The sequence below is a fragment of the Microbacterium sp. NRRL B-14842 genome (genome assembly GCF_050470785.1).
This window is the reverse complement of the sequence record NZ_JBFLUM010000001.1, coordinates 3213410-3267114: the sequence shown is the minus strand read 5'-3', so window position 1 is coordinate 3267114 and position 53705 is coordinate 3213410. Positions and strand designations below refer to the sequence as shown.

The window sequence follows — 53705 nt, the reverse complement described above, 5'->3', positions numbered from 1 at the left end:
GATCTGGGCCACGCGCGCTTCGATCTGCACCGGGCATTCCGCGATCCGGAACGGGATCACCGCCTCCGAGGGCACAGGGGTGAAGCCCCCGAGACTCCATTTGTCCGGCTCATGCCGGTACGCGGGAACCTTCTCGGCGGGAACCGGCGAGCGACCGGTGGTCGGCGCGATCGCCTCCACGGCGTGCACGAGGTCGGCGGAGGGGAGGTTGATGACGAGGTCCCTGACCCGTCCGATGTTCGCGGCCGCCTGCCCCTCGGCACCGAGCCCGAGCATGTACCGCGTCCCCAGCGCCCATGCGGACGAGATCGGGCTGATGTTCGACGACCCGTCGGCGTTGACCGTGGTGATCAGCGCGACGGGAGTCCCGAAGTACAACACCGGCAGGTCGACGCTCCGCGTGGTTCTCATCCGTCCATTCTCGCCACCCGATCGTTCGGGCCGCGCCGAAGTGTGGACTCCCTCAGTCCACCAGGAGCGCGGGCTCCTCGAGGATGGAGGCGACGTCGGCGATGAAGCGGCTCATGCCGTCGCCGTCGATCACGCGGTGGTCGAACGAGCCGGCGACCGTGGTCACCCAGCGCGGGCGCACCTCGCCGTCGACGACCCAGGGCTTCTGGCTGATCGTGCCCATGGCGACGATGCCGGCCTCGCCCGGGTTGATGATCGGAGTGCCCGCGTCCATCCCGAACACGCCGATGTTCGTGATGGTGATCGTGCCGTTCTGCTGGTCGGCCGGCGGGGTCTTGCCCTCGCGTGCTGTGAGCGTGAGCCGGTTCAGGGCGCGGGCGAGATCCTTCAGGCTGAGGTCCTGCGCGTCCTTGATGTTCGGCACGAGCAGACCGCGGGGCGTGGCGGCGGCGATGCCGAGGTTCACGTAGTGGCGCACGGCGATCTCGGCACCGGCCTCGGTGTCGATCCAGGCCGCGTTGACCATCGGCGTCCGGCGCACCGCCCAGATCACCGCGCGGGCCATGATGAGCAGCGGTGAGACCTTGATGTCGGCGTAGTCCGGCGAGGCCTTGAGGCGCTTGACGAGTTCCATCGTGCGGGTGGCGTCGATCTCCTTCCACACCGTCACGTGCGGGGCGGAGTACGCGCTCTGCACCATCGCCGACGACGTCGCCTTGCGCACGCCCTTCACCGGGATGGACTCGGTGCGGTCGTCGCCGGCCGCCGACGGGCGCACCGGTGCGAGGCCGCGAGCCAGGCCGGACGGCGCCTGCGGGGCCGGGACGGTCTCCTCGCGCACGCTCCCCCACTCCGGGGTCTCGATGTTGCGGAAGACGCTGGCCTGCGAGGCGTGCTTCATGACGTCGTCGCGGGTGACCTCGCCGTCGGCACCCGTGGGCGTCACGCTCGTGAGGTCGACGCCGAGGTCGCGGGCGAGCTTGCGGATCGGCGGCTTCGCGATCACGCCGACCGACGACCGCACGGGGCGCTCGGCCGGGCGCTTGCGCCGCGAGGTCGCGCCGCTTCCGGAGCCGTAGCCGACGAGCACCGACCCGCCGCCCTCCTCGGGCGCGGGCGCCTCCGCCGTCGCGACGGTGCCGGGCGCCACCGAACCGTTTCCCGAGCCCGCCGCAGGGTCGGTCACGAAGGTGATGATCGGGGTGCCGACCTCGACCGTCGCCCCCTCGTCGACGAGCAGCTCGCCGACCACGCCCGCGTGCGGGGAGGGCAGCTCGACCAGGGACTTCGCGGTCTCGATCTCGCAGATGACGTCATTGATGGCGACCCGGTCACCCGGCGCCACCTTCCACGCGACGATTTCGGCCTCGGTCAGCCCTTCGCCGACGTCCGGAAGGGGGAAGTTCTGCGTGCTCATGCGGAGTCCTTTCGTGGGCCGCGTTCATAACTCAGGAGACTCGAACCGGTGCGCGCCCCTGCGCCCGCGCTGGACGGGTGAAGGGGGCGGTTGTCCTGAGTTGTGAACATGGAACGTCGGTGTCAGTAGGCCAGGGAGCGGTCGACGGCTTCGAGGATGCGATCGGCGTCCGGCAGGTACGCGCCCTCGAGCTTCGCGGGCGGGAACGGGGTGTCGTAGCCGGAGACGCGCAGCACCGGAGCCTCGAGGGCGTAGAACGCGCGCTCCATGACGGTCGCGGCGATCTCGCTGCCGAGGCTCGTGAATCCCGGGGCCTCCTGCGCGTAGACCATGCGCCCCGTCTTGCGTACCGACCCGAGGATCGGCTCGTAGTCCACCGGAGACAGCGAGCGCACGTCGACGACCTCGCAGCTCGTGCCCTCGGACTCGGCGAGGGCGGCGGCCTGCAGCAGCGTCGTGACCATGGCGCCGTGTCCGACGAGGGTCACGTCCGTCCCGGTCCGCACCACCCGCGAGGAGTGCAGCGGGACGGCGGGAGCGTCGAGCTCGACCTCGCCCTTCGGCCAGTACCGGCTCTTCGGCTCCAGGAAGATCACCGGGTCGTCCGACGCGATGGCCTCCTGGATCATCCAGTAGGCGTCGTTCGCGGTGGACGGCGACACCACGCGCAGACCGGGGGTGTGCGTGAAGTACGCCTCCGGGCTCTCCTGGTGGTGCTCGACCGCCCCGATGTGCCCGCCGTACGGGATGCGGATCACGACGGGCAGCCGCAGCGACCCCTCGTGCCGGTTGGTGAGCTTGGCGAGCTGGGTGGTGATCTGGTCGAACGCGGGGAAGACGAAGCCGTCGAACTGGATCTCGACGACGGGACGGAACCCGGCCATCGCGAGGCCGATCGCGGTGCCGACCAGGGCCGACTCCGCGAGCGGGGTGTCCAGCACACGCTGCTCCCCGAAGTCGCGCTGCAGGTGCTCGGTGATGCGGAACACGCCGCCGAGCTTGCCGATGTCCTCGCCCATGAGGAGGACCTTCGGGTCGTCCTCCATCGCCTTGCGCATTCCGGCGTTCAGCGCCTTGCCCAGCGGCATGGTCTCCCGGGTCATTGGCCCTCTCCTTCGAACGACGCCTCATAGCGGGCGCGCCAGGCTTTCTGCTCCTCGATCAGCGGATGCGGCTCGCTGTACACGTGGTCGAACATGAGGTCGGCGCGGGGCGGCCCGAGCTGCACGGTGCGGGCGCGGAGGTCTTCCGCGGCGTCGGCGGCCTCGGCGTCGACCTCGGCGAAGAAGCCCTCCTCGGCGCCGCGGTTCTCCAGGAACGCGCGCATCCGGACGATCGGGTCGCGCCCGGCCCACGCGAGCTCCTCGTCGTCGCCGCGGTACTTCGTGGGGTCGTCGCTGGTCGTGTGCGCGCCGAGCCGGTAGGTCACGGCCTCGATGGCGCGAGGGCCGCCGCCGCCGCGCGCCTCGTCGAGGGCCACGCGGGACACCGCGTAGCTGGCGAGGACGTCGTTGCCGTCCACGCGGACGCTGGGGATGCCGTACCCGGCGCTGCGCTGCACGAGCGGCACCCGGGACTGCGTGGTGACGGGGACCGAGATGGCCCAGTGGTTGTTCTGCAGGAAGAACAGCGTCGGGGCCTGGTAGCTGGCCGCGAACACCATCGCCTCATGCACATCGCCCTGACTGGAGGCCCCGTCGCCGTAGTACACGACGACCGCCTCATCGCGCTCGGGGTCGCCGGTGCCGGTGCGCCCGTCGAACGTGAGACCCATGGCATAGCCGGCGGCGTGCAGCACCTGGGAGCCGAGCACGAGCGTGTAGAGGCGGGTGTTGCCGTTCTTCGGATCGGTCGGGTCCCAGCCGCCGTGGGAGACGCCGCGCATGAGCTTGATGATGTCGACCGGGTCCACGCCGCGGATCCGGGTGACGGCGTGCTCGCGGTACGAGGGAAAGATCGTGTCCTGCGCGCGGGCGGCCCGACCGGAGCCGACCTGCGCCGCCTCCTGTCCGCGGCTCGGCGGCCACAGGGCGAGCTGGCCCTGGCGCTGCAGGTTGGTGGCCTGGGTGTCGATCGCGCGGATGCCCACCATGTCGCGGTAGAACTGCGCGAGCTCGTCGTCGGGGATGGCCTCGATGAGCGGCAGGTACTGCTCCGCGGCCGGCGTCGGGGCGACCTTTCCGGTCTCGTCCAGGACGCGCACGAGGGGGGTCTCAGAGGTGCTCACGGCCCCCACGCTACCCGCGTCGGCATGCCGGGTCACGCATACCTAGGACGCCCTCGTATCTCCCCGGAACCCCGAGATTCCGCGGTTCGCCGGGCGGCGTCGCGCTCAGCGGAGGGTTGCGGCGACCTCCAGCACACGGGTGACGGCCGCCTCCTCGCCGACGGAGATCCGGATGCCGTCGCCGGAGAAAGGGCGCACGATCAGGTCGGCGTCGACGAACGCCGCCGCGACCTCGTCCGTGCGCGCGCCGGTCGGCAGCCAGACGAAGTTGCCCTGGGCGTCCGGCACCTCCCAGCCCTGCGCGCGGAGCCCCTCGACGAGACGGGCGCGGCGTTCGACGATCACGGCGACGCGCTCCAGGAGCTCGGCTTCGGCGTCGAGGCTCGCGATGGCGGCGTTCTCGGCCGCGGATGTCACCGACAGCGGGATGCCGGTCGTCCGCGCCGCGTCGAGCACCTTCTCGTGGCCGATCGCATAGCCGACCCGGAGCCCGGCCAGACCGTAGGCCTTGGAGAACGTGCGGAGGACGACCACGTTCGGGTGCGCCTCGAAGACGCGCTCGGCCAGGCCGTCGACGGCGTCGGGCGCGGTGACGAACTCCGCGTAGGCCTCGTCGAGGATGATGAGCACGTCAGAGGGCACGCGGTCCACGAAGGCCGCGAACTCGGCGGAGGTGACGATCGGGCCGGTCGGGTTGTTCGGCGTGCAGACGATGATCGCGCGCGTGCGGTCGGTCACGGCGTCGGCCATCGCGTCGAGGTCGTGGCGGGAGTCGGCGGTCAGCGGCACCTGCACCCCGGTCGCCCCGGCGACGAGCGGCAGGCTCGGGTATGCCTCGAACGACCGCCAGGCGTAGACGACCTCGTCGCCGACGGAGGCCGTGGCGAGCACGAGCTGGTGCAGGATCGCGACGCTGCCGGAGGCGACGTGGACCTGCTCGGGCTCAACGCCGTAGCGGGCTCCGAGCCGCGAACGCAGGCGGCCGGCCGTGGCATCGGGATAGCGGTTGATCGGCGTCGTGTGCTGCAGCGCCTCGACGACCGAGGGGAGCGGATCGAACGGGTTCTCGTTGCTGGAGAGCTTGAAGGCCTCGGGACCGGCCTGCTTGCCCTGGCGGTACGGCGCGAGGGAGGCGATGGCGGGACGGATGCGGGGCAGGGTCGGCTCGGTCACGCGTCGAGTCTAGGACGTGTGTCCCGCCACCCTTTCGAGGCCGAGGGTGCGGTGATACCATTCTGGTATGGCTATGACGGTGCGACTCCCTGCGGAACTCGATGCACGGCTGGGCGAGGTCGCCGCCCAGCGACACACGTCCAAGCATGCGCTGCTCATCGAGGCGGCCGACCGCTTCGTCGCGGACACCCATCGGTCGGCCCTCGTCGACGCCGCCGTCGACTTCGTGTTCGACAACGACAAGGTCCTCCTCGAGCGACTCGAAGACGCGTGACCGAGTATCTGACTCTGGAGGACGGCCTCCGCATCGTCGGCCGCCTGGGGTTCCACGTCCGGGACGCCGGGCTCCTGGCGTCGGCTCTCGCGCGCCCTGCCGCGTCGCTGTTCGGGGAGGACGCCTACGGCACGCTGGACCGGAAGGCGGCCGCACTCCTCGAGTCTCTGGCCCGCAACCATCCCCTGTTCGACGGGAACAAGCGCACGGCGTGGACGAGTTTCGTGGCGTTCCTCTGGATCAACGGATGGAAGCACCGCTTCACGACGGACGATGCCTTCGATCTGGTCATCGGCGTCGCATCAGGCAGCATCGACCTCGACGAGTCGGAGCGGCGCATCCGCGAGAACCGGATCCCGGTGGACGACCGCGGCTGACACCGCGAGCCCCGCGTGGGAGACTGAACACATCATGCGCTTCATCATCCGGGTCGTCGTCAACGCGTTCGCCATCTGGGTCGTCACGCTCATCCCCGTGCTCCAGGTCACGGTGCGCGCCTTCCCGCCGGGCGAGACGCTGCAGCTCGTCCTGACGCTCCTCGCGGTCGGAGCCCTTTTCGCGCTGGTGAACACCATCATCGGCACGGTCGTGAAGATCGTCGCCTTCCCGCTGTACATCATCACGTTCGGCCTCATCGGCTTCCTCATCAACGGCTTCCTGCTCTGGCTGACCGCCTGGATCACCAGCAGCTTCGGATGGGGCCTGACGGTCGAGTCGTTCTGGTGGGGCGTTCTCGCCGCCCTGATCATCTCGATCATCAACGGCATCTTCGGCTTCATCCTGCGCCCGCAGAACAAGCGCTCCCGCCGCGACTGACCCGTCCACCGACGTCTGCCGACGCCGCGTGCGGCTCACGGATCGGGGAGCACACGCTCCGCTCGGTACTCGGTGCGGTCGACGGTGACGGCGCGGTCCAGGTCCGCCCAGTAGGCGTCGAGAGCCTCCGCCCGCGGGTCGGCGGAGGCATCCACCATCGCTGCCGTCTCCATGTAGTTCTCCAGGGAGTGCGTCTCGAGCGCGAGGTCCTGGCGACCGGCGTCGGGGTCGCCCACCCGGCTCGCGGTGAAGCTGTCGGCCGAGCCTGTGCCCTCCCTCGCCCCTCCCGCGGCGAGCGCAGACACCACGTCGTCGGTGTGCCGAAGCTGCACCAGGGTGTGATCGGCGGAGAGCGTCGGCTCCACGGGGCTTCCGGCGGTGATCTGAGTCGTGACCGCGAACGGGCTCTCCATCGCCAGGTGCGCCGCGATCATCCCACCCTGCGATGTGCGCGACCACATCCACCCGATCCCCGGGCCTCGCACCGGCCGCGGCCAGGGCATCGAGGGTCGCCTGATACGACGCGGACCGGCCCCCGGTGTAGAGCTCGATGTTCGACTTCATGTCCCACGGTTCCGTCCCGCCGGCCGTGCGGAGCGACATCGAGCGGCTGCCGGCGAGGTAGGCGACGTATCGCGGCGCCTCACCGGGCATCGTGTACTTCTCGATCGCCACCTGCGCCCCGGAGGCGGAGGGCAGGCGGCGGAGCGCACTCGCCAGTCCGGTCGGCGCGCCGGTCGGCCGCGAGCGGGAGGCCACGGAGACGCGTACCGGATCGGCCGTCGCGCCGAGTGCCATTCCCGGTCGGACGCGCCCGAGTCCCGACGTCACCCCTACGAACGCACCGCCCAGGAAGACCGGTGGGAGCAGACCGGCGGCGTCGTACTGGTCGTCGAGGCCGCGGAACCTCCGGGCATCCGCGGTCCGCTCCAGAGTGTCCGCGAGCGTTCCCACACTCCCGTCCGAGGCGAGGAGCCGCGCCAGGCGCGCCTCCACCGCGGCGGCGGCGGCCGCGTCGGTGTGCGCCAGCGCCTCCGCCTGCGCGCGCAGCTCGACGACCTCGTACGCCTCGGCCATCAGGACGAGGTCGGCGGCCGTCTTCTCGACGCGGGCCGTCAGCCCGTCCAGCGACGTCGCCACGGACCGCAGCGACCAGGCCGCGGGGGCCAGCTCCGTCCACGCCGCCGTGGCGAGCAGCGCCTCCGCGCGCGCCACGGCATCGGCCACCTCCGCCAACACCGGGACGACGCCCCGCACCCGTACCGCGAGGTCGCGAAGCTGCGCGGTGTCCACGGCGATCGCGCCGCCGTGGTCGATGCTGAGCCCGCTCATGCCGCTTCCGCCTCCCTGCGGCACTGCTGCATCATGGCGCGCACCGGCGTCGCGTCCTCGGACAGCCGCCAGAGCGCCGTCCGCAGCGCCTCGACCCCCTCGGATTCCCAGGAGCACGCATCACGCAGGGCCGTCAGCACGGACGCCGCCTCGTCGAGTCGCTCCCCGGCCGCATCCAGCTCGGACAGCACTGCGGCGCGCAGCGCGGGGTCGACACCGGGAGAGAGGGCGGTGAGAGGGGAGGACGACATGGATCCACCCTTTCCCCGCCCTTCGTTCCCCGGCTCCGGATGCGCCTCACACGGGCACGGACCGTGGACAGTCGTCGCCCACACACGACGGTGCAGGAGAGTCGAAGGCGGGTCGCGATCCGGGCGGCGCTGTGCAGGAACCGCATCGACCGGCAGAATGGATCCGTGACAGCCCGAGATCCCTTCCGCGTGATCTTCGTCTGCACCGGCAACATCTGCCGCTCCCCCATGGCGGAGGCCGTGTTCCGCGACCTCGCGGAACGGCAGGGTCTCGGTTCCCGGATCGTCTCCCGCAGCGCGGGCACCGGGGACTGGCATCTCGGGGAGCGCGCCGATCACCGCACCATCGACGCGCTCGCCCGCCGTGGCTACGACGGCTCGCTGCACCGCGCCCGCCAGTTCACCGCCGCGTCCTTCGCCGAGAACGACCTCGTGGTGGCCCTGGACCGCACGCACGAGCGCATCCTCCGCGAATGGGCCAGGGATGAGGACGAGGACGGCAAGGTGACCCTCCTCCTCGCCTTCGATCCCGACGCCTCGACCCACGACGTCCCCGACCCCTACTACGCGGGCCCGGAGATGTTCGATTCGGTGCTCGGTATGATCGAGACGGCGACTCGCGGCTTGTTCCGCCAGCTCGAACCCGCCCTGCGCCTGCCCCGCACGCCCCGAACCTTCGGGGCCTGATCAGGAGGATTCCCCTGACTTTCCAGCCTTCGCTCCCGCCGCAGCCCCTCAGCCCCCTCGACGGCCGCTATCGCGGCGCCGTCACCGGGCTCGCCGACTTCCTCTCCGAGGCCGGACTCAACCGCGCCAGGGTCGAGGTGGAGGTGGAATGGCTGATCGCCCTCACCGACCGCTCGCTGTTCGAGACGAGCCCGCTGTCGGACGACGACAAGGAGCGCCTGCGCGCGCTCTACCGCGACTTCGGGCAGGCCGAGATCGACTGGCTCGCCGAGAAGGAGGCCGTCACGCAGCACGACGTGAAGGCCATCGAGTACCTCGTGCGCGACCGGCTCGCCACGCTCGGCCTCGACCACATCGCCGAGCTGACGCACTTCGCGGCGACGAGCGAGGACATCAACTCCGCGTCCTACGCGCTCACCGTCAAGCGCGCCGTCGAGGAGGTCTGGCTCCCGGCTCTCGACACCGTGATCGCGAAGCTGCGGGAGCTCGCCGTCGAGCACGCCGACGCCGCCATGCTCTCCCGCACGCACGGGCAGCCCGCCACGCCCTCGACCATGGGCAAGGAGCTCGCGGTCTTCGCCTGGCGCCTCGAGCGCGTGCGCAGCCAGATCGCCGGCTCCGAGTACCTCGCGAAGTTCTCCGGAGCGACCGGCACCTGGTCCGCTCACCTCGCGGCCGACCCGGACGCCGACTGGCCGACCATCGCCCGCGAGTACATCGAAGGGCTCGGTCTCGGGTTCAACCCGCTGACGACGCAGATCGAGTCGCACGACTGGCAGGTGGAGCTGTACGACCGCGTGCGTCACGCCGGCGGTATCCTGCACAACCTCGCGACGGACATCTGGACCTACATCTCGCTCGGCTACTTCGCGCAGATCCCGGTCGCCGGGGCCACCGGCTCGTCGACGATGCCGCACAAGATCAACCCGATCCGCTTCGAGAACGCCGAGGCCAACCTGGAGATCTCGGGCGCTCTGCTCGCCTCGCTCGGCCAGACCCTCGTCACGAGCCGCCTGCAGCGCGACCTCACCGACTCCACCACGCAGCGCAACATCGGCGTCGCATTCGGGCACTCGCTGCTCGCGCTCGACAACCTGCGCCGCGGCCTGAACGCGATCTCGCTGTCGCGCGACGTGCTGCTCGCCGACCTCGACGTGAACTGGGAGGTGCTGGCCGAGGCGATCCAGACGGTGATCCGTGCCGAGGTCGTCGCCGGCCGGTCGAACATCCAGGACCCGTATGCGCTCCTCAAGGAGCTCACGCGCGGACACCGGGTGGGCGCCGACGACCTCGCCGAGTTCGTGCAGGGCCTGGAGATCGGCGACGCGGCCAAGCAACGGCTGCTCGCACTGACCCCCGCAACCTACACCGGTATCGCGGAGCGCCTCGCCCGCTGAGCCCGGGGAGCTAGGAGCCGGACTCCCCGGAGTGCTCCTCGACGCTGTCCTTCGGCATGAACGCGGCGGCGATCAGGGTGAGCACAGCGGTCACGGCGACCGCGACGAACACCCACACCGACGCGTGGATGATCGTGTCGGGGTCGTCGGGTCCCGCGCCCTGCGCGATGATGGCGTTGGAGATCGCCCCGAACACCGCCACCCCCACGGCACTTCCCGCGGACCGTGCGAAGGCATTCATCCCGGTCACCGCTCCGCGCTCGCCCCAGCCGACCGAAGCCTGAGCGGCGATGAGGGTCGGCGCGGCACTCCACCCGAGCCCGAAGCCGAGGAGGAACGCGATGCCGGCGACGACGAACGGGTTCGGCCAGGAGGCGACGGCGGCGAGCGCGATGGCGGCGACCGTGGTGATGCTCATGCCGATCAGGGTGGTGCGGCGGAAGCCGATGCGCAGGTACAGCCGCCCGGCGTTCGCGGCGGCGAGCGGCCAGCCGAGGGTCAGAGCAGCCACCGCGAGACCTGACAGCAGCGGAGCGATGCCGATGGACCCCTCGAGGTAGGCGGGGGCGAAGCTCGTCACCCCGAGCATCAACGCCCCGATGCCGAGCGACACGATGGTCGTCGTGAGGATGAGCCGACGTGTGACGAGGCGCAGATCGACGATCGGCTCCGCGACCCGGCGCTCGACGAACCCGAAGGCCACCAGCGCGACCACCCCGATACCGAAGCAGAGGGCGCTCGGCACCGACAGCCAGGCCCACGCGTTCCCACCCTCCAGCATGCCGAGGATGAGCGCGGTCAACCCGATCGTGAGCAGCACCGCTCCGCCGTAGTCGATGCTGTGCTTCTGCGTCTGCTTCTGCTCCCGGTAGGTGCGCAGCAGCATCCACCCGGCGATCAGACACAGCGGGACGTTGATCCAGAAGATCCATCGCCAGGCGTCGAGCTGCGCGAAGATCCCGCCGAGCGCCGGGCCCACGACCGAGGAGATGGCCCAGACGCTCGCGACGTATCCCTGCACCTTGGCGCGTTCGGCGACCGTGTAGATGTCGCCGACGATGGTCATCGACATCGGCGCGACGGCACCGGCGCCGATGCCCTGGATGATGCGGAACACGATCAGCGCCGGCATGCTCCAGGCGAACCCGCAGAGGATCGATCCGAGCAGGAACAGGGCGATGCCGAGCAGGATGATCGGCTTGCGGCCCACCGTGTCCGCGAAGCGGGAGTAGATGGGCACGCTGACGGCCTGCGCCAGGAGGTACACGGAGAACAGCCACGGGAACTGCTGATAGCTGCCGAGGTCGCGCACGATGCTCGGGACAGCGGTCGCGAGGATGGTCGCGTCGATCGCGATGAGGCCGGTGGCGAGCATGAGCGCGCCGAGGATGGGTCCGCGCTCCGACCGGAGTCCGATGGAGGCGCGGTCGACGGAGGCAGTCACTCCAGGGACAAGCGGAAGGACCTCACCGATATTCCGCCCGTATGACGGATCAGGTGGAGGCGGGGCGTCCCGGCTCGTCGGTGGTGCCGTCACCCTTGCCGTCGTCCTCCGCGTCGTAGAGCACGGGACGGTCGATGGTCTTGGTGACGTCGGCGGGGTCGATCGCGAGCATCAGCATCGCGAGGATCAGGAGCGTCGCGATGAAGGCGCCGCCACCCACGACGAGGCTCAACGCCACGGGGGTGAGACCCTCGTAGGTGCCGTTCGCGATGGCCGTGTTCACGCGGAGGGTGAACGCGCCGGTGGAGACGAGAGTGACCACCATGGCGAACACGCCGCAGCCCAGGGCGATGCCGAGCAGGTGGAGGGGACGCAGGATGTCCCGTCGGGTGGGCTTGTCGTCGCTCATCGCTCTCCTCCGTGCTCCACAGGAGCCGCATCGTTCTCGGGGGCGGGAGCGACGTCATCGGCGTCCGCACGCTTCGGGGTGAGGCCGGCGATGCCGAGGAAGACGGCGACGATGGCCGCATACCCTCCGAACATCCCCACGCCGAGGATGATGCCGGACAGCTGGAACGTGCCCGCCTTCTCGATCGTGTACTCCTGGACGAAGCCCGAGGGGATCAGCAGCAGGACGACGGCGAGGAGCAGGCCGAGAGCCCCGACGGTGATCGCGTCGGTGGCGAGCGCTCCCCCGGCGCGGCGGGCCCGGATGCCGGCGAGCAGCTCGAGGCCACCGCTGAGCACACCCCAGGTGATGAGGACGATGAAGAACATGTCGTCCGTGCGCCACGCGGGCACACCGCTCGCCATACCCGCGATGACGCTGACGACCGCGAGGAGGATCGCCGCCCAGCGCGACCCCGTGGGGAGGACGAGCCAGGCCGCGAGGATGTGCACGAGGGCGGTGACCAGCGCGAAGCCGCTGAAGACGGCGAGACCGACCGCGGCGGAGTGATCCGAGGAGAAGGTGATCATCAGGGCGGCGACGGCCGCGAACAACGCGCGCAGCAATTGCACGTGGCGCATGGTGAACGCGCGAGCAGGGGCAGACATAACGGCCAGATCCTCCGGGGTTTCCCCCCAGTCTACGCGGGGCCGCGAGCCGCACGCGCCCGGGGATGCTCGTGAAGCCCGGCGGATCTCCCCAGATCGATTGCCGGGCTTCACGACATACGCAGCAAGGGGGGCATCACTGCGTCGGGCCGCTGTCGCCGGGTCGGGCACCCTCCCCGCGACATCGCAGCCCCGTGACCCACATGCCCACCTGGTCCCCTGAGGTGCGCGCGTGCGGTCTTATGCTCACTGTAGAGGTGTGTTCTTCACATACCGGGCGGGGGCTGTGATGGGTTTTGGGGACGGCGAGAGGAGAGCGGCGACGCCGGACGCGTTCGCCGCGGCACTGCGCGATGCGATCAATGCGAGACCGGTGACGCTGTCGTGGTTGCAGCGGCAGCTCCGCGACCGGGGCAACCGCGTCTCGATGGCCACGCTGAGCTACTGGCGCTCGGGGGCCCGTCGCCCGGAAGGACCGCAGTCCCTCGCCGCCCTCGCCGACATCGAGGACCTGCTGTGCCTCGAATCCGGGGCGTTGAGCCGTCTCCTCCGTCCGCACCGCACAGGACCCCTGGGACCGCAGGGGTTCCCGCTGGAGCAGGTCGACATGGAACGGGCCGTCCGCGAGGTCTACGCCGCCCTCGGCGCCACGTACCCGGACCCGTCGCGGGAGCTCACCGTCCATTCCGTCACGGACGTCGACGCCGACGGCGAGGTGTCCTCCTGCCTCACCCGCAGCATCGTGCAGTCGACGAGCGGCGTGATCACCGCCATCCCCGTCCTCGACCTCACCCCCGGCGTGCCCGGGCCTCCGCCGCGGCTCACGGCCGTGGCCGGCGGACGGGTCACCGCGCGCTACTCCCACCCGAACGGCGAGGCGCACGGTGCGCTGATCGAACTCGACGTCCCGCTCGCAGCCCCGGACACCGCGGTGCTCGAGTGGTCGGTGCAGTACGAGCCGGGCCACCCGTCGGATCGCGAGACCGGACACGCCCTGTCCCGCCAGGCCCGGGAGGTCCTGGTGTGGACGCGCTTCCACCCGGATGCCGTCCCGGACTGGTGCGACGAGCTCGTCGAGACCGCCGGAGGCACCGTCGTCACCGCGCTCCCACGACCTCGGGGCACGTCGGTGCATCAGGTCCGTCGGGCGTTCGGCCCCGGCGCCCTCGGTCTGCGCTGGGGGTACGGTCCTCGCGGAGGCGATCAGCCCGGCTGATCCCCCGTCGCGACCGGCCGCCCCGGGGTGTTCGACCACTGGCTCCAGGAGCCGGGGAAGACCTTCGCCGGGATGCCGACCTCGTGGAGCACCAGAGCCGTGTGCGCCGCCGTGACTCCCGACCCGCAGTAGGCCGCCACCGGCGTCTCCGGGGTGACCCCGACCTCGGCGAGCGTCGCCAGCACCGTGTCACGGTCGCGGATGCGCCCGTTGTCGTCGAGGTGCCGCGTGGTGGGGAGGTTCCGGGCGCCGGGGATGTGCCCGGCGATCGGGTCGAGCGGCTCGGTCTCGCCGCGGTAGCGCTCCGGGGCGCGGACGTCGAGCAGCACCCCGGTCTCCGGGAACGCCTCCGCCTCATCGATCGAGAGGGCGTCCTGGCCCGGATCCGCGAGGACGACATCGCCGGTCTCCGGCACGACGTCGTCGGTCGCCAGGTCGTATCCGGCCGCGGTCCACGCGCGCAGCCCGCCGTCGAGCACCCGGACGTCGACCCCTGCCTGCCGCAGCAGCCACCACGCCCGGGCCGCCGCGAGTCCCTTGGTGTCGTCGTAGGCGACGACCGTGTCTCCCTGCCGCACACCCCATCGCCGGGCCGCCGCCTGCAGGGTCTCCGTCGAGGGGAGCGGATGGCGGCCCTCGGTCGGTGCCCCGGGTGTGGAGAGCTCCTGATCCAACGACGCGAACACCGCGCCGGGGATGTGGCCGGAGCGATAGTCGCCCGGGCCCGCCTCTGGGCGGTCGAGGCGCCAGCGCACGTCGATGACCCGGATCGGGGCGCCGTTCTCGAGGAGGTCGTGGAGCTCGGTCGCGGTGACGAAGTGACTCATGGTGCGAGGCTACCGAGTGCGCGGCGCTCCCCGTCTGCCTCCGTCACGGACGGACACGGTCATCGCCTCCCGACGGTTGCGGGAATAGCCGCGCGTCTCCGGCGTTTCCCCTCACATGATTGAAACTTCAACGGTCGCCGCGGAGCGCACCCGCGTGCGGGTGCCCCTGCGCTTCGCGGACGGCTTCGGCACGACGGCCGACGTCGTGACCTTCGACGGACTCGTGGACGGCCGCGAGCACCTGCTGCTCGGCCTGGGCGACTGGCAGGCCGCCCTCGATCGCGCCGTCGACGGCGGGGTCGCGCCCCTCGTCCGCCCACACAGCGAGTGCCTCACCGGTGACGTGTTCGGCTCGGAGCGCTGCGACTGCGGACCGCAGCTGCGGGAGGCCGTGGAGCGGATCGCCGCGGAGGGCGGCTTCCTCCTCTACCTGCGGCAGGAGGGCCGCGGCATCGGGCTCTACGCCAAGCTCGACGCCTACGCGCTGCAGGACGCCGGGCTCGACACCTACGAGGCGAACGTGGCCCTCGGCCGCGGCGAGGACGAGCGGGACTACACGGTGGCGGCCCAGATGCTGCGAGCGCTGGGCGTGGACCGCATCCGCCTGCTCAGCAACAACCCCGACAAGGCCGCGCAGCTCGACGGGCTCGGAATCCAGGTCACCGAGCGCGTCCGCACCGAGGTGCACCTCTCCGCAGCCAACTCGCGCTACCTCCAGGCGAAGCGCGACCACACGGCCCACACGATCGACCTGACCGCGGCGTGACCTCCGAGGAGCACGACATGAACCAGGCGCGGCACCCGCGGCGGCTCGACGACGACGAGCTCGCGACCTGGCTGCCGATCATCCGGTTCGTCCAGCTGCTGCCGCAGGTCCTCGACCGGGCGCTGAAGGACGAGGTCGGGCTCAACCACGCCCGCTACGCGATCCTCGTCACCCTCGCCGGCCAGGGTGAGGACGCCGTCACCATGACCGAGCTCGCGCGCATCGCCGGACTCAGCCGGTCGCGCCTGAGCCACGCCCTGGACTCGCTGGAGGAGCGCGGGTGGGTGGAACGGACCTCGTGCAGCACGGACAAGCGCACCCTCTCCGCGACGCTGACCCCGGCCGGACGGGACATGCTCCGCGCGGCCGCACCGGTCCACGTGGCCCAGATCCGCGAGCTCATCCTCGACCCGCTGTCCGCGGAGGATCGGCAGCGGCTGCAGGACATCCTGGGGGCGCTGCTGCCGGGCGTCACGGCCGCGCTCTGAGCCGCGTTCTGCTCTGAGCAGAACGTCTCGATCGCCCCGCGGGCGGCGGCTTATCGTGAGGCATGGCCGACATCGTCCCGTTCCCCCGCGCCCCGCATCCCGTCCGTCCGCCGTCCAACGGACCCGAACCGCTGTGGCGCGAGATGCTCGGCGATCAGCTGCGACGGCGACGCCATGACCGCGGGGAGACACTCAGCGAGACCGCGGAGAAGGCCGGCGTCTCGCCGCAGTACCTCTCCGAGGTCGAGCGCGGCCGGAAGGAGCCGTCCAGCGAGATGATCGCCGCGATCGCCGGCGCGCTGGACTCCTCCCTCGTGGAGCTCACGAGCGCGGTCGCCGAGGAGCTTCGTCAGGGCACCCCCGCCGCGGCGGCGGTGTCGACCTCCCGCGGCGCCTTCGCTCTGGCCGCCTGACCCCTTTCACCTGCACGACCCGAGTCCGGGTGCACGACGGATCTCGGGAATCCGTCGTGCACCCGTCACCTCATCGTGCATCCGGATCACGGGGACCGAGCACGGTGTCGATGAGGCCGTACTCGAGAGCCGCGGCGGCGGTGAAGACCCGGTCCCGGTCGGTGTCGACGCGGAGCTCCGCGAGCGCGCGACCGCTGTGCCGGGCCAGGATCGACTCCATGTCGGCCCGCACCCGCACGACCTCGTCGGCCGCGAGGATGAGGTCCGGGATGGCTCCGCGGGACTGCCCGGCCGGCTGATGCAGCACGATGCGCGCGTGGGCGAGGGCCGCTCGCTCCCCCGGCGCCCCCGCCGCGACGAGCAGCGCCGCCGGACCGATGGCCTGCCCGACGCAGGTCGTCGCGATCCGCGGGCGGATGTGCTGCATGGTGTCGTAGATCGCCAGCGCGGCACCGGGATCCCCGCCCTCGCTGTTGATGTAGAACTGGACGCCGGTCTCCGGGCTGTCCGCGTCGAGGTGCAGGAGCTGCGCGATGAGGGCGTTGGCCACCCCCGCGTCGATCCCGGTTCCGAGATAGATGACGCGCTCGGCGAGCAGATGCGAGTAGACGTCCATCACCCGCTCACCCCGCGGGTGCTGCGCGATGACGTGGGGGATCGTGTAGCTGCTCATACGTCCGCTCCCAGTCCGACCCGCGCACGACGGCGGGGCAGGATCTCCGCCGCGGACCGCACGATCTCGTCGATGAACCCGTAGCCCTGCGCCTCGGCCGCGGTGTACCAGCGATCGTGGAGGGAGTCCTCGAAGATCCGCGCGAGGGGCTGACCGGTGTCGTCGGCGATGAGGCCGAGGACGGTGTCACGCATGTGCCGGAGGTCGTCGGCCTGCGCCTCGATCTCCACCGCCGATCCGCCGATCCCCGCCGAGCCCTGGTGCATGAGGATCCGGGCGTGCGGGAGAGCGCGCCGCTTGCCCTTCGTCCCCGCGGAGAGCAGGAACTGTCCCGCGCTGCAGGCGAGGCCGAGGGCGAGGGTGGAAACGTCGTTGGGGATGAGGTGCATGAGGTCGCGGATCGCCAGCATCGACGGCACGGAGCCGCCCGGCGAGTGGATCCAGAGGGCGATGTCGGTCGTCGGGTCCTCCGCGGCGAGGCCGAGGAGCTGGGTCATCAGGAGGGTGCCGTTGTCGTCGTCGAGGGCGCCGTCGAGGACGAGCACCCGTTCGTGGAACAGGGCGCGCCGGGCCTCGGGGCCGAACTGCGGGAGAGGGGTGTCTTCGCTCATGTCCCCAGCATCCGGCTCCGGTCATGACCGCGGGAGCGAATCCGCCCGGAGCAGATCCGCTGTGAGCGGCGGCGCGTGCACCCGTCCGAAAACCCGGCGTAACACCGCCGACGCACGAGCCGCCTAGCCTCGGGGCATGGCGAAACAGAAAGCACCGGCATGGCAGTCCGAGGACGGCCTGAACTTCCGCACCCGCAAGTGGGTGCGCCCGGAAGACCTCAACGCGAACGGCACGCTGTTCGGCGGGAGCCTGCTGAAGTGGATCGACGAGGAGGCGGCGATCTACGCGATCGTGCAGCTCGGCAACTACCGCGTCGTCACCCGGCACATCTCCGCCATCACGTTCGAGGCATCGGCGGTGCAGGGCGACCTCATCGAGATCGGGCTGCAGGCCACGCGCTTCGGTACGACGTCGCTCACGATGCGGGCCGTCGCGCGCAACATGATCACCCGCAAGCGCATCCTCACCATCGACGAGATCGTGTTCGTCAGCATCGGTGAGGACGGCCTGCCGACCCCGCACGGTTACGACGAGATCACCTACGATCGCGACCGCATGCCCACCGAGCGCATCGCCACCGGCACGATCCCCCTCCCGAAGCGCTGACCCGCGCTCGCCGACCCACCCCCTTGCGGTCGACCCACCCCCGAAAGTGCGTCACTTACGGGGGTGGGTCGCGCGGAAGGGGGCGGGTCGACGATCAGCGGTGGGCGACGCGGTGGCCGATCCAGAACCCGATCGCGATCAGGCCGATCAGGCCGATCCCGAGGATCCACGGGAGCAGAGAGGGCGCGGCGCCCGCCGTGGCCGTCGCGAGGGTGCCCGAACCGTCGGCGATACGTCCGTTTCCGGCCGCGAGGTCGGCGGCACCGGCGTCGAGCCTCGCGCCTCCGCTCGCAAGGGCCCCGGAGCCCTCGGCCACCGCGTCGGCGCCGGTGCGGAGTTCGCTCATCCCGGACCGGAGGTCACCGGCACCCGACTGCAGCGCGCCGACGCCCGCGGCCAGAGACCCGGCGCCGTCGTCGAGCCGCGCCGCGCCGGCGCTGAGCTCCGCGGTGCCGGAGTACAGCGACGACGCCCCGGTCGAGAGGGTCTGCAGCCCGGACGAGAGATCCGCCGCACCTGCCGCGAGCCGGGAGGTGCCGTCCTGCAGTGTCTGCGTTCCGGCGACCAGGGCGGGAGCGCCCTTCGGGGAGACCAGCACCACGGTCCCCGGCCACCCCTTCGAGGGGTCGCCGTTGATGAGCGCGCCGACGCCTGCCGTGACGCGAGCGGAGCCGTCGGCGGCGCCGATGAGTCCCTGTGCGAGGCCCGGAGCAGCCGCGGCGGGGGCGGCCAGCGCGCCGACCTGCTTCTCGACACCGGCGGCGAGCGTCGCGAGCTGCTGGAGCTGCACGTCATCAGGGTGTGCGGCGAGGAGACCTTGCAGACCGGCGGCGAGCGTCCGCGCATTGCCGGGAGCGCTCGTGGCGACGCCCGTCAGCAGCGTCTGCGTGTCCGGATGGGCGAGCTTCTGCACGTCGGCGCTCACTCCGGCGCGCAGCGTGGTGCTCAGAGTCGTCGCGCCCTCGAGCACGCCGTTCGCGTACCGGTGCGCGCCGTCGACGCCCGCGGCGAGCGTGGTCGCTCCCGCGACGAGCTCTCGGGCCCCGGCATCCGCCGCCGCCATCTTCGCCGCGAGCTCCTGCGACCCGGCGAGCGCCGTCTGCGCTCCGCCGCTCACTCGTCCTGCACCGTCGAGAGCGGTGGCGGCTCCCGCCGCAAGGGTTCCGGCGCCCTCGGCGAGCGTCGTGGCGCCCGCGGCGGCCGTCGTCGCCCCGTCGCTCAGCTTCTCGGAGCCCTGCTGCGCCGTCGCCGTGCCTGCCGCGAGATCCTGCGTGCCCGCGGCCAGGTCGTCGGCTCCCGCGGCGAGGTCGGAGGCACCGGCGGCGAGGTCCGCGGATCCGCCCCGCGCGGTGGTCGTGCCGTCCGCGAGCTCCGCGGCCCCAGCGGAGACCTTGCTCATCGTGGCGAAGAACAGCAGCACCATCGCCGCCAGCAAAAGACTGAGGACGATCACGGCGATGCGCATGCCGAGGCCGTGCGCGTGGGTCTTTTCACTCGTCATTGAGGACTCCCGAGGTCAGTGGCGTCGTTGCCACCCGCGACTGTAGGCCCGCCCTCTCCGCGACCCCTCGGTTTTGCCGTCAGGTACCAAGTCCCACCTCAGTCGAGACTCAGTTTCTTGTCGTCCTCACACAATCGCCGACCCGGCCCCCTACGTGCGAGCCACCCCCATATGTGACGCACTTTCCGGGGTGGGGGGCACGGAAAGGGGTGGGTCGGCGAGAGTGGCGAAGGCGTTCGCGAGGTCGGCGAGGAGATCGTCGACGTTCTCGAGGCCGATGGACAGGCGAAGGACGTCGGCGGCGGGACGCGCCTCCGCGGGGACCGGGCGGTGCGTGAGCGCGGCGGGATGTTGGATGAGGGAGTCCACGCCGCCCAGTGACACCGCATGCGTGAAGAGGCGGGTCGCCCCGGCCACCGCCGCGGCCGCCGCATAACCGCCTCGGAGCCGCAGGGCGATCATCGCCCCCGGCCCGCGGAGCTGCCGTTCCAGGATGCCCCGCGGATCCCCGTCGAGCCCCGGATAGAAGACCTCGGCGACCTCGGGTCGATCGACCAGCCACTGCACGATGCGACGAGCACTCTCCTGCTGGTGCCGCACGCGGACCGGCAGGGTCGTGAGACCGCGGTGCAGCAGGTACGCGCCGAGCGGGTGCAGGAGCCCCCCGGTCACCGCACGCACGCGACGCAACGCCTCCGCGGTCCTCTCGTCACAGGCGACGACGCCGGCGATGACATCACCGTGGCCGCCGAGGTATTTGGTGGCGCTGTGCAACGACATCGCCGCGCCGTGGTCGATCGGGTTCTGCAGCACGGGGGTCGCGAACGTGTTGTCGACCACCACCGGTACGCTCCCCGCCTGCCGCACGACCTCGGCGATGTCCGCGACATCGAGGGTCGGGTTCGCCGGCGTCTCCACGACGACGAGTCCGGTGTCGGCGCGCAGTGCGGCGGCGACCTCGTCGGGACGGCAGTACGTCGTCTCCACACCGAGCAGACCCGACCCCAGGAGGTGGTCGGTCCCTCCGTAGAGCGGACGCACCGCGACGACGTGCCGCGCCCCCGTGTCACCGGTGTGCGCGAGGATCACGGCGGTCATGGCCGCCATCCCGGAGCCGAAGGCGACGGCGGCTTCAGCGTGCTCCAGCTCGGCGAGGGCGTCCTCGAAGCGCGCGACCGTCGGGTTCCAGAGGCGGGCGTAGACCATGCTGCCGTCCTGCGGCGGACGACCTCCCGTGGCCATCGCCTCGTACGAGTCCCCGCCGCGCTCGACGTCCGGCAGCGGGTTGGTCGTGGAGAGGTCGATCGGCAGGGCGTGGACCCCGAGCGCCTCGAGGTCGGCTCGGCCGCTGTGGACGGCGACGGTGTCGGGATGCAGCGGTGCGGTCATCCCTCCACGGTGACCGAATCACGAGGTTCTCGCTGATCATCGACAGAACAGCTCGCCGAATCCGGGATTCTCGCTATTCTGTGCAACATCCGGTCGTACCGAGGAGGGCACGTTGGCGAAAGCGCAACTCGACGAGATCGACCTGGAGCTGCTCGCGGCCTTGAGCCGCGATGCGGCCGTGACCAACAAGGCGCTGGCCCACCGCCTCGGGCTCGCGGAGTCCACATGCGCACACCGCATCCGCGCGCTCCGAGACCGGGGAGTGATCCGCGATACGCGCGTCCGCCTCGACGGGTCGGCTCTCGGCTACCCGCTGCAGGCGATCATCAAGGTCCGGCTCGCTCACCACACCGGCCCCAAGGTCACGGCACTCTTCGACGCGCTCGTCGCGATCCCCCGGGTGCTCCAGGTGTTCCATGTCGCCGGGGTGGACGACTTCCTGGTGCACGTGGCCGTGCAGGATGCGACCGCCCTGCGCGACATCGTGCTCGAGCACATCACCGTGCACCCCGTCGTCCGCGGCACCGAGACCCAGCTCGTGTTCGAGCTCCGCGACGGCACGGGTTTCCTCCCCCGCTGAACGAAGGGGCAGGATGGAGGGACGCCGTTGCAAAGGAGCACCATGAGCCGTCGTGCCACCCCCGCCACCGAAGCGATCCGCGGGATGAGGGACCTCCTCTTCACGCACGCCACGGACTACGACGCCGCGCGCCGCGAGTTCGCCTGGCCGGACCTGACCACCTTCAACTTCGCGCTCGAGTGGTTCGACGTCGTCGCCGGCGAGAACCCCGATCGTCCGGCCGTGCAGATCGTCGAGGCCGACCTCAGCCTCCGGTCCTGGACGTACGGGGAGCTCTCCGCGCGCTCCGATCAGGTGGCCGCCTGGCTCCGCAGCCTCGGCATCAGCCGGGGCGACCACGTGATCGTCATGCTCAACAACACGATCGAGTTGTGGGAGGTGATGCTCGCGATCACCAAACTGGGCGCGGTGTCGATCCCGACCTCGACCCTGCTGTCGGCCTCCGACCTCGCGTACCGCATCGAGCATGGTCGGGCCGACGCCGTCGTCACGCTCGGCGCCCTCGCCGACCGCCTCGAAGGGATCGACCCCGCGGTCCTGCGCATCGGCGTCGGCGCATCGCTGCCTGCGGACTGGAAGCGGTTCGCGGACGCCGCCGCGACCACGGAGCCCTTCGTCCCGGACGGGCCGACACCCGCCGGTGACACGGCCCTGCTGTACTTCACGTCCGGCACGACGAACCGCCCGAAGCTCGTGCAGCACACCCACGTCTCCTACCCCGTCGGCCACCTCTCCACGATGTGGTGGCTCGGCGTGCGCCCGGACGACGTGCACCTCAACATCTCCTCCCCCGGGTGGGCCAAGCACGCCTGGTCGAGCTTCTACTCGCCGTTCCTGGCCGAGGCGACGGTGTTCGTCTACAACTACGACCGCTTCGACGCGAACACGCTCATGGAGGTCATGGACACCCACCACGTCTCGACGTTCTGCGCCCCGCCCACGGTCTGGCGCATGCTCCTCCAAGCCGACCTCTCGCGGCTCGCGCACCCTCCGCGCGAGCTCGTCGGCGCCGGCGAACCGCTGAACCCCGAGGTCATCGACCGGGTGCGCGAGGCGTGGGGCGGCACCATCCGCGACGGCTTCGGGCAGACCGAGATGACCGCCTGCATCGGCAACTCCCCCGGGCAGACCGTCAAGGTCGGGTCGATGGGCCGTCCGCTGCCCGGCTACCCGGTCGTGCTGCTCGACCCGTCGACGGGCGAGGTCGTGGAGGACGAGGGCGAGATCGCGCTCGACCTCGCGCAGCCGCCGCTCGGCCTCATGGCGGGGTACTACGACGATCCGGAGAAGACCGCGGAGTCGCGGGCCGGGGGCTTCCACCACACCGGTGACATCGCCGTGCGCGACGCCGACGGCTACCTGACCTACATCGGACGCTCCGACGACGTGTTCAAGGCCTCCGACTACAAGATCTCGCCGTTCGAGCTCGAGTCCGTGCTGCTGGAGCACGACCTCGTCGTCGAGGCGGCCGTCATCCCCAGCCCCGACCCCACGCGCCTCGCGGTGCCGAAGGCGTACGTGTGCCTGACGCCGGACGCGGGCGCGGACGAGGCCGCCGCCGCACGCGCCGTGTTCGGCTACGCGCACGAACGGCTCTCCTCGCACCTGTGGGTGCGGATCATCGAGTTCGTGCCCGAGCTGCCGAAGACGATCTCCGGGAAGATCCGCCGCGTCGAGCTGCGGGCACGCGAGAGCGCCCGCGTGGCCGCGGGCGACGAGGCGCGGCAGCACCGCGACCGCGACTACCGCTGAGCGCTAGGAGACGACGACGACCGGCGCCGTGGGCGTCGCGGTCGAGCCGGTCTTGAGCGTGGCCGTCGTCGTGGTCGCCGGCGCCGGCTTCACGCGCGCGGCCCGGCGTCGCGACTCGAACCCGCCGGCCGTGAGCATCGCGCGCACGATCCCGCCGATCACGAGCATGCCCACGAGCGACGCGCCCGCAGCGATCAGCGGCAGCCACTGGTTCGCGAAGCTCGCGGTGAAGCTCATCAGCGCGCACACGATCCACAGTCCGACCGCGCCGCCCGCGAGCCCCCCGGCTCCGCGGATGATCGCGATCGCGGCCACGATCGCGCAGACCGCGGCCAGCGCCGCACCCACGTATCCGATCGGTACCAGAATGGCGGCCAGATCTCTGGCCACTCCCAATGTCGTCATGACGACCCCCCGTCCGGCGGAACCCCTCCGCACCTTCGACATTAGAAGTGTCTCTCCGGAAGGCCATCCGTCTCAAGTCCGATCCGGGTCATCCTTCCGGTGGATATCCGCGGATCAGCGCCGGACCGGCCACCGCAGTCGGCGCGGCCGCACGACGCGGACCGGGCGGGTGACGACCGCGTCGACCACCATCGAGCCGTCGGTGGGGCCGACGATCGCGATCGCGGAGGTCTCGGTGGCCTCGGCCGGGGCCACCGGCTGCCTCGCGAGCGCGCGATGCGCCTTGACGTAGGCCGGCACGAGGAGCACGATCGCGCCCACCCAGGCGAGCGGGTTGCTGAGGGCCACGCCGTCGAACCCGATCATCGCGCCGAGGACCACCGCGGCGACGACGCGCATCACGAGCTCGATCACGCCGGTGACCGTCGGGACCAGCGTGTGACCGAGCCCCTGGAGCGCACCGCGGAGCACGAAGAGCATGCCGAGCGCCCAGTAGCCGCAGCCGTTGATGATGAGCATGCGGTGCGCCATGTCGACGACGTCGTCCGAGCCGTCGCCGACGAACAGCCGGACCATCGGCGCGCCGAACGCGATGAGCAGGCCGCCCAGGACGATCGCCGCGGCGACCGCCATCCAGGTGGCCTCGACCACACCGCGCCGGATGCGGTCGGGGCGGCGACCGCCGTGGTTCTGCGCCGCGTACATCGACACGGCGAGCCCGAGCGAGGAGAGCAGGGCGACCGCCAGGCTGTCGACCCGGGATGCCGTCGTGTAGGCCGCCACCGCGTCCGCGCCGAGCGTGTTGAGGGCGACCTGCACCGTGAGGGTCCCGATCGCGATGATCGAGGCCTGGAAGCCCATGGGGAGGCCGAGGCGCAGGTGGTCGGCGATGTCCGCGCGGGAGATGCGCCAGTCCGAACGACGCAGGTGCAGCATGGGCAGCCGCCGGCGCACGAACTCCAGGCACAGGATCACGGAGACGGCCTGCGCGACCACGGTGGCGAGCGCGGCACCCCCGACGCCCCACTCCAGCGGACCGACCATGAGCACGACGAGCCCGACGTTGAGCGCGCAGGAGACCGTGAGGAACACCAGCGGGGTCTTCGAGTCGCCGATGGCGCGGATGATGGCGGAGAGGTAGTTGAAGAACATCGTCGCGCCCGCGCCGAGGAAGCTGATCTGCGTGAACACCGTCGCCTCGGCCATGAGCTCGGGCGGCGTCTGCAGCAGCGCCAGGATCGGCCCGGCGATGAGCGGGGCGACCACCGTGAGGACCACGCTCGTGATGCCGCTGAGGAGCACCCCCGTCGCGACCGAGCGGCGCACGGCGGCATCGTCGCGCGCACCGAAGGCCTGGGCGATGGGGATGGCGAAGCCGCTCGTCAGACCCCAGGCGAAGCCGAGGAGCAGGAAGAGCAGGCTGCCCGTCGCGCCGACGGCGGCGAGGGACTGGACGCCGAGGTGGCGTCCGACGACGATCGCGTCGGCGAACTGATAGAGCTGCTGCACGACGTTGCCGAGCAGGAGCGGGATCGAGAACGCGAGGATGACGCGCCACGGACGGCCCGTGGTGAGGGTGGTGGCCATGAAGGAAGGGCCTCGCAGGGAAGGAGGGATGGATCGGGGGTGCGCTCAGTTTATCGAATCGTTTCGGGCGAAGGGAACACACGAATGCCGAAATGCCGGTCCACGCCCGTCGATTTCGGCCTGGCACATCCCGGTGGTTACTCTGCATCAGTCGACGACGACCGGAGGAGAAGAGCGTGACGAAGGAAGACACGGGGACCATCCGCCAGGGGCAGACCGGAGCCGGAGGCGAGGAGCACCTGCGGCGCGCGCTCAGCAATCGGCATATCCAGCTGCTCGCGATCGGCGGGGCGATCGGCACGGGCCTGTTCATGGGCAGCGGCAAGACGATCTCGGTCGCCGGCCCCTCCGTGATCTTCGTCTACATGATCATCGGGTTCATGCTGTTCTTCGTCATGCGGGCGATGGGCGAGCTGCTGCTGTCGAACCTCAAGTACAAGTCGTTCAGCGACTTCGCGAGCGACCTCCTCGGCCCCTGGGCGGGCTTCTTCACCGGCTGGACGTACTGGTTCTGCTGGGTGGTCACGGGCGTGGCCGACGTGATCGCGATCGCCGGGTACACCGACGCCCTGATCCCCGGCGTCCCGCTGTGGATCCCGGGTCTTCTCGTGGTCGTGATCCTCCTGGCGCTCAACCTGCCCACCGTCGCCGCCTTCGGCGAGATGGAGTTCTGGTTCGCACTCATCAAGATCGTCGCGATCGTGGCGCTCATCGTCACCGGTCTCGTCATGATCCTCACCGGCTTCTCCCACGACGCCGGCACCGCGAGCTTCTCGAACCTGTGGGAGCACGGCGGCATGTTCCCGCACGGCTTCCTCGGATTCGTCGCCGGCTTCCAGATCGCGGTGTTCGCGTTCGTCGGGATCGAGCTCGTCGGCACCGCCGCCGCGGAGACCAAGGACCCGGAGCGCAACCTCCCGAAGGCCATCAACGCCATCCCGATCCGGGTCCTGCTGTTCTACGTGGGCGCGCTCATCATCCTCATGGCCGTCACGCCGTGGACCGAGTACGTCGCCGGTGAGAGCCCCTTCATCGCGATGTTCGCCCTCGCCGGACTCGGCATCGCCGCCACCGTCGTCAACCTCGTGGTGCTCACCTCGGCGATGTCCAGCGCGAACTCCGGCATCTACTCCACGTCGCGCATGGTGTTCGGCCTGGCGCAGGACGGCGACGCCCCCCGGTTCTTCGGCCGGCTCTCCAAGCGCCGCGTGCCGCAGAACGCGCTGTTCCTGTCCTGCATCCTGCTGCTGTCCGGCGTCGTACTGCTCTACGCGGGCAAGGACATCGGCACGGCGTTCGAGATGGTCACCACCGTGTCGGCCGTGTGCTTCATGTTCGTGTGGACGATCTTCCTCTGCAGCTACCTCGTGTACCGGCGCCGTCGTCCGGAGAAGGCGGCGACCTCGGCGTTCAAGATGCCGGGCGGCGTGTTCATGGTGTTCGTCGTGCTCGCGTTCTTCCTGTTCATCCTCTGGGCGCTGACCACCCAGCCGGACACCCTGATAGCGCTGCTCGTGACGCCGATCTGGTTCGCGATCCTCATCGTGGCGTGGCTGTTCGTCCGGAAGTCGCCGCACCACCTGGAGCGTCACGCCGCGCACATCGCCTACCTGCGCGACGACACGATCCCGGCCGACTGAGGCGTCAGGCCAACGACTCGAGGGTCGCGGGCCCGGGGGCCGCGACCTTCGGCGCGAAGACACGAGGGCGGAGCGCGAGGAACAGCAGCACCATGCCGGCGGCGAGCAGCATGTGCCCGACGCCCGCGATACCGGCGATCATCTTCGTGGAGTCCTGCCCGAGCACCGTGAGGCAACCGTGCCAGACGAGCATCGCGGAGGTCAGCACGAGACCGGCGGTGTAGGTCCAGAAGAACCAGCCGAACAGGCGGCTCTCGGAGAGCGCGAATGCCTTCTCCAAGAGCATCACCACGAGGAAGACGACGAAGCCCAGCACGAGCAGATGCGTGTGCACGAGTCCGAGCTGCGTCGGCGCCCCCTCGGGGAAGCCGTTGATCTTGGTGAACTCGCGGTAGAAGAGTCCGGAGGCGACGCCCACCAGCATGGAGGCGAACGCGGCGGTGAAGAGCCTGCGCATGGGAGTCCTTTCTGTCTGCCTCCAGCCTCGCCGGGGAGCCGTCGCCGCGGATCCATCGAACGGTGGAGACCGCGGGCGTCAGAGCAGACCGGACTCCCTGGCGATCGCGACCGCCTTCGCGCGGCTGTCGGCCCCGAGCTTCTCGAAGACGTGCACGAGGTGGGTCTTCACCGTCGCCTCCGTGACGAACAGCGCCTTCGCGATCTCCCGGTTGGAGGCCCCGGTGTCGAGCAGCCGCAGCACGTCGAGTTCGCGCCCCGTGAGCTGCACCCGCGGGGCGCGGAGGGCGCGGCCGACGCGCGCCGTGAGCTCCGGCGTCAGCGCCTGCCCGCCCGCTGCCGCCTGTCGCACGGCACGGACGATGTCCTCCGGGTCGATGTCCTTGAGCAGATACCCCGCCGCCCCCGCCTCGATCGCGCCGAGGATCTGGGCGTCGCGGTCGAACGTCGTGAGGATGAGCACCGCCGGCGCCGGGTCGAGCGCCCGGAGCGCCGCCGTCGTCTGCACGCCGTCCATCCCCGCCCCCAGACGCAGATCGCAGAGCACGACGTCGGGACGGAGGTGCCGGGCGAGCACGACCGCCTCCTCCCCCGACGCCGCCTCGCCCACGACCTCGGCGTCGTCGCGGCGGTCGAACAGCGAACGCACGCCGGCCCGCACGATCGGGTGATCGTCGACGAGGAGGATGCGCACCGGGGTCACGACCGTCCTCCGAGCGGCAGGTGGGCGGAGAGCGCGGTGCCGTCGCCGGGGGCGCTCTCCACGTCGAGACCGCCGCCGAGCTCGCGCAGTCGGGCGCGCATCGCCCGCAGACCGTAGCCGCCGCCGGGCCCCGCCGACTCCAGCCGGGACGGATCGAAGCCGCGGCCGTCGTCGACCACGTCCAGCCGCACGGCGTCGCCGGCGTCCGCGAGGGTCACCACCACCCGGGTCGCGGCGGCATGGCTGCGCACGTTGGCGAGTGCGGACTGCGCCGTCCGCAGCAGGGCGACCTCCGCGTCCAGGCCGAGTGCTGGCAGGTCCTCGTCGGCATGGAGGGTGGCCGCGATCCCGGTCTCGGCGGTCAGGCGCTCGAGCATCCGGGCGAGGGCGTCGCTCAACGCGGAACCGTCGAGCTCGGCGGGCATGAGGTCGTCCACGATGCGCCGGGCGTCGGCGAGCCCTTCCGCGGCGAGCGCCCCGATCTGTCCGAGCGCCTGCTCCCGGCCGTCCTCGTGCTCGGCCGCCGACCGCGCCAGCAGGACGATGGACGACAGGCTCTGGGCGACCGTGTCGTGGATGTCGCGGGACACCCTGGTGCGCTCGGCGGCTGCGCCGGACTCCCGCTGGGTCCGGGCGAGCTCGTCCTGGAGGGCCGCCATCTCCTGCTGCGTCGCGACGAGGGAGGCGATGAGCCGCCGCCGCTCGCGCCCGTCGCGGACGAGTTCCAGGTAGCCGCGGGAGATCCCGAGGGCGAAGATGCCGCCCACGAGCGGTCCGATGACGTTCGCGTAGGTGGTCGTTCCGGTGTGCAGCAGCGGCGCGACGATCACGACGGCGAGGACGAGGAGGCTCAGCGGTACGGCCCATCGCAGCCGCAACAGGAAGCCGGCGAGCAGCCACAGCGAGAACGCGAGCCAGACGAATTCCGGCGACAGCGCCACCGCCCCCAGCCAGATGGCCGTGAGCCCCAGCAGCCAGCCGGTGGCGAGCGCCCGGTCGTCCGTCCGGGAGGAGAGCAGGAGTCCGCCGCCGTACCAGCCGAGGAAGGCGAGGGCGGTCGCGAGCAGCCACGGCACCGGGACCCCGTCGGCGAGGGAGCGCACGACGCCGACGACGGTGAGCACGACCGTGATGACGGCCTGCCCGATCCGGAGCGACGTGACCAGGCGCCCCCAAGAGCGCGTGCGTGCTCCCGTCCGCCCTCCGGGGAGGTCGGGCTCGGCGGTGTCTCCGGTCGGCATGCTGACATTCTCGTCCGCCGGGCTACAGTCCGCCTCCATCGTTCGGTCGAGCCGGTTCGAATCGCCCGATTGGCGGCATCCGGCCCGGATTTGGGACCAATCAGGCGACTCGAACGGAGGTATCGTGGGGCCGATGTCGACACCGCACCCGTTCCCGGCGACGATCGCGGCGGCCGTCGACCACGAGCTCGTCATCCGTAAGTCGCGCTTCCTCACGCACGTCGCGCCGGTGTCGACGGTGGCCGAAGCCGAAGGCGTCATCGCGACGATCCGGAAGCGCGCCTGGGACGCGAACCACAACTGCACCGCGATGGTGACCGGCCTGCACGGGGATCAGGCGCGGTCCTCGGATGACGGCGAGCCCTCCGGCACGGCCGGCGTCCCGATGCTCGAGGTCCTGCGGCGTCGCGGCCTCACGGACGTCGTGGCGGTGGTGACCCGGTACTTCGGCGGGGTGAAGCTCGGGGCGGGCGGCCTCATCCGCGCCTACTCCACCGCCGTGTCCGAGACGCTCGATCGTGCTTCACTCGTCCGTCGCGAGGCGCTCACCCAGGCGACCGTCGAGGTCCCGCACGCCGACGCCGGCCGCTACGACAACCTGCTCCGCGACTGGGCGGCGTCGCACGGGGCCACGCTCGGCACTCCGACCTACGGGGCCTCCGCGCACCTCGAGCTGTGGGTGCCCGCCGCCGCGCTGCCGCGTCTGACCGCCGACCTCGCCGCCGCGTCCGGGGGCGCCGTCGCCCCGGTGGCCGGGATCGAGCGGATCGTCGACGTCGCGGACTGAGGCTCCCGGCGGCCGCACACCGTCCGCCGGATATCCTGGACGCCGCGGTCGCGGAAGGAGAGCGATGTTCGACAGTCCGCTCTCGGCCTCGCCGTACGAGGTCCTCGGCGTGGATCCGGCCGTCGACGACGCCGAGCTCCGGCGGGCGTATCGGCTGCGGCTGCGGCAGACCCACCCCGACACCGGCGGCGACGCGGCCGTGTTCATCCAGGTCCAGCGCGCCTGGGAGCTCATCGGCACCGCGGAGGACCGTGCCGCGTACGACCGCCGCGCGGGCCTGACCGACGACGGCGGCGAGTGGAGCGGCTGGCGCCCCCAGACCGTGCGCACCGACACCCGGCCGCGCGCCCGCTCCTACGGACACCCCGGCGGCTGGCGGCGAGAGCGCTACCTCTCCCTCATCCGCGAGTGGGCTGGTCACGGGGTCGAGGTCCCCGATCCGTACGCCCCGGCTCTGGTCCGTGCGGCCCCGCGCGAACTCCGGCGGCTGCTCGCCGATGCGCTCGCGGAGGAGGCCACGGCCCGCACGGTCTCCGACCTCGGCATGGGCTTCACGGTCTGGCACGACGTCGCCGCCGGGCAGACCCCGGAGGACAAGCTCGACCACGTCGTGCTCAGTCCCTCCGGCCTCTACGGCATCATGTCCGAGGACTTCGGCGGGGTCGTGGGCTTCCGCCGCGGTGAGATCACCGGTCCGAGCCTCGGCACCCGCGCCCCGGTCACGGCGGCTCTCGCCCGGATGCGCGCGGTGGCGAAGGCCGCGAAGGTGAAGTTCGGCGGCGCGATCGTGGTGCTCCCCGACGACGACCTCGCCCAGGCCGTCACCCCGCTCGGCAGCAGTCGCGGCGTCCCGGTCGTGGTGGTCCGACGCAGCGCGCTGGCGATGGTGCTGCGGCAGGGCGTCCCCGGGGCGCGGGCCATCGGCGGCAACGAGCTGTTCGATGTCCGCACCCGTCTCCAGCAGACGGTCCGCTTCGTCTGAGTCCGCGACGCGCCCGGCATCCCGGCATGCTCTTTTGAATCACTCAAAACACGTGTAGAGTCGGAGGCATGGAGACGGAACTCGACTCGGCGTTGCGCGACGCCGGGCTGCGTGCGACTGCGGGCCGCGTCGCCGTCCTCGAGGCTCTCGGCTCCATGGCCCACACGGATGCGGAGCGGGTCTACCGCGCCGTGTCCGACGTGCTTCCGACCACGTCGATCCAGTCGGTGCACAACATCCTCGCGGACCTGACGACGGCGGGCCTCATCCGCCGGATCGAACCGGCAGGATCCGCGGCGCTGTACGAACGGCGCATCGACGACAACCACCACCACATCGTCTGCACCTCCTGCGGTGCAGTCGGCGATGTGGACTGCGTCGTCGGCGAGGCGCCGTGTCTCACCCCGTCCTCGACGGGGGGCTTCACCGTGCAGACAGCTGAAGTCACCTTCTGGGGCCTCTGCCCCAGCTGCCAGAACGCCGCGTAGGCGCATCCACCGATCCCCTCCCCGAGGGTCCGTTCGGCATGTCCGCGCGGAGAAGGAGAAGACCATGACCAACCCCACCGACGCGGGCCGTCCGGCCACGACGACGCAGGCCGGAGCGCCGATCGCGAGCGACACCCATTCGCTGACCGTGGGCCCCGACGGCCCCACCGCGCTGCACGACCACTACCTGGTCGAGAAGCTCGCCTCCTTCAACCGCGAGCGCGTGCCGGAGCGCAACCCGCACGCCAAGGGCGGCGGCGCGTTCGGCGAGTTCGTCGTCACCGAGGACGTCTCGAAGTACACCCGTGCGGCCGTGTTCCAGCCGGGCGCCACCTCGGAGACCCTCCTCCGCTTCTCCTCCGTCGCCGGTGAGCAGGGCTCGCCCGACACCTGGCGCGACGTGCGCGGGTTCTCGCTGCGCTTCTACACGACCGAGGGCAACCTCGACATCGTCGGCAACAACACCCCGACGTTCTTCCTCCGCGACGCCATCAAGTTCCCGGACTTCATCCACTCGCAGAAGCGCCTCGGCGACTCCGGTCTGCGCGACGCGGACATGCAGTGGGACTTCTGGACCCTCTCGCCCGAGAGCGCGCACCAGGTCACCTACCTCATGGGCGAGCGCGGACTCCCCCGCAGCTGGCGTCACATGAACGGCTACGGCTCGCACACCTACTCCTGGATCAACGCCGAGGGTGAGGTGTTCTGGGTCAAGTACCACTTCATCTCCCACCAGGGCGTCGAGGCGATGAGCCCGGAGGAGGCCGAGCAGCTGGCCGGTTCCGACGCGGACCACTACCGTCGCGACCTGTTCCAGTCGATCGACGGCGGCGACTTCCCGAAGTGGGACCTGTACGTGCAGATCATGCCGTACGACGAGGCGAAGGACTACCGCTTCAACCCGTTCGACCTCACCAAGACGATCTCGAAGAAGGACTACCCGCGCATCAAGGTCGGCACGCTGACCCTGAACCGCAACCCGGAGAACTTCTTCGCGCAGATCGAGCAGGCCGGCTTCGCGCCCGGGAACCAGGTGCCCGGTACCGGCATCTCCCCCGACAAGATGCTGATGGGCCGGATGTTCGCCTACCCGGACGCCCAGCGTCACCGCATCGGCGCGAACTACAACCAGCTGCCGGTGAACCAGCCGCACGCCGCCGAGACCCGCAACTACCAGCACGAGGGCTCGATGCGGTACCAGTACAACGACGCCGCGCACCGCACCTACCAGCCGAACTCCTTCGGGACCCCCGGTGGCCCCGAGGCCGACCCGGCCAAGGGCATCGAGGTGAACTGGTCGGCGGACGGCGAGCTCACCCGCTCCGCCGCGACGCTGCACGCCGAGGACGACGACTTCGGTCAGGCCGGCACGCTGTACCGCGAGGTCTTCGACGGCCCGCAGCGCGCCCGCTTCCTGGAGGTGCTGACCGGTCAGGGCCGTTCGATCACGGTCGACGCCATCCGCGAGCGCTTCTTCCAGTACTGGACGAACGTCGACGCCGAGCTCGGCGCCGCTCTCCGCGACCGCGTCTGACCCGAGACCCCGGGTTCTCCTCGAAACCCCCTCCCCGCGACACTGCGGGGAGGGGGTTTCGGCGTGTAACCGGGGTCTCGGCGTCGACGTCAGGGCCAAGATGGAGGGGTGGCTGTTTCCCTCTCCGACCTCACCGAGATGCCCGCCCCGCAGCACGTCTACGCGGCAGACGGCACACGACTGGCGACGTACACGTGGGGGGAGCTCGACGCCCCGGTCGTGGTGACCGTGCACGGCTTCGCCTCCGGCGCCCGCGACAACTGGGTGCTGACGGGCTGGGTGCGCGAGCTGACCAGGGCCGGGTACCGCGTGCTCGCGCTCGACCAGCGCGGCCACGGGCAGAGCGACAAGCCGCATGAGTCCGACGCCTACGCGATCCGGAACCTCGTGACCGACGTCGAGACCGTCATGGACACGTACCTCGTCGACGACGCGTTCTACCTCGGCTACTCCCTCGGCGCCCGGGTGGGGTGGGAAGTGGCCCGTGAGCTCCCGCATCGGATCGGCCGGGCGGTCCTGGGCGGTGTTCCCGACGGCATCCCCCTCGCGCGTCTCGACCTCGACCAGGTGCGCGCGTACATCGCGGACGGCACCTCGGTGGAGGACCGCACGACGCAGAACTACATCGCGCTGACCGAGCGGGTGCCCGGGAACGATCTGCGTGCGCTCGTCGCGCTGGCCGAGGGGCTGCGGGGCTCCGGCACGATCGACCCCGATCCCGCGGACGCCCCGGTCGTGCCGCTGCTGTTCGCGACGGGGTCCAAGGACGCGATCATCGAGGGCTCCCGGGCACTGGCCGCGGCGGCTCCCGATGCCCGCTTCGTCGAGCTCCCGAACCGCCACCACTTCAACGCCCCCGGCTCCCGCGACTTCAAGGAGGCCGCGCTCGCGTTCTTCGCCGAGTCCTGAGCCCGCCGAGACCCCGTCTTCGCGCCGAAACCCCCTCCCGCACGCGTGCGCAGGAGGGGGTTTCGGCGCGAGAGCGGGGTCTCGGGATCAGGCGGTGGCGTCCTCGCGCTTCGGGAGGACCCAGCCGGCGCGGGGGAAGTGACACGTGTAGCCGTTCGGGTACTTGATCAGGTAGTCCTGGTGCTCGGGCTCGGCCTCCCAGAACGGACCGGCGGGCTCGATCGTCGTGACGGCCTTCGCCGGCCACAGGCCGGAGGCGTCGACATCGGCGATCGTGTCCCGGGCGACCTGCTCCTGCTCGGGGGTGAGCGGGAAGATCGCCGACCGGTAGCTCGACCCGATGTCGTTGCCCTGCCGGTTCAACGTCGACGGGTCGTGGATCTGGAAGAAGAACGCCAGGATGTCGCGATAGGTCGTCGCACTCGGGTCGAACACGATCTCCACGGCCTCCGCGTGACCGGGGTGGTTGCGGTAGGTCGCGTGGTCGTTCTCGCCGCCGGTGTAGCCCACGCGGGTGTCGATGACGCCGGGCTGGCGGCGGATGAGGTCTTCCATGCCCCAGAAGCAGCCGCCCGCGAGGACGGCCGTCTCGGTCCCGGGGGTGCGGGTGATGGTTCCGGTGTCGGTCATGACTGCTCCTCAGAGGTGTGGGTGGTGAAGAGGGGGCTGTAGCGACCGTACCCCTCCTTCTCGAGATCCTCCGCCGGGATGAAGCGGAGGGCCGCCGAGTTCATGCAGTAGCGGAGGCCGCCCTCGGCGCGGGGTCCGTCGTCGAAGACGTGTCCCAGGTGGCTGTCGGCTCCGGAGGACCGCGCCTCGGTGCGGGTCATCCACAGCGTGCGGTCGGTCTTCGTGGTCACGGCGTCGGCGTCGATCGGGCGCGTGAAGCTCGGCCAGCCGGTGCCGCTGTCGTACTTGTCCCGCGAGGAGAACAGCGGCTGGCCGGAGACGACGTCGACGTAGATGCCGTCGTCGTGGGTGTTCCAGTAGGCGTTGCGGAAGGGCGGCTCGGTGGCGTCCTGCTGCGTGACCTCGTACTGCAGGTTCGTGAGACCGCTGACGGCCTCGGGGGTCCTGCCGTAGTCGTTCGACATGAGTGGCTCCTTGTCCGACGCCGCTGGCTGCGGCGTCATAGAGGAGAACCACGCGGGCGCGGCTTTTGGTCCCGCGGGGCTGGGAGCGGGCTGGGAGTTTTCCCACTCGATAGAGTTGCCTCCGCACCACACACCACCCGAGGGGAACTGCCATGTCCGTTGGACTGCTCGCCGTCGTCGACGACATCCTGAGCGCCGCGATGAAGGCGTCGGCGAAGGCTGCGGGAGTCGTCATCGACGACGCCGCCGTGACGCCGCAGTACGTGCAGGGCATCACGCCGGCCCGCGAACTCCCCGTGGTCGGCAAGATCGCCCTCGGGTCGCTGGTGAACAAGTTCGTCATCATCATCCCCATCGCGCTGCTGCTCACCGCCTTCGCGCCATGGGTACTGCCCTATCTGCTGATCCTCGGCGGCTCGTACCTGTGCTTCGAGGGGGCGGAGAAGGTGCTCGAGTGGTTCGGGGTGCAGCACGGTCACGCGGACGAGGGCGCCCGCGACGAGAGGAAGCTCGTGCTCGGCGCCGTCCGCACCGACCTCATCCTCTCGACCGAGATCATGCTCATCTCCCTCGCCAGCCTCGACAAGGGACTCGGCATCTGGTCCACCCTGGCGATCCTCGCGGTGATCGCGCTGGTCATGACCGTCGCAGTGTACGGTGCCGTGGCGCTCCTGGTGAAGATCGACGACATCGGCCTGAAGATGGCGAAGAACCCCGTGCAGCGCGTGCGGCACACCGGCACGCGTATCGTCCGGTCGATGCCCGCGGTCTTCCGCTTCATCAGCGTGCTCGGCACCGTCGCGATGCTCTGGGTCGGCGGGCACCTCGTCCTCATCAACCTCGGCGAGGTCGGGCTGCACGCGCCGGCCGACGTGCTCCATGCGGTCGAGCACGCGCTGGAGCCCCTCGGCGGCTTCGTGGTCTGGGTGGTCGACACCATCATCTCCGCCATCGCCGGTCTCATCTGGGGTCTCGTGATCGTCGGCGCCGTCCTCGGCATCGCGAAGGTCTTCGGCAAGAAGCCGAGCTTCCACGAGGGCGAGGCCTCCCCCGCCGACATCCACGTCTGACGATGACCGCCGTGCACCTCAGGGCCGCCGAGAGCGACGACCTCGACACGATCACCGAGATCCACAACCACGCCGTCGTGCACACGACCGCGATCTGGAACGAGGTGGCGGTGGATCGCGCCGACCGGGAAGCCTGGCTCGCCGACCGGACCGCGCGCGGCTACCCCGTGATCGTCGCCGCCGACGACAGCGGGGTCGTGGGCTATGCGTCCTACGCCCAGTGGCGCCCGCACAGCGGCTACCGCCTGACCGTCGAGCACTCCGTCTACGTGCGCGGCGATCAGCGCGGGCGCGGCATCGGCACGCTCCTCATGACTGAGCTCATCGCCCGGGCTCGGGCAGCCGGGATGCACGTGATGATCGGCGGGGTGGAGAGCGGCAACACCGCCTCCATCGCCCTGCACGAGCGCCTCGGGTTCCGGGAGGTGGGCCGCATGCCGCAGGTCGGTGCGAAGTTCGGCCGCTGGCTCGACCTCAGCATGCTGCAGCTCGTGCTCGACGACCGCCCCACCCCCGACGCGGCGCTCTAGCGATGGGCTTCCTGCAGTGGCTCGTCGACGCCTTCTCCTCGTCCTGGGTGCTGCCGGGAGGCCAGACCCTCCTGGTGCGTGAGGTCGTCGGGAACGCGTTCGGACTCGCGAGCGCCCTCGGGGGCATGCGGCGCAAGGTCTGGGCGTGGCCGGTCGGCATCGTCGGCAACGTCCTGCTGCTGACGGTGTTCCTCGGTTCCGCGCTGAGCCCCGACCCGTCGCTTCCGCATCTCCTCGGTCAGGCCGGGCGGCAGATCATGTTCATCGCCGTCGCGATCTACGGCTGGATCCGCTGGCGGAATGCCGACGGCGGTCGCATCGTGCCGCGGTGGGCGTCGACCGGTGCCCGCGTCGGTCTGGTCGTGGTCCTCGTCGTCGGAACCGTGGCGCTCACCCCCCTGTTCCGCGCCCTCGGTTCATGGGAACCGGTCTGGGCCGACGCCTGGACCTTCGTCGGGTCACTGCTCGCGACGTACGGCATGGCGAAGGGCTGGACCGAGTTCTGGCTCATCTGGATCGCCGTGGACGTGGTGGGGGTGCCGCTGCTGTTCAGCTCCGGCTACTACGCGACCGGCCTCATGTACGTGTTCTACGGCGTCTTCACCGCGATCGGGTTCGTGATCTGGTGGCGGGCGCAACGGCAGGCTGCCCGTCCGATCGAGATCCTCCCGCCCGACCCGAGCCCCCGCCGTCCGGACGACGAGGCCTGACCGGCGTCGCGATTGTTTCGGTGCGTGTCGCCGTCGCTCGCCCCGATGCCGCCCGGTCCCGTTTCATGGGGGCATGACCCGGCAGATCCGTTTCAACGCCTTCGACATGAACTGCGTCGCCCATCAGTCGTCCGGCCTGTGGCGGCATCCCGACGACCGGTCGCGCCAGTACAACACGATCTCGTACTGGACCGACCTGGCGAAGCTGCTGGAAAGCGCGACCTTCGACGGCATCTTCATCGCCGACGTCCTGGGCACCTACGACGTCTACGGCGGCACGAACGAGGCCGCCATCCGCAACGGCGCCCAGGTGCCGGTGAACGACCCGATCCTCCTGGTCAGCGCGATGGCCGCGGTGACCGAGCATCTGGGATTCGGCGTCACCGCCGGCACGGCCTTCGAGCACCCCTACCCGTTCGCGCGGCGTCTGAGCACTCTGGACCACCTCACCCAGGGCCGCGTCGGCTGGAACGTCGTGACCGGCTATCTGCCCAGCGCCGCCCGGAACATGGGGCAGGAGGACCAGCTCGCGCATGACGACCGCTACGACCACGCGGACGAGTACGTCGAGGTGCTCTACAAGCTCTGGGAGGGGTCGTGGGAGGACGACGCGGTGGTGGAGGACCGCGAGCGCGGCATCTTCACAGACCCGTCGAAGGTGCACCCGATCCGGCACGAGGGGAAGCACTTCTCCGTGCCCGGCATCCACATCTCGGAGCCGTCGCCCCAGCGCACTCCGGTGATCTACCAGGCCGGCGCCAGCCCGCGCGGAGTGCGGTTCGCGGCGGAGAACGCCGAGGCCATCTTCGTCGCGGCGCCGTCGAAGGAGGTGCTCGCCGGCACCGTGAAGCGTATCCGCGACGCTCTCGAGGCGGCGGGGCGCGACCGGTACGACGCCCGGATCTACACCCTGCTCACTGTCATCACCGCCGCGACGAGCGAGGAGGCGGCCGCGAAGCACGCCGAGTACCTCTCCTACGCGAGCCCGGAGGGGGCGCTCACCTTCATGTCGGGGTGGATGGGCGTCGACCTGTCGCAGTACGCCGAGGACGAGCCGGTGGGGAACGTCGAGTCGAACGCGATCCAGTCCGTGCTGCAGCACCTCAAGGAGGAGGCCGACCTCGGGCGCGAGTGGACGGTGGGCGACTTCGGCCGCCACAACGCGATCGGCGGACTCGGCCCGACGATCGTGGGCTCCGGGGTCGAGATCGCCGACGAGCTGCAGTCGTGGGTCGAGGAGACCGACATCGACGGCTTCAACCTCGCGTACGCGGTCACTCCCGGCACCTGGCAGGACGTCATCGAGCACGTCATCCCGGTGCTGCGCGAGCGCGGCGCCTACCCCGAGGAGTACGTGCCCGGCACGCTCCGCCACAAGCTGCACGGCCGCGGCGACCGGGTCCAGCCCACGCACCGCGCCGCCCAGTACCGCCTCTGACCCCGTTCGAATCGCCCGCTGTGCTGCGAATCCGGTCGTTTGGCGCAAAGTGGGCGATTCGAAGGCCGATCAGTCGGCGTCGCGGGTGAAGAGGCTCCGCAGCACGAGGAAGACCACCACGGCGACGACCGCGACGATGGCGAGCTTCGCGATGAACCAGAGCACCGAGAACAGCGCGCTGACGATCCACCACGCGATCACGACGGCGAGGATGACGCCGAGGACGGTCCAGATGTTCTTGGTCATGCCTCCAGCCTACGGAGTCGCGGCGGCCGGGATCTCCTCCAGCGACCGGTAGACGGGCAGTCCGCGCTCGTGCGCGATGGCGACATCCTGGTCCGCGCCCGTCGAAGCCCCCGGAAGGCGCAGCACCGCATCGCAGTGCTGGAGGAGGCGGTGCGCGGTCTCGTACATCACGTCGCCGGTCTCCACTTCGGCCGCGTCGAGGGTGCGGAGGATGGGCAGAGCGGCCCATTCCCCGATCATCGGCACGTGGCCGAGGCGGAAGATCGGACCGGACGCCTCCTCCAGACGCGCGAGATTGCGGGCGATCAGGGTGGGGTCGCCGTTGGTGCCGGAACGGTAGGGGCCGGCGATCAGGATCAGGAGTGGCTTCATCATGGAGATGACTGTAGTCTGAATCATGCATAAACGTGCAACTTCGTGAGGAAACGTATGCTCGCTGCTCAGCGCAAAGACCACCTGCTCGCCGTGCTCGCCCGCGAGGGACGGGTCGTGGCGAAGGCTGCGGCCGATGACCTCGGAGTATCGGAAGACGCCATCCGCCGCGACCTCCGCGAGCTCGCCGAGGAGGGCAGGCTCCAGCGCGTGTACGGCGGCGCGCTGCCCATCGCCGCGGCCGATCGCCCGGTGCGCGAGCGCCACGACCTGGCGACCGAGAGCAAGGAGCGGGTCGCCCGCCAGGCCGTCACGACCATCCGCCCCGGATCGACGATCGTGCTGGATGCCGGAACCACCACGCTCGCGATGGCACGACTGCTGCCCTCCGGCACCGGCGTCACGGTCATCACCCCGAGTCCCGCCATCGCCCTGGCCGTCGCCGAGCACTCGGATGCGCGCGTGATCATGATCGGCGGCGAGCTCGCCCGGCACTCTCTCGTCGCCGGAGGAGGACTCGCGATGGAGGCGATCCAGCACCTCGCTGCCGACGTGTTCTTCGTCGGGGTCACGGGTGTCGACCCGCGTCACGGCCTCACGACGGGCGAGCTCGACGATGCCGTCACCAAGCGGGCGATCGCCTCCCGATGTGCCGCGACGATCGTGCTCGCGAGCGACGAGAAGATCGGCGCCGCCTCGCGCTACCCGGTGCTGCCGTTCGAGGCGGTCGCCGCGGTCATCACCGACCCTCTCGACGAGAATCCGCTGATCCCCGAGGTCCTGGCGCAGATCCCGGCGGGGGCGTGAGCGAGGATCCCTCCTCCGCGAGGCGTTCCGCGAGCAGGGCGTGCAGGTGACCTGCCGCCGCGAGGAGCGCCACGCTACGGCGCGTGAGGTCAGCCAGCCGCTCCGCGAGGATGCGCTGCACGTCTTCGGTGTCACCATGCGCGCGCACCTCGTCGATGATCCGGGAGACCGCGGGGATGCCGTAGCCGCCCGAGCGCAGGGCGGCGGCAATCCGCGCCTCGGTGATCGCGAGGGAGTCGTAGGAGCGGACCGATCCCGCACGACGAAGGGGGCGCACGAGCCCTTCTCGCTCCCAGTGCCGAAGTGCGGAGGAACGGACGCCGAGCGCCTGGGCGAGTTCGCCGATGGCCATCGCATCGTCCTCGACGAACGGATCGTCGGCCTCCGCCACCGCGTCCTCGAGTCCGCGCAGGGCCGCGCGCACCCGTGAGCGTTCGAGGGCGAGATCCGCGTGCAGGTCGTCGATCCGCTCCCCCGCGTGCTCGACCGAGCCGCCGATGAGAGCGGGCATCAGTCGACGCGCGGGCACCGGACCGAGCGCCGCCGCCAACGCGCGATAGGCACGCAGCGCCAGGGCATGCGGCGTCCGATACCGCCGGTACCCGTTCGCGCCGCGCTCCGCGGCGGGGAGGACGCCGAGGCGCTCGAGGTCGCGCACCTGCTGCGTCGAGTAGTCGACCAGCCGGCCGAGCGCCGCCGTCGTCATCACCTGCTCTTGAGGGTTCTGCACACTCCTCCTCGTCTTTCCGGTCCTTGAGTCCACATAAGCACGTCAGCCTCAGCATTGAAGGATGGAAATGCAGGAGATCATCGCAGAGGTCCGTTCGTTCGACGGCGTGCTCGTCATCGCCCCGGAGGCGGGCAGCGACTTCCCCGAACTGTCATGGGGAGACGCGTACTTCTACCACGCGCCCGACGGCCGGATGCCGGAGCGCACTCAGCCGTACGGGACGATCATCACGAAGGACTATCCCGACGACACGTCCTCCGCGCTGGACGCTCCAGGGCGCTTCCGGGTGAACATCCACGTCGGACGCGAGCGCGCGGAGTCGATCATCGCGGCGGCGTCTCTCACAGGCGACGACACCGACCCGACGGCGGTCGACGTCTTCCGCCCTCACCCCCTGTACGGCCACGCCGGCTGGGTGTGCGTGATCGACCCCGCAGAGGCGACGGAGGGTGCCGTGCTCGCCCTTCTCCGCGAGGCGCACGAGGCGGCACGTGCGCGCACCGGACGGCGGGCGAGATGAGTCCCGTGTCGACTCCTCAGGGCATGACCGAGTCCGACCGTCGGATCGTCGCGGTGTGGGCGGCCGACTGCGCCGACCGCGTGCTGCCGCTGTTCGAGAGGGAGGCCCCGGACGACGTCCGTGCGCGTGATGCCATCGCCAGGACGCGCGCCTTCGCCCGGGGCGAGCTCGCGGCTGCGGGCGAGATCCGTCGTCGCTTCGTCGCGGGCAGGGCTGCCCGCAGCGCCGTGACACCTGCCGGCACCGCGGCCGCTCGCTCCGCGGCACAGGCCGCCGGGGTCGCGCACATGGGTGCGCATGCTCTCGGGGCAGCCGCCTACGCCGCGCGAGCTGTCGAGCTGGCACACCCGGACGCCCCCGACGTCCGCGTCGCAGAGGTGCGCTGGCAACTCGCGCACCTCTCCCCCGAGGCCGCTGCGGCCCTGCGCACCCTCCCGCCCCTGGGCACCGACCCCGCCGGCCCGCTCGGCCCCGGGCTCCTCTCCTCCGGCCCCCTCGGCGAGGTGATCCGCGACCTGCAGGCACACCTCTCGTCCGCCGTCGATTGAGTCCCTCTTCGAATCGCGCAACTGGCTGTATCTGAGCCGCAGATGGAACCAGTTGCGCGATTCGAAAGCGGCCCGACGGCTTCAGCCCCGATTCAGCGTCGACCCGCCACACTGGGGGGATGCGGATCCTGGTGGTGGACGACGAGGTGCGTCTGGCCGAAGGCGTGCGCCGCGGACTCGAGGCGGAGGGCTTCGCGGTCGACGTCGCCCACAACGGCGTCGACGGCCTGTGGCGGGCCCGCGAGACCCGGTACGACGCCATCGTGCTCGACCTGATGATGCCCGGCATGAGCGGGTGGAAGGTCTGCGAGGCCCTGCGCGCCGAGGAGAACTGGACCCCCGTGCTGATGCTCACCGCCAAGGACGGCGAGTGGGATCAGGTGGAGGCGCTGGAGAGCGGCGCCGACGACTACGTCACCAAGCCCTTCTCGTTCGCGATCCTCGTGGCCCGACTCCGGGCACTCGTGCGGCGCGGCGCCGTGGCGCGACCGACGATCCTCGAGGCCGGCGACCTGCGACTGGATCCCGCGGGACACCACGTCTGGCGCGGCGAGGCCCCGATCACCCTGACGGCGCGCGAGTTCGCTGTGCTCGAGCACCTGATGCGGCACCGGGGGCAGGTGCTGTCGAAGCGCGACCTGCTGGCCGGCGTCTGGGACGACGACTTCGACGGCGACCCGAACATCGTCGAGGTCTACGTCGGCCACCTCCGCCGCAAGGTCGACAAGCCGTTCGGGCGCGAGGCGATCGAGACCATCCGCGGTGCGGGCTACCGGCTGGCGGCGAACGGTGGCTAGGCGGCTCTGGCGGTCGGTCCGCGGCCGGACGACCCTGGGTGCCACCCTGGTCGTCGCGGTCGCGCTGCTCCTCGGTGCCTTCTCCTTCTACGGGGTGCTGAGCGCGAGCATCCACGGCAGCACCGAACGCGCGGCGGAGCAGCGGCTGGAGGAGCTCGTCAGCCGGTTCGACGGTCCGGGCCGGCGTGGCCCCGACCAGCTCGACGACGACCTCGTGCAGCTGCTCGGACGAGACGGATCGGTGCGGGCGTCCAGCGAGGAGGCTGCCGATGCGCTCGGCGCCACCCCGCTGCCCGTGGACGACGATCCGCAGGTGGTCCGCATCGACGGGGAACCCATGGTCGTGGTGTCCGACGACGTCGAGGGCGACCAGACCCTCGTCCTCGCGGTGCCGATGGACGAGGACGCGGAGACCCTGGCCACCGTGGCGACGCTGCTCGTGATCGCCGTCCCCGCGCTGCTGCTGCTCGTGGCCGTCACCACCTGGCTCGTCACGGGGCGTGCGCTGCGGCCGGTCACACGCATCCGCCAGGAGGTCGAGGGCATCACCGCCGAGCGCCTCGATCACCGGGTGCCGGTTCCCGACACGGCGGATGAGATCCACTCCCTCGCCGTGACGATGAACGGGATGCTCGACCGGCTCGACGCGGCGGCGACCGCGCAGCGCCGCTTCGTCTCCGACGCCTCGCACGAACTGCGGTCTCCCCTGGCGACGATCCGTCAGCACGCGGAGCTCGCCCAGGCGCACCCGGAGGTGACGAGCATCGACGAGCTCGCCGAGGTGGTGGCCGAGGAGGGGCTGCGGCTGCAGGGCATCGTGGAGTCGCTGCTGCTCCTCGCCCGCCTCGACGAGGGTGTCACCGGGAGCACCGAACCGGTCGACCTGGACGACCTGGCCCTCGCGGAGGTGCGTCGGCTGCGGGCTGCCGGGCTCGACGTCGACGGGTCCGGCATCCGCGCGGCCCGCACTGCCGGCGATCCCCGCCTGCTGGGCCAGCTGCTGCGGAACCTCGCGGACAACGCCGCCCGGCACAGCAACGGCCGCGTGGCGATCGGGGTGGAGTCACGGCCGCCGCACGTCGTCCTCACGGTCGAAGATGACGGCGCCGGCATCCCGCCGGAGGAGCGGGACCGCATCTTCGAGCGCTTCGTCCGGCTCGACGAGGCCCGCAGCCGCGACGCGGGAGGCAGCGGGCTCGGTCTCGCGATCGCCCAGGGTATCGCCACCGCCGCCCACGGCGCGATCGCGGTGGACGCCTCCCGGTGGGGCGGCGCCCGCTTCACCGTCACCCTCCCCTCGGCCGGCCCTCTCTCCTGACCCCGCCCCCGGGCACAGCTTCGGAGATCGCCCACGACACCCCGGCCATGACCTCCTCCCGAGCGGCGTGTCGTCACCGAGCTCCGAAGTCGTGCCCGGAATATCGGTTCCTGAACGGGGCTTCAGGAGGCTTCAGGGTGGCTTCAGCGGCGTCGGGAGACCATCGAGACATGAACGACAAGACTCCTGCTTCCGACCAGAACCCCACGCCGGACGAGAACCACGCCTCCGGACCGGACTCGGCATCCGCCGCCCCGCACGCGGGCCAGGACCACACCGCCGGACAGGGCTCCCCCGCCCGCCCCGGCACGAACGCCGACGACCCGACGGTGCCGGTCGCGCCGACCACCGATCCTGCCGCGACCCCGAACGGCGCACCGGAGGCACCGGCCGCCGCAGCGACCCCCACCAAGCCCGGACGCAAGCGCGCGCTCCTCATCGGCGGCGGGATCGCGGCCGCGGTGCTGCTCGCCGGCGGAGGCGTGGCAGTAGGTGCCGCGATCGGCGACGAGTTCGGTGACGACGACGACCGTCCCGCCATGGAGGGCCCCCGACACGAGGGTGACCACGGCCCGCGCGGAGACCACCGCGGCGACGACGACGCGCGCCCGAGCGGACACCGGGGCGACCGCGGTCCGGTGACCGGCATCGGCACCGACGACGTCGACGAGCTCGTCGCGATCGCCGCCGCCGCCCAGGACGCCGCGGAGGGCGAGGTCACCTCGATCGACGCGAAGCGCGACGGGACGTGGGAGGTGCAGCTCACCACGTCCGCTGGGGACGAGACCGAGGTGCGCGTCGACGACGAGCTCGCCGCGACCGTGGTGTCGACAGACGCTGCGGACGGCGACGACCAGGGTCCGACTCTCACGCTCGACGAGGAGACCATCCGCACGCTCGTCGATGCCGCTCTCGCCGAGGCCGAGGGGATGATCACCGACCTCGACGTGGACTCCGACGACGTGAGCCCCTACGACGCCTCCGTCCTGACGACGGACAACCGCTCGATCGACATCTCCTTCGATGCCTCGTTCGCGGTCGTGGGCACCGACATCGACGAGTGACGGTCGGCCCGACGGCTAGCATGCAAGGATGACGAACTCCGATCCGATCGACGAGGTCTCCATCGGCGGCGAGGTCATCCGCCTCGGACAGTTCCTCAAGTTCGCGGGCCTGCTCGATTCGGGCGGCGACGCGAAGGAGGTCATCATCGACGGCTACGTCACCGTGAACGGCGACGTGGACCGGCGCCGCGGGCGTCAGCTCCGCGACGGCGATGTGGTGACCTTCGAGGGCCGGGCGGTGCGCGTCCGGCCCTGACTCGGCACCGCGGAGCCGTCCTCCTCCTGGCCCCGATTCCGCGCCTCGCTCACGAGCACGGCGGTCACCCCGGCCCCGCACAGCGCGAACCCGCCGAGCGTGATCGCGGTGAGGGGCTCGCCGAGCAGCAGCGCCCCGCCGATCGCGGTCGCCGGGGCGACGAGGAAGAGCAGGGCCTGCAGCGCGGTGATGCCGACCCGGCGCAGCAGCCACCAGTACAGTCCGTAGGCGCCGAGCGTAGGGAAGACCGCGGTCAGGACCACGGCGATCCAGAACGACGGTCGAGCCGGCGGCACGAGTGCCCCGGCGAGCGCGCCGATGACGAGGAGCAGCACGGCGGTCACGCTCACGTGGATGGTCAGGGTCAGCAGCACCCCCGTGCGCACGGCCGTCCGCCGCTGCACCAGCGTGCCGATCACGAGGCAGACCATCGCCGTCGCCGGAAGCAGGTAGGCGACGAGCGGCGCGCGGCCGGCGCCGAACTGCGACTGGACGACGAGCAGCACCCCCACCGCCCCGATCACCAGCCCCGCGACCTGAGCGCCGCGTACGCGGAGGCCCAGCACCGGACCGACCAGCACGGCGACGAGCAGCGGCTGGACGGCATCGATCAGCGCGACGGTGCCGGTGGCGATGCCTGCGGCGACGGCGGCGTACACAGCGGCGCAGTATCCGAACTGGGCGAGCGATCCGACGAGCGCCTGGACGCCGAGTTCGCGACCGGTCATCCCCCTCGCCGCACCGGACACCGCGACGAGGACCACGAGCACGACGGCGAGCGGCGTGAACCGCCAGACCAGGAGCGTCAGCGGGTCGACGTCCGTGGTGGCGACCGCGGGGATGAGGAATCCCGAGCTCCACGTGAGGACGAAAGCCACCGCGGCACCGACGGTGAGGAGGCGCCCGAGTATACCGATCTGTTTACTCATCCGCCCACTATACAGGTTGGTATACTCGGCGCATGTCGATCCCCGTCCCGGAACTCCCCCCATTGACCCCGGGAGCACGCCGTGTGCTCGATGCCGCCTCCGACCTCTTCTACGAGCGCGGCATCCACGCCATCGGAGTCGACACCATCGCCGCGGCCGCCGGCGTCACGAAGAAGACGCTGTACGACCGCTTCGGATCGAAGGAAGCGCTCGTCGTGTCGTACCTGCAGCACCGGGACGCCCGCTGGCGCGATCACGTCGCGGCCCACCTCACGCGGGTGCCGGAGCCGGGGCCTGCCCGTGTGCTCGCGATCTTCGACGCAGCCCTAGCCTGGGTGCCGGACAACAGCACCAAGGGATGCAGCGCCATCAACGCGCGTGCCGAGATCGACGGCCCCGGGGATGCCCCGCTGGTGCTCGCCGAGGCCCGCCGCGAGAAGGAGTGGCTGCTCGCGGTCTTCGCAGAGCTCTGCGATGAGGCGGGCTTCCGCGATCCGGAACGTCTCGCGGCGACGCTCATGCTCCTCTATGAAGGGGCCATCGTCACCGTCGGCATGGGGACCTTCGCCGAACCGTTCGTCACCGCTCGCGACAGCGCGCGGCGGATCCTGGAGTCCACACCGTCCGACGCGTCCTAGACGTCGGTCGTCGGCAAGGACGCGCGCGGCGGCAGCACAGCGCGCACCGTGACCACGAGAAGGGCCACGAGCAGCACGACCATCGTCACGTCCGCGACGATGTAGGCGTAGTGCGCGCCGTCGGTTCCCGGAGCCTCCTGCCCTGCGATGACGAGATCGCTGCGCCGATTGAGGATCGGGCGGATGACGATCACCTCGACGAGGAACACCAGCCACAGCCCGCCGAGCAGCAGCGCCGAGGGACGTCCGGCCCTGGCGCGGATGCTGACCGCGGTCAACATGAGGAGCACCGCTCCCGCGAGGACATTGAGGGCGGTGAAGACGAGGCGACCGATGCCGAGCCCCAGCGGGATCGTGATTCCGGGAGCCAGGAACTTCAACGGCGCCTCCAGGAATGAGATCGCGACGATCGCCCCGAGCAGGAATGCGGGCAGGAGCAGGCGCAGCGCAGTCACCGTGCGTCCACCCGTCATGGCCTCAGGGTAACCGCACCGGTCGCCGCCGTCGCCAGGCCTGGCCGTGGAAATCGACCCCTCATCCGGCATTCGGGGGATAATGGGTAACATGCCACGTCCTACCGACGCCTACCGCGGGCTCATGCAGAGCAGTCGGCTGCGGGTTCTCGCCGCTTTGATGGACTCTCCCGGAATCGGGCTCGCCGAGCTCTCCCTCCGGATGGGCCTCCACGTGAACACCCTGCGCGACCACCTTCGCGTGCTCGAAGGCGAGGGCCTCGCCCGGTCCGAGGTGGAGCACACCGGTCGTCGCGGACGGCCGCGGCTGCGCTTCTCCCCCGTGTTGCCGAGCGAGCCGAATGAGATCGAGGAGCGGCGGGTCAAGGAGGCGATCCGTCACGGCGACCTCATGCGCGCGGTGCTCCCGGCGACGCGATCCGGGCTCCCGGAGGCCGCGACACATCAGCTCGATGCGCTGTTCCACCACCTCGACGACGTGGGCCTACAGCCGGACATCGACGAGAAGGCGATGACCGTCGACCTCTCCCCCTGCCGCTTCCACACGCTGCTGACCGATGACCAGACCGTGGTCTGCCGGGTGCACGAGGAACTCATGAAGTCGGTGCTGGCGAGAGCGGGCGGCCCCGTGGAGATCGAACGCGTGATCCCGTTCACCAGTGCGCACTCCTGCCACGTCCGGCTCAGCCTCCGCGAGGAGTCGGCGTCCGACGTGGGACGCTGACGCCGCGGCTCAGTGTAGGGTCTCCTTCCAGTTGGCGCGCTGCGCACCCGTTCCAGAGCAAGTGGCAGTGACTTCTTCGCGAGAAGTCCACAACAGATGGCGAATCCCTGCGCTGCTGCCGCAGGTCCACAGCGCCTGCGATCGAGCGTACGATTCCGGCGCGCAGGTCATCACTGCACGATTGGCAGCGATGGCGACGAGGGTTCGCACCTCATCGCCGGTTACGCCGCCAAGCCCTCCCAGACCTCGCGCGTCTCGGCGACCGTGCAAGATGCGAACGGCGTACCGCTTGGCTGAATCAACTTCCACATCATGAGCTCCGTGAAGGTGCCCTCCGCGCGAGCGTGTTTCAGCTGCTCCAACCGCCCGGCCCGGGCCACCCCCCGCAGCCCTGTTTCGCGCCCTGATCGGGTCCGCGCGGTCTCCCCGCTCTTGACGTCGCGATCTAGGCAGTGACCAACGGCAGGTGGCACTGGTCTGGTTGGTCTCGTGGGACGATGACGGGCATGACTGACCTGAGCCCGGCGGGCTGCAAGCGTTCTCGTGCACCCCGTTGGCGCGCCACGGCGTTGCTATTCCTTCTTACCTCTGTGGTCGCGGGAATTATCTGTGCCGTGATGTGGCTTCCAGCGGTGATCGTCGGTGCGGATCTTCCCTCGACCACAGCAACGGGGGCCACACCGCTACCGGAGGCCGAACGCCTCGCTGCGATCTCCTCCGTACGCCAGCATCTTCTGTGGGCCGCCGGCGGCTTGATCGCGATCGTCACCCTCATCTTTACGTGGCGCCGCGATCGCATCGCCCGGGTCGGAGCCGACCTCGAACGGGATGCGAATTCCACGTCACGCTATACCGAAGCGATCACGCAACTGGGGTCTGTAGAACGGTCGATACGCCTTGGGGGGATCTATGCGCTCGAGCGGATCGCGTTCGACTCGATGCGTGATCATCAGACCATCCTCGACGTTCTCGCTGCTTACATTCGCGGAAACTCTCCGCGGCAAGAAGGCGAGCCCACGCCGCTGTCTGAGGACGTGAACGCTGCGGTCTCGGTGATCGGGAGGCTAACTCGTCTACGGCGTGGTGAGCGTTCGATCGATCTCGCACGAACACAGCTACATGAGACAGACCTGCGGGGAGCGATTCTGGTCGCTGCCGACCTCTCTGGGGCAGATCTCAGGGGAGCGACTCTGGTGGGCGCCAACCTGTACGGAGCGGACCTACAACGTGCGAGCCTTATCAACGCGAACCTCCGCCTGGCGGATCTCTCCGCCTCCAGACTGGAAGGAGCGGATCTGAGCTCCGCAGATCTGTCCAATGCGTCTCTCCGCGGCGCGCGCATGCCGATGGTGGTGGCACGGCAGGTGAGCCTCTCGAACGACGATCTTCGAAAGACTGACCTCTCGCGCTCGAACCTGAAGGGCGCAAACCTGACTGGTGCTGGTCTGAGCGAAACCGACCTGTCGACGTTTGATACATCGGACGTCGACCTGGACGTCGCGAAGTACTGACGCCCGTCACCAGACCGCCCGCCGTCACTGACTCAGCCAGGGCATCTCGTGCTCGCCGTCGCGCTTGAATGCGATGGCACTCCGGAGGACGTTGATGAAGTCGCGGAAGTCGGCGAAGTAGTTCGAGTGTGCGCCCTTGAAACCGTCGACGTCGTCGATTGTGACGAGTTCTTCGGGTACGCATGCGCCCGTCGCCAGGCTCCCGCCACGGCTAGCGAGGCCGTCCCATCGGTCGATCGACGTCGGGATTGCGGAGCACCTTCCCTGCTCGGAGAACTCTCTTCTTCGATCTTTTCGAAGCCCCCGGGTGCGCGAGCTCATCTATGCGCCCGTCCATCCATCTGATAGCACTCAACCGGCCATCCTCGGCTGTAGTTCGACGTCATTCGCGTCCTCTTCGCGAGCAAGTGGGATCAGTCTGATCCCCCGCACGCACGCAGCGCACCGCGACGAGCGCGTGGCGGGGTCGCGCGGGGAACGATGGCGGCGGGGCTTTCGCGGGGAGGCTCGGAAAGTGGCAGAGCCCGACCGGTAGCGAGGGATCAACCCGTTGCCCGAGCGCCACCTCGAGGAACCCAGCTTCGGCGTGCGTTTGTGCGTTGTGCTGAGATACTTACTCCGTGCTCCTAGCTCCTATCGACGAGATCGGCGAGGCTGGCGCGTCAGTCAGTGGGCAGCACCGTTGCTTCATCACAAACCCCACGTCCGGGCATGCGGGATTCATTGTCCCCACCGACAAGGCGCGGTTTCTCGCACAGAAGTTCACTCACATACAGGGCTATCCCTCTGCGAGGGGGCTGGTCGAAGCGGAGCACCCCGCCCGATGGGAACGAACGGGTGCAGAGCTCCTCAGCCCCGTCACGCCCATCAGTCACACGCTCCGGGCGGGGCAACGGGACGGTGATGGGGTTGATCCGTCGGCACGGCAAGGACTGAAGGCCACTGCCGAACGAGCGACACAGATCACAGACACCGCGCGGGTGACGCCCCGTGCGTGACCGGGCGACGCCGAGCGAAGGTCTAGGCGATCGGGAGAAGTACCGTCAACGACGCCGGCGTGGAGCGTCGCCTCGAAGCCGCAACGTCGACGTGTCCGACACGATCAACGACGTGTTCGATCTAGTGCCCGCCATCGGCGACGGCACGCGCTGGTACGACCCCCCGTACCGGCTGCTCATGTGGCTCTCCAGCGGCTGGCGACGCAAAGTGCAGCCTCAGTTCCTGCGTACGCTATTGAACAAGGGTGTGAACTACCTCCTCCCGTTCAACCAACACGATCGCGACTTCGCCTGGCCTCGCGACGATCGTGCGCACGGTATTCAAATCCCACCCAGTGAACATGTGAACGTCGCGGGCCTCTGGCTCGTCGAACTGTTCCCACCGGCTGATCTACCTGCGCTTGAACGGGGCCTGGCACGCAACGGTTGGGACAAGCCGCGACTATTCGCCGCACGGGATAAGGGGAACCGCGAGACGCTCGCGGGCGCCAGGGCAGGCAACGGGAGTACGTGGTGGCATGTGGCATCCCTCATTCGCAAAGGCTCCACATGGTGGGGCCCGGACGCGATCCGCAGCGAGTTACCAGCGTCCTTCGAGACCGTCGAACTCCGAGCAATACAGGTCGGCGATGGCTTGACCGCCCTGGTCTGCGCATTCAACCTCACCGATGCGGCCGCGAAGTCGCTCGACGAGGCCTGGCATACTCCGCATGAGCCGTTCATGCGATACCGCCCAGGCTCGAGACCCAGAAGCTTCGACCGACACTGGGGTACCTTCTGGAAGGTGCAGTCAGTGCGCCGCGCAATTCATGACGAAGCGCGCAGCTGGCTGACCGGACGCCTACCTGGGTTCTTCGGTCGACGCGGAGAGCCACAACCATCCCTGGACATGCTTCTTCTCGACCAGCTGGATCCGACGAGGCCCGAGCCGCACAACATCTCGCGAGAGAAGTCGCTCGCCCGCAGCGACGCCCTCCGCGCCCTCGCCGTCGATTCCCGACCGGTGTACCACCTAACCTCCGACGACATGCCCAAGTTGCTTCTGGATCCGGTGAGCCCGTCAATGCACCAGGCAATGGGCGAGGCCCCGGCGTGGGCGCTCTGGGGCAAGAGAGATGCTGTCGTGGAGGCTCTGGGCGAAGACGAACTGGCTGGGTACTCCGGAGATGTGAACAGAGCGATCGCTCATCGTCTTGGCGAGAACATGTACAACCTGTTCGTGATGATGGGAGTGTCAAGGCTCCTAGCAATTGCCGCTCGGGAGCAGGCCGCCGTTCGCGACAGTGCAGCCAACCTGCACGGGAAGTTCCGCCCCAAGGCTCTCCGCGCGCTGCGACAAAGCTTCCTCACTCTGAGCCTGGACCTGTCGAGTCTGCATCGAGACGTGAAGCGCTTCTGGGAGAGAGACTGGCGGTGGGAAGGAGAGGCGAGGTTCGTGTACACCCTCGCGCCGATGCATAGGCGCGCGGATGCGAAAGCAGGACGCAAGGTCGAGGAACCCATCGACTACAACGAAGCTCTGCAGGACAAGCACGAGTCGACATTCGCGAACCTGATTGAATCAGACCGCGACCTTCGCGAAATTCTCTCCACAGTGGCGTCGCTGGGCGCGTCGGCGGACAGCTTCAAGCTGGGGCGCCTGGCCCTATGGGTGGCGATCGTCTCGCTCGTCATCGCAGTCGGCACCATCCTCGTCACAGAGGTCGGAACCACAAGCATCCTCGGGTGGATACTCGCGATCGTCCAGAACTGGATCAACCCTGGGCCCGCGGCACCGGTGTAGCTGACACGGTCGCCCTGTCTGCTGGGCACTGCAACTCACGGCCGGATCTAGGCCCGACGGCATCGGACGAGACAGCAATAGCGAGCTCCACGCGCGCCGCGCGAGAGAGCGAATGCGCTGCTGGCGCGAGCGGTAAGACGTTCCAGCGTCCCCCGCCCGAGAAGCAGCGCCCATGCAGTGGTTAGAACGAGAAGACCGACCGACCCGATGGCCCATGCCCTGACCGCATTCTCGGTGGCGAGCGTGTCGCCGCGACCTTGACGCTGAGGCCGACGGTTCTATATGTGTGTGGTTCACTAGTGTCATTACGGCGTGATCAAGGGTGACGCGGACTACAGCCGGGGGTATGCGTGAAGATTCTGAAGAGCGTGACGCTCTCACCGGAACAGTTGGAGCTAGTCAAAGAGAAGCCCTCTGGAGTGCTCGTGATTCGGGGGTCGGCGGGCAGTGGAAAGACGACGACTGCATTGATGCGCTTGCGACAACTCTCTCGTAGTCGCCTCGCACGGCGCACTCGATTGGAGCATACTGACCCCGTCCGCGTCCTCGTCCTGACGTATAACAAGACGCTGAAGGGGTACGTAGAGGCGTTGGCGGCCGAGCAGGTCACGACGGACCGAAATCTCACCCTCACGGTCGCGACCTTCGCCAAGTGGGCCAAGACTCTCGTCGGCAGTTCCGTCAACGTCGATGCTGATCACGCGGAGCAGCTGTTGAGAAGGCTTGCGCGCGACTTCTCCGCGAACCCAGATTTCATCTGCGATGAAGTGAAGTATCTTCTGGGCCGATTTGCTCCGGGCGACCTGGAGTCCTACCTCACCACTCGTCGACAAGGCCGAGGAGCGTCTCCACGTATGGAGGAAGCCGCCCGGCGCCGACTGCTCGATGAGGTTGTGTACCCCTACGTGAGGCAGAAGGCAGCCAAAAAGATCGGAGACTGGCGGGACCTGGAGACGGCCGCAGCCACCGCCCATCCGAACCTGAAATGGGATGTCGTCGTCATTGACGAGACCCAGGACTTCACGGCGAATATGGTACGGGCGGTCCTCGCTCACACCAACGACGAAACCTCCACGACCTTCATCATCGACGCCGTGCAGCAGATCTAT

Annotated in this window: 62 protein-coding genes (2 of these 62 running past the window's edge); 34 read left to right on the top strand and 28 right to left on the bottom strand. The window is 70.1% G+C overall.

Going from position 1 to position 53705, the window contains the following annotated elements; all coding sequences use genetic code 11:
* The 5 genes from AB1285_RS15935 to AB1285_RS15915 form a co-directional block, all read right to left on the bottom strand.
* Positions 1-411, bottom strand: the 5' portion of a protein-coding gene (locus AB1285_RS15935; RefSeq protein ID WP_370428258.1) for a flavin reductase family protein. The gene continues 213 nt to the left of window position 1, outside the view; the window shows 411 of its 624 coding nt (coding positions 1-411); its start codon is at positions 409-411; its stop codon lies beyond the left edge, outside the window.
* Positions 412-463: 52 nt separating this feature from the next.
* The gene (locus AB1285_RS15930) at positions 464-1828 is read right to left on the bottom strand and encodes a dihydrolipoamide acetyltransferase family protein (protein ID WP_370428257.1); all 1365 of its coding nucleotides are present in this window, start codon (positions 1826-1828) and stop codon (positions 464-466) included.
* 122 nt (positions 1829-1950) lie between these two features.
* Positions 1951-2931 (bottom strand): alpha-ketoacid dehydrogenase subunit beta, encoded by a 981-nt coding sequence (locus AB1285_RS15925; protein ID WP_268776920.1) that lies wholly within the window; start codon positions 2929-2931, stop codon positions 1951-1953.
* Positions 2928-4055, bottom strand: coding sequence for a thiamine pyrophosphate-dependent dehydrogenase E1 component subunit alpha (locus AB1285_RS15920; RefSeq protein ID WP_232089125.1), 1128 nt, complete (start codon positions 4053-4055; stop codon positions 2928-2930). Before AB1285_RS15920 ends, AB1285_RS15925 begins: the two co-directional genes overlap by 4 nt.
* Before the next feature lie 105 nt (positions 4056-4160).
* Complete coding sequence (locus tag AB1285_RS15915) at positions 4161-5228, bottom strand: histidinol-phosphate transaminase (protein ID WP_370428256.1); 1068 nt, start codon at positions 5226-5228, stop codon at positions 4161-4163.
* Positions 5229-5295: 67 nt separating this feature from the next.
* Here AB1285_RS15915 and AB1285_RS15910 point away from each other — a divergent pair, with 67 nt between their 5' ends.
* The 3 genes from AB1285_RS15910 to AB1285_RS15900 are packed head-to-tail and all read left to right on the top strand — an operon-like array spanning position 5296 to position 6318.
* Entirely contained in the window at positions 5296-5502 is a 207-nt protein-coding gene (locus AB1285_RS15910; RefSeq protein WP_292786800.1) for a hypothetical protein, read from the top strand.
* Positions 5499-5879 carry a type II toxin-antitoxin system death-on-curing family toxin gene (locus AB1285_RS15905; protein WP_187662696.1) on the top strand — a complete coding sequence of 127 codons (381 nt, stop codon included), beginning with the start codon at positions 5499-5501 and terminating at the stop codon, positions 5877-5879. Before AB1285_RS15910 ends, AB1285_RS15905 begins: the two co-directional genes overlap by 4 nt.
* Before the next feature lie 34 nt (positions 5880-5913).
* Entirely contained in the window at positions 5914-6318 is a 405-nt protein-coding gene (locus AB1285_RS15900; RefSeq protein WP_187662697.1) for a phage holin family protein, read from the top strand.
* A gap of 35 nt (positions 6319-6353) precedes the next feature.
* Here the strand turns inward: AB1285_RS15900 and AB1285_RS15895 are convergent, their stop codons facing one another.
* The gene (locus AB1285_RS15895; protein WP_429977487.1) at positions 6354-6779 is read right to left on the bottom strand and encodes a hypothetical protein; all 426 of its coding nucleotides are present in this window, start codon (positions 6777-6779) and stop codon (positions 6354-6356) included.
* Between the two features lie 867 nt (positions 6780-7646).
* Complete coding sequence (locus AB1285_RS15890; protein ID WP_370428254.1) at positions 7647-7901, bottom strand: hypothetical protein; 255 nt, start codon at positions 7899-7901, stop codon at positions 7647-7649.
* Positions 7902-8066: 165 nt separating this feature from the next.
* On the opposite strand from AB1285_RS15890, the gene AB1285_RS15885 reads away from it, so the two are divergent.
* On the top strand, positions 8067-8588 hold the full coding sequence (locus AB1285_RS15885; protein WP_187662700.1) for a low molecular weight protein-tyrosine-phosphatase: 522 nt from the start codon (positions 8067-8069) through the stop codon (positions 8586-8588).
* Positions 8589-8602: 14 nt separating this feature from the next.
* Positions 8603-9985: an adenylosuccinate lyase gene (gene purB, locus AB1285_RS15880; protein ID WP_370428282.1), complete on the top strand. Its 1383-nt coding sequence runs from the start codon at positions 8603-8605 to the stop codon at positions 9983-9985.
* Positions 9986-9995: 10 nt separating this feature from the next.
* On the opposite strand, the gene AB1285_RS15875 is transcribed toward purB, so the two are convergent.
* From AB1285_RS15875 to AB1285_RS15865, 3 genes are read right to left on the bottom strand one after another with little or no spacing between them, the layout of a single operon-like run.
* Complete coding sequence (locus AB1285_RS15875; protein WP_187662701.1) at positions 9996-11429, bottom strand: MFS transporter; 1434 nt, start codon at positions 11427-11429, stop codon at positions 9996-9998.
* 49 nt (positions 11430-11478) lie between these two features.
* Positions 11479-11838 (bottom strand): hypothetical protein, encoded by a 360-nt coding sequence (locus AB1285_RS15870; RefSeq protein WP_187662702.1) that lies wholly within the window; start codon positions 11836-11838, stop codon positions 11479-11481.
* Positions 11835-12485, bottom strand: a complete 651-nt coding sequence (locus tag AB1285_RS15865) for an acyl-CoA synthetase (RefSeq protein WP_259952631.1) — start codon at positions 12483-12485, stop codon at positions 11835-11837. The genes AB1285_RS15870 and AB1285_RS15865 overlap by 4 nt, the downstream gene beginning before the upstream one ends.
* Before the next feature lie 289 nt (positions 12486-12774).
* Between AB1285_RS15865 and AB1285_RS15860 the strand changes: the two genes are divergently transcribed.
* The gene (locus AB1285_RS15860; protein WP_268776915.1) at positions 12775-13701 is read left to right on the top strand and encodes a hypothetical protein; all 927 of its coding nucleotides are present in this window, start codon (positions 12775-12777) and stop codon (positions 13699-13701) included.
* Here AB1285_RS15860 and AB1285_RS15855 read toward each other — a convergent pair.
* The gene (locus AB1285_RS15855) at positions 13689-14528 is read right to left on the bottom strand and encodes a sulfurtransferase (RefSeq protein ID WP_187662705.1); all 840 of its coding nucleotides are present in this window, start codon (positions 14526-14528) and stop codon (positions 13689-13691) included. The two genes, AB1285_RS15860 and AB1285_RS15855, sit on opposite strands and share 13 nt — an antisense overlap.
* Before the next feature lie 115 nt (positions 14529-14643).
* Between AB1285_RS15855 and AB1285_RS15850 the strand changes: the two genes are divergently transcribed.
* From AB1285_RS15850 to AB1285_RS15840, 3 genes are all read left to right on the top strand, one after another.
* Positions 14644-15294, top strand: a complete 651-nt coding sequence (locus tag AB1285_RS15850) for a GTP cyclohydrolase II (protein WP_268776914.1) — start codon at positions 14644-14646, stop codon at positions 15292-15294.
* A 17-nt stretch (positions 15295-15311) separates the two neighbouring features.
* Entirely contained in the window at positions 15312-15782 is a 471-nt protein-coding gene (locus AB1285_RS15845) for a MarR family winged helix-turn-helix transcriptional regulator (protein ID WP_268776913.1), read from the top strand.
* Between the two features lie 62 nt (positions 15783-15844).
* Positions 15845-16195 (top strand): helix-turn-helix domain-containing protein, encoded by a 351-nt coding sequence (locus AB1285_RS15840; protein WP_366237096.1) that lies wholly within the window; start codon positions 15845-15847, stop codon positions 16193-16195.
* 70 nt (positions 16196-16265) lie between these two features.
* Here the strand turns inward: AB1285_RS15840 and AB1285_RS15835 are convergent, their stop codons facing one another.
* Both AB1285_RS15835 and AB1285_RS15830 read right to left on the bottom strand, forming a co-directional pair.
* Positions 16266-16868, bottom strand: coding sequence for a ClpP family protease (locus AB1285_RS15835; protein ID WP_280569888.1), 603 nt, complete (start codon positions 16866-16868; stop codon positions 16266-16268).
* Entirely contained in the window at positions 16865-17479 is a 615-nt protein-coding gene (locus tag AB1285_RS15830) for a ClpP family protease (RefSeq protein ID WP_370428253.1), read from the bottom strand. The genes AB1285_RS15835 and AB1285_RS15830 overlap by 4 nt, the downstream gene beginning before the upstream one ends.
* Positions 17480-17615: 136 nt before the next feature.
* Here AB1285_RS15830 and AB1285_RS15825 point away from each other — a divergent pair, with 136 nt between their 5' ends.
* Entirely contained in the window at positions 17616-18086 is a 471-nt protein-coding gene (locus tag AB1285_RS15825; RefSeq protein ID WP_081811533.1) for an acyl-CoA thioesterase, read from the top strand.
* A 94-nt stretch (positions 18087-18180) separates the two neighbouring features.
* Here AB1285_RS15825 and AB1285_RS15820 read toward each other — a convergent pair whose 3' ends face one another.
* Both AB1285_RS15820 and AB1285_RS15815 read right to left on the bottom strand, forming a co-directional pair.
* Positions 18181-19587, bottom strand: coding sequence for a hypothetical protein (locus tag AB1285_RS15820; RefSeq protein ID WP_259952640.1), 1407 nt, complete (start codon positions 19585-19587; stop codon positions 18181-18183).
* 150 nt (positions 19588-19737) lie between these two features.
* Positions 19738-20976, bottom strand: a complete 1239-nt coding sequence (locus AB1285_RS15815; RefSeq protein ID WP_366237098.1) for a trans-sulfuration enzyme family protein — start codon at positions 20974-20976, stop codon at positions 19738-19740.
* Between the two features lie 112 nt (positions 20977-21088).
* Here AB1285_RS15815 and AB1285_RS15810 point away from each other — a divergent pair, with 112 nt between their 5' ends.
* Both AB1285_RS15810 and AB1285_RS15805 read left to right on the top strand, forming a co-directional pair.
* The gene (locus AB1285_RS15810) at positions 21089-21556 is read left to right on the top strand and encodes an Lrp/AsnC family transcriptional regulator (protein WP_259952642.1); all 468 of its coding nucleotides are present in this window, start codon (positions 21089-21091) and stop codon (positions 21554-21556) included.
* A 42-nt stretch (positions 21557-21598) separates the two neighbouring features.
* The gene (locus AB1285_RS15805; protein ID WP_370428252.1) at positions 21599-23308 is read left to right on the top strand and encodes an AMP-binding protein; all 1710 of its coding nucleotides are present in this window, start codon (positions 21599-21601) and stop codon (positions 23306-23308) included.
* A gap of 3 nt (positions 23309-23311) precedes the next feature.
* Here AB1285_RS15805 and AB1285_RS15800 read toward each other — a convergent pair whose 3' ends face one another.
* Positions 23312-23713: a hypothetical protein gene (locus AB1285_RS15800; protein WP_370428251.1), complete on the bottom strand. Its 402-nt coding sequence runs from the start codon at positions 23711-23713 to the stop codon at positions 23312-23314.
* A 114-nt stretch (positions 23714-23827) separates the two neighbouring features.
* Positions 23828-25300, bottom strand: a complete 1473-nt coding sequence (locus tag AB1285_RS15795) for an MATE family efflux transporter (RefSeq protein WP_370428250.1) — start codon at positions 25298-25300, stop codon at positions 23828-23830.
* Between the two features lie 176 nt (positions 25301-25476).
* Here AB1285_RS15795 and cycA point away from each other — a divergent pair, with 176 nt between their 5' ends.
* Entirely contained in the window at positions 25477-26940 is a 1464-nt protein-coding gene (gene cycA / locus AB1285_RS15790) for a D-serine/D-alanine/glycine transporter (RefSeq protein ID WP_370428249.1), read from the top strand.
* 4 nt (positions 26941-26944) lie between these two features.
* Here cycA and AB1285_RS15785 read toward each other — a convergent pair whose 3' ends face one another.
* From AB1285_RS15785 to AB1285_RS15775, 3 genes are all read right to left on the bottom strand, one after another.
* Positions 26945-27397 (bottom strand): DUF2871 domain-containing protein, encoded by a 453-nt coding sequence (locus AB1285_RS15785; RefSeq protein WP_370428248.1) that lies wholly within the window; start codon positions 27395-27397, stop codon positions 26945-26947.
* Positions 27398-27475: 78 nt separating this feature from the next.
* Positions 27476-28099: a response regulator gene (locus AB1285_RS15780; RefSeq protein ID WP_280567726.1), complete on the bottom strand. Its 624-nt coding sequence runs from the start codon at positions 28097-28099 to the stop codon at positions 27476-27478.
* Positions 28096-29340 carry a sensor histidine kinase gene (locus AB1285_RS15775; RefSeq protein WP_370428247.1) on the bottom strand — a complete coding sequence of 415 codons (1245 nt, stop codon included), beginning with the start codon at positions 29338-29340 and terminating at the stop codon, positions 28096-28098. Before AB1285_RS15775 ends, AB1285_RS15780 begins: the two co-directional genes overlap by 4 nt.
* A 133-nt stretch (positions 29341-29473) precedes the next feature.
* Between AB1285_RS15775 and AB1285_RS15770 the strand changes: the two genes are divergently transcribed.
* The 5 genes from AB1285_RS15770 to AB1285_RS15750 all read left to right on the top strand — a co-directional run bounded on the left by AB1285_RS15770 (position 29474) and on the right by AB1285_RS15750 (position 34040).
* Entirely contained in the window at positions 29474-30127 is a 654-nt protein-coding gene (locus AB1285_RS15770; protein WP_370428246.1) for an IMPACT family protein, read from the top strand.
* 64 nt (positions 30128-30191) lie between these two features.
* Entirely contained in the window at positions 30192-31109 is a 918-nt protein-coding gene (locus AB1285_RS15765) for a J domain-containing protein (protein WP_187662720.1), read from the top strand.
* Between the two features lie 68 nt (positions 31110-31177).
* A complete protein-coding gene (locus AB1285_RS15760) occupies positions 31178-31597 on the top strand; it encodes a Fur family transcriptional regulator (RefSeq protein WP_187662721.1) in 420 nt (139 codons plus the stop codon).
* A 64-nt stretch (positions 31598-31661) separates the two neighbouring features.
* Positions 31662-33131, top strand: coding sequence for a catalase (locus tag AB1285_RS15755; protein ID WP_136052327.1), 1470 nt, complete (start codon positions 31662-31664; stop codon positions 33129-33131).
* A 108-nt stretch (positions 33132-33239) separates the two neighbouring features.
* On the top strand, positions 33240-34040 hold the full coding sequence (locus AB1285_RS15750) for an alpha/beta fold hydrolase (RefSeq protein ID WP_259952660.1): 801 nt from the start codon (positions 33240-33242) through the stop codon (positions 34038-34040).
* A gap of 87 nt (positions 34041-34127) precedes the next feature.
* Here AB1285_RS15750 and msrA read toward each other — a convergent pair whose 3' ends face one another.
* On the bottom strand, positions 34128-34670 hold the full coding sequence (msrA, locus tag AB1285_RS15745; protein ID WP_268776906.1) for a peptide-methionine (S)-S-oxide reductase MsrA: 543 nt from the start codon (positions 34668-34670) through the stop codon (positions 34128-34130).
* Positions 34667-35134 (bottom strand): peptide-methionine (R)-S-oxide reductase MsrB, encoded by a 468-nt coding sequence (msrB, locus tag AB1285_RS15740; protein ID WP_102209798.1) that lies wholly within the window; start codon positions 35132-35134, stop codon positions 34667-34669. Before msrB ends, msrA begins: the two co-directional genes overlap by 4 nt.
* 152 nt (positions 35135-35286) lie before the next feature.
* Here msrB and AB1285_RS15735 point away from each other — a divergent pair, with 152 nt between their 5' ends.
* From AB1285_RS15735 to AB1285_RS15720, 4 genes are all read left to right on the top strand, one after another.
* On the top strand, positions 35287-36204 hold the full coding sequence (locus tag AB1285_RS15735) for a DUF808 domain-containing protein (protein ID WP_187662724.1): 918 nt from the start codon (positions 35287-35289) through the stop codon (positions 36202-36204).
* A 2-nt stretch (positions 36205-36206) separates the two neighbouring features.
* Positions 36207-36734 carry a GNAT family N-acetyltransferase gene (locus tag AB1285_RS15730; RefSeq protein WP_268776902.1) on the top strand — a complete coding sequence of 176 codons (528 nt, stop codon included), beginning with the start codon at positions 36207-36209 and terminating at the stop codon, positions 36732-36734.
* 2 nt (positions 36735-36736) lie between these two features.
* Positions 36737-37444, top strand: coding sequence for a nicotinamide riboside transporter PnuC (gene pnuC / locus AB1285_RS15725; RefSeq protein WP_268776901.1), 708 nt, complete (start codon positions 36737-36739; stop codon positions 37442-37444).
* A gap of 73 nt (positions 37445-37517) precedes the next feature.
* Complete coding sequence (locus AB1285_RS15720) at positions 37518-38882, top strand: LLM class flavin-dependent oxidoreductase (protein WP_280567700.1); 1365 nt, start codon at positions 37518-37520, stop codon at positions 38880-38882.
* A 69-nt stretch (positions 38883-38951) separates the two neighbouring features.
* Here the strand turns inward: AB1285_RS15720 and AB1285_RS15715 are convergent, their stop codons facing one another.
* Together AB1285_RS15715 and AB1285_RS15710 are read right to left on the bottom strand one after the other, a co-directional pair.
* Positions 38952-39128 carry a hypothetical protein gene (locus AB1285_RS15715; protein ID WP_025102796.1) on the bottom strand — a complete coding sequence of 59 codons (177 nt, stop codon included), beginning with the start codon at positions 39126-39128 and terminating at the stop codon, positions 38952-38954.
* A 9-nt stretch (positions 39129-39137) separates the two neighbouring features.
* Positions 39138-39503 (bottom strand): DUF4406 domain-containing protein, encoded by a 366-nt coding sequence (locus AB1285_RS15710; protein ID WP_259952669.1) that lies wholly within the window; start codon positions 39501-39503, stop codon positions 39138-39140.
* Positions 39504-39557: 54 nt separating this feature from the next.
* Here AB1285_RS15710 and AB1285_RS15705 point away from each other — a divergent pair, with 54 nt between their 5' ends.
* Complete coding sequence (locus tag AB1285_RS15705; protein ID WP_292795795.1) at positions 39558-40307, top strand: DeoR/GlpR family DNA-binding transcription regulator; 750 nt, start codon at positions 39558-39560, stop codon at positions 40305-40307.
* Here the strand turns inward: AB1285_RS15705 and AB1285_RS15700 are convergent.
* The gene (locus AB1285_RS15700; RefSeq protein WP_370428245.1) at positions 40240-41037 is read right to left on the bottom strand and encodes a MerR family transcriptional regulator; all 798 of its coding nucleotides are present in this window, start codon (positions 41035-41037) and stop codon (positions 40240-40242) included. The two genes, AB1285_RS15705 and AB1285_RS15700, sit on opposite strands and share 68 nt — an antisense overlap.
* A 67-nt stretch (positions 41038-41104) precedes the next feature.
* On the opposite strand from AB1285_RS15700, the gene AB1285_RS15695 reads away from it, so the two are divergent.
* From AB1285_RS15695 to AB1285_RS15670, 6 genes are all read left to right on the top strand, one after another.
* Positions 41105-41557 (top strand): DUF6194 family protein, encoded by a 453-nt coding sequence (locus AB1285_RS15695; RefSeq protein WP_370428244.1) that lies wholly within the window; start codon positions 41105-41107, stop codon positions 41555-41557.
* 23 nt (positions 41558-41580) lie between these two features.
* Positions 41581-42105, top strand: a complete 525-nt coding sequence (locus AB1285_RS15690; RefSeq protein ID WP_259952676.1) for a putative immunity protein — start codon at positions 41581-41583, stop codon at positions 42103-42105.
* A 119-nt stretch (positions 42106-42224) separates the two neighbouring features.
* Complete coding sequence (locus tag AB1285_RS15685; protein ID WP_187662732.1) at positions 42225-42902, top strand: response regulator transcription factor; 678 nt, start codon at positions 42225-42227, stop codon at positions 42900-42902.
* The gene (locus AB1285_RS15680) at positions 42895-44220 is read left to right on the top strand and encodes a sensor histidine kinase (protein ID WP_187662733.1); all 1326 of its coding nucleotides are present in this window, start codon (positions 42895-42897) and stop codon (positions 44218-44220) included. Before AB1285_RS15685 ends, AB1285_RS15680 begins: the two co-directional genes overlap by 8 nt.
* Before the next feature lie 170 nt (positions 44221-44390).
* Entirely contained in the window at positions 44391-45284 is an 894-nt protein-coding gene (locus tag AB1285_RS15675; protein ID WP_370428243.1) for a hypothetical protein, read from the top strand.
* Positions 45285-45312: 28 nt separating this feature from the next.
* Positions 45313-45540, top strand: a complete 228-nt coding sequence (locus AB1285_RS15670) for an RNA-binding S4 domain-containing protein (RefSeq protein WP_187662734.1) — start codon at positions 45313-45315, stop codon at positions 45538-45540.
* Here AB1285_RS15670 and AB1285_RS15665 read toward each other — a convergent pair.
* On the bottom strand, positions 45480-46469 hold the full coding sequence (locus AB1285_RS15665; RefSeq protein WP_187662735.1) for a DMT family transporter: 990 nt from the start codon (positions 46467-46469) through the stop codon (positions 45480-45482). The two genes, AB1285_RS15670 and AB1285_RS15665, sit on opposite strands and share 61 nt — an antisense overlap.
* 32 nt (positions 46470-46501) lie before the next feature.
* Here AB1285_RS15665 and AB1285_RS15660 point away from each other — a divergent pair, with 32 nt between their 5' ends.
* Complete coding sequence (locus tag AB1285_RS15660) at positions 46502-47107, top strand: TetR/AcrR family transcriptional regulator (protein ID WP_370428242.1); 606 nt, start codon at positions 46502-46504, stop codon at positions 47105-47107.
* Here AB1285_RS15660 and AB1285_RS15655 read toward each other — a convergent pair.
* On the bottom strand, positions 47104-47580 hold the full coding sequence (locus AB1285_RS15655; protein ID WP_370428241.1) for a hypothetical protein: 477 nt from the start codon (positions 47578-47580) through the stop codon (positions 47104-47106). The two genes, AB1285_RS15660 and AB1285_RS15655, sit on opposite strands and share 4 nt — an antisense overlap.
* Positions 47581-47671: 91 nt before the next feature.
* Between AB1285_RS15655 and AB1285_RS15650 the strand changes: the two genes are divergently transcribed.
* Positions 47672-48304, top strand: coding sequence for a transcriptional regulator (locus tag AB1285_RS15650; RefSeq protein WP_370428240.1), 633 nt, complete (start codon positions 47672-47674; stop codon positions 48302-48304).
* A gap of 506 nt (positions 48305-48810) precedes the next feature.
* Positions 48811-49815, top strand: coding sequence for a pentapeptide repeat-containing protein (locus tag AB1285_RS15645; protein WP_370428239.1), 1005 nt, complete (start codon positions 48811-48813; stop codon positions 49813-49815).
* A gap of 24 nt (positions 49816-49839) precedes the next feature.
* Here the strand turns inward: AB1285_RS15645 and AB1285_RS15640 are convergent, their stop codons facing one another.
* A complete protein-coding gene (locus AB1285_RS15640) occupies positions 49840-50136 on the bottom strand; it encodes a hypothetical protein (protein WP_370428238.1) in 297 nt (98 codons plus the stop codon).
* A gap of 768 nt (positions 50137-50904) precedes the next feature.
* On the opposite strand from AB1285_RS15640, the gene AB1285_RS15635 reads away from it, so the two are divergent.
* A complete protein-coding gene (locus AB1285_RS15635) occupies positions 50905-52596 on the top strand; it encodes a hypothetical protein (RefSeq protein WP_370428237.1) in 1692 nt (563 codons plus the stop codon).
* Positions 52597-52946: 350 nt separating this feature from the next.
* Positions 52947-53705, top strand: the 5' portion of a protein-coding gene (locus AB1285_RS15630) for a 3'-5' exonuclease (RefSeq protein ID WP_370428236.1). 639 nt of this gene lie beyond the right edge of the window; 759 of the gene's 1398 nt are visible here — the first part of the coding sequence; it begins with the start codon at positions 52947-52949; its stop codon lies beyond the right edge, outside the window.

What these genes read in the sequence shown, in the direction of transcription:
- AB1285_RS15640 (WP_370428238.1), bottom strand. Translation starts at nt 50,136, where the DNA reads ATGAGCTCGCGCACCCGGGGGCTTCGAAAAGATCGAAGAAGAGAGTTC.
- AB1285_RS15910 (WP_292786800.1), top strand. Translation starts at nt 5,296, where the DNA reads ATGGCTATGACGGTGCGACTCCCTGCGGAACTCGATGCACGGCTGGGC.
- AB1285_RS15730 (WP_268776902.1), top strand. Translation starts at nt 36,207, where the DNA reads ATGACCGCCGTGCACCTCAGGGCCGCCGAGAGCGACGACCTCGACACG.
- AB1285_RS15870 (WP_187662702.1), bottom strand. Translation starts at nt 11,838, where the DNA reads ATGAGCGACGACAAGCCCACCCGACGGGACATCCTGCGTCCCCTCCAC.
- AB1285_RS15800 (WP_370428251.1), bottom strand. Translation starts at nt 23,713, where the DNA reads ATGACGACATTGGGAGTGGCCAGAGATCTGGCCGCCATTCTGGTACCG.
- AB1285_RS15690 (WP_259952676.1), top strand. Translation starts at nt 41,581, where the DNA reads ATGACCGAGTCCGACCGTCGGATCGTCGCGGTGTGGGCGGCCGACTGC.
- AB1285_RS15820 (WP_259952640.1), bottom strand. Translation starts at nt 19,587, where the DNA reads ATGACGAGTGAAAAGACCCACGCGCACGGCCTCGGCATGCGCATCGCC.
- AB1285_RS15785 (WP_370428248.1), bottom strand. Translation starts at nt 27,397, where the DNA reads ATGCGCAGGCTCTTCACCGCCGCGTTCGCCTCCATGCTGGTGGGCGTC.
- AB1285_RS15660 (WP_370428242.1), top strand. Translation starts at nt 46,502, where the DNA reads ATGTCGATCCCCGTCCCGGAACTCCCCCCATTGACCCCGGGAGCACGC.
- msrB (WP_102209798.1), bottom strand. Translation starts at nt 35,134, where the DNA reads ATGTCGAACGACTACGGCAGGACCCCCGAGGCCGTCAGCGGTCTCACG.
- AB1285_RS15795 (WP_370428250.1), bottom strand. Translation starts at nt 25,300, where the DNA reads ATGGCCACCACCCTCACCACGGGCCGTCCGTGGCGCGTCATCCTCGCG.
- AB1285_RS15665 (WP_187662735.1), bottom strand. Translation starts at nt 46,469, where the DNA reads ATGAGTAAACAGATCGGTATACTCGGGCGCCTCCTCACCGTCGGTGCC.
- AB1285_RS15845 (WP_268776913.1), top strand. Translation starts at nt 15,312, where the DNA reads ATGAACCAGGCGCGGCACCCGCGGCGGCTCGACGACGACGAGCTCGCG.
- AB1285_RS15755 (WP_136052327.1), top strand. Translation starts at nt 31,662, where the DNA reads ATGACCAACCCCACCGACGCGGGCCGTCCGGCCACGACGACGCAGGCC.
- AB1285_RS15650 (WP_370428240.1), top strand. Translation starts at nt 47,672, where the DNA reads ATGCCACGTCCTACCGACGCCTACCGCGGGCTCATGCAGAGCAGTCGG.
- AB1285_RS15855 (WP_187662705.1), bottom strand. Translation starts at nt 14,528, where the DNA reads ATGAGTCACTTCGTCACCGCGACCGAGCTCCACGACCTCCTCGAGAAC.
- AB1285_RS15775 (WP_370428247.1), bottom strand. Translation starts at nt 29,340, where the DNA reads ATGCCGACCGGAGACACCGCCGAGCCCGACCTCCCCGGAGGGCGGACG.
- AB1285_RS15830 (WP_370428253.1), bottom strand. Translation starts at nt 17,479, where the DNA reads ATGAGCGAAGACACCCCTCTCCCGCAGTTCGGCCCCGAGGCCCGGCGC.
- AB1285_RS15710 (WP_259952669.1), bottom strand. Translation starts at nt 39,503, where the DNA reads ATGATGAAGCCACTCCTGATCCTGATCGCCGGCCCCTACCGTTCCGGC.
- AB1285_RS15675 (WP_370428243.1), top strand. Translation starts at nt 44,391, where the DNA reads ATGAACGACAAGACTCCTGCTTCCGACCAGAACCCCACGCCGGACGAG.
- AB1285_RS15720 (WP_280567700.1), top strand. Translation starts at nt 37,518, where the DNA reads ATGACCCGGCAGATCCGTTTCAACGCCTTCGACATGAACTGCGTCGCC.
- AB1285_RS15670 (WP_187662734.1), top strand. Translation starts at nt 45,313, where the DNA reads ATGACGAACTCCGATCCGATCGACGAGGTCTCCATCGGCGGCGAGGTC.
- AB1285_RS15835 (WP_280569888.1), bottom strand. Translation starts at nt 16,868, where the DNA reads ATGAGCAGCTACACGATCCCCCACGTCATCGCGCAGCACCCGCGGGGT.
- AB1285_RS15705 (WP_292795795.1), top strand. Translation starts at nt 39,558, where the DNA reads ATGCTCGCTGCTCAGCGCAAAGACCACCTGCTCGCCGTGCTCGCCCGC.
- AB1285_RS15825 (WP_081811533.1), top strand. Translation starts at nt 17,616, where the DNA reads ATGGCGAAACAGAAAGCACCGGCATGGCAGTCCGAGGACGGCCTGAAC.
- AB1285_RS15865 (WP_259952631.1), bottom strand. Translation starts at nt 12,485, where the DNA reads ATGTCTGCCCCTGCTCGCGCGTTCACCATGCGCCACGTGCAATTGCTG.
- AB1285_RS15850 (WP_268776914.1), top strand. Translation starts at nt 14,644, where the DNA reads ATGATTGAAACTTCAACGGTCGCCGCGGAGCGCACCCGCGTGCGGGTG.
- AB1285_RS15770 (WP_370428246.1), top strand. Translation starts at nt 29,474, where the DNA reads ATGTCGACACCGCACCCGTTCCCGGCGACGATCGCGGCGGCCGTCGAC.
- AB1285_RS15900 (WP_187662697.1), top strand. Translation starts at nt 5,914, where the DNA reads ATGCGCTTCATCATCCGGGTCGTCGTCAACGCGTTCGCCATCTGGGTC.
- AB1285_RS15760 (WP_187662721.1), top strand. Translation starts at nt 31,178, where the DNA reads ATGGAGACGGAACTCGACTCGGCGTTGCGCGACGCCGGGCTGCGTGCG.
- AB1285_RS15895 (WP_429977487.1), bottom strand. Translation starts at nt 6,779, where the DNA reads ATGTGGTCGCGCACATCGCAGGGTGGGATGATCGCGGCGCACCTGGCG.
- AB1285_RS15860 (WP_268776915.1), top strand. Translation starts at nt 12,775, where the DNA reads ATGGGTTTTGGGGACGGCGAGAGGAGAGCGGCGACGCCGGACGCGTTC.
- AB1285_RS15930 (WP_370428257.1), bottom strand. Translation starts at nt 1,828, where the DNA reads ATGAGCACGCAGAACTTCCCCCTTCCGGACGTCGGCGAAGGGCTGACC.
- AB1285_RS15655 (WP_370428241.1), bottom strand. Translation starts at nt 47,580, where the DNA reads ATGACGGGTGGACGCACGGTGACTGCGCTGCGCCTGCTCCTGCCCGCA.
- AB1285_RS15805 (WP_370428252.1), top strand. Translation starts at nt 21,599, where the DNA reads ATGAGCCGTCGTGCCACCCCCGCCACCGAAGCGATCCGCGGGATGAGG.
- AB1285_RS15890 (WP_370428254.1), bottom strand. Translation starts at nt 7,901, where the DNA reads ATGTCGTCCTCCCCTCTCACCGCCCTCTCTCCCGGTGTCGACCCCGCG.
- AB1285_RS15735 (WP_187662724.1), top strand. Translation starts at nt 35,287, where the DNA reads ATGTCCGTTGGACTGCTCGCCGTCGTCGACGACATCCTGAGCGCCGCG.
- AB1285_RS15815 (WP_366237098.1), bottom strand. Translation starts at nt 20,976, where the DNA reads ATGACCGCACCGCTGCATCCCGACACCGTCGCCGTCCACAGCGGCCGA.
- AB1285_RS15685 (WP_187662732.1), top strand. Translation starts at nt 42,225, where the DNA reads ATGCGGATCCTGGTGGTGGACGACGAGGTGCGTCTGGCCGAAGGCGTG.
- AB1285_RS15765 (WP_187662720.1), top strand. Translation starts at nt 30,192, where the DNA reads ATGTTCGACAGTCCGCTCTCGGCCTCGCCGTACGAGGTCCTCGGCGTG.
- pnuC (WP_268776901.1), top strand. Translation starts at nt 36,737, where the DNA reads ATGGGCTTCCTGCAGTGGCTCGTCGACGCCTTCTCCTCGTCCTGGGTG.
- AB1285_RS15715 (WP_025102796.1), bottom strand. Translation starts at nt 39,128, where the DNA reads ATGACCAAGAACATCTGGACCGTCCTCGGCGTCATCCTCGCCGTCGTG.
- AB1285_RS15695 (WP_370428244.1), top strand. Translation starts at nt 41,105, where the DNA reads ATGCAGGAGATCATCGCAGAGGTCCGTTCGTTCGACGGCGTGCTCGTC.
- AB1285_RS15925 (WP_268776920.1), bottom strand. Translation starts at nt 2,931, where the DNA reads ATGACCCGGGAGACCATGCCGCTGGGCAAGGCGCTGAACGCCGGAATG.
- msrA (WP_268776906.1), bottom strand. Translation starts at nt 34,670, where the DNA reads ATGACCGACACCGGAACCATCACCCGCACCCCCGGGACCGAGACGGCC.
- AB1285_RS15645 (WP_370428239.1), top strand. Translation starts at nt 48,811, where the DNA reads ATGACTGACCTGAGCCCGGCGGGCTGCAAGCGTTCTCGTGCACCCCGT.
- AB1285_RS15840 (WP_366237096.1), top strand. Translation starts at nt 15,845, where the DNA reads ATGGCCGACATCGTCCCGTTCCCCCGCGCCCCGCATCCCGTCCGTCCG.